This window comes from Bacteroides sp. AF32-8BH, from assembly GCF_003435205.1.
Lineage (GTDB): Bacteria > Bacteroidota > Bacteroidia > Bacteroidales > Bacteroidaceae > Bacteroides > Bacteroides ovatus.
In genome coordinates this window covers 1-57,257 of record NZ_QVLZ01000037.1, presented here as the reverse complement: position 1 = coordinate 57,257, position 57,257 = coordinate 1, and the positions used below count along the sequence as shown (strand labels likewise).

57 protein-coding genes and 1 pseudogene (1 of these 58 running past the window's edge) are annotated in these 57,257 nt (G+C 49.1%); 41 read left to right on the top strand and 17 right to left on the bottom strand.

What is annotated here, in order from left to right; all coding sequences use genetic code 11:
* The 12 genes from DWZ47_RS22420 to DWZ47_RS22360 all read left to right on the top strand — a co-directional run.
* On the top strand, nt 1–458 hold the 3' portion of the coding sequence (locus DWZ47_RS22420) for an AAA family ATPase (protein ID WP_004325643.1). 412 nt of this gene lie to the left of the window's left edge; the window shows 458 of its 870 coding nt (coding positions 413–870); its start codon lies beyond the left edge, outside the window; it ends in the stop codon at nt 456–458.
* A complete protein-coding gene (locus DWZ47_RS22415; protein WP_007750741.1) occupies nt 455–853 on the top strand; it encodes a hypothetical protein in 399 nt (132 codons plus the stop codon). Before DWZ47_RS22420 ends, DWZ47_RS22415 begins: the two co-directional genes overlap by 4 nt.
* 2 nt (nt 854–855) lie before the next feature.
* On the top strand, nt 856–1,533 hold the full coding sequence (locus DWZ47_RS22410; protein ID WP_117514742.1) for a hypothetical protein: 678 nt from the start codon (nt 856–858) through the stop codon (nt 1,531–1,533).
* Complete coding sequence (locus DWZ47_RS22405) at nt 1,530–1,766, top strand: hypothetical protein (RefSeq protein ID WP_007750737.1); 237 nt, start codon at nt 1,530–1,532, stop codon at nt 1,764–1,766. Before DWZ47_RS22410 ends, DWZ47_RS22405 begins: the two co-directional genes overlap by 4 nt.
* Before the next feature lie 3 nt (nt 1,767–1,769).
* Nucleotides 1,770–2,675 carry a hypothetical protein gene (locus DWZ47_RS22400; protein WP_117514740.1) on the top strand — a complete coding sequence of 302 codons (906 nt, stop codon included), beginning with the start codon at nt 1,770–1,772 and terminating at the stop codon, nt 2,673–2,675.
* 19 nt (nt 2,676–2,694) lie between these two features.
* Complete coding sequence (locus DWZ47_RS22395; RefSeq protein WP_007750730.1) at nt 2,695–3,000, top strand: hypothetical protein; 306 nt, start codon at nt 2,695–2,697, stop codon at nt 2,998–3,000.
* Between the two features lie 20 nt (nt 3,001–3,020).
* The gene (locus DWZ47_RS22390; RefSeq protein ID WP_004325654.1) at nt 3,021–3,533 is read left to right on the top strand and encodes a hypothetical protein; all 513 of its coding nucleotides are present in this window, start codon (nt 3,021–3,023) and stop codon (nt 3,531–3,533) included.
* A 20-nt stretch (nt 3,534–3,553) separates the two neighbouring features.
* Nucleotides 3,554–3,763 (top strand): hypothetical protein, encoded by a 210-nt coding sequence (locus DWZ47_RS22385; protein WP_227238811.1) that lies wholly within the window; start codon nt 3,554–3,556, stop codon nt 3,761–3,763.
* 185 nt (nt 3,764–3,948) lie between these two features.
* Nucleotides 3,949–4,392 carry a hypothetical protein gene (locus DWZ47_RS22375; RefSeq protein WP_007750725.1) on the top strand — a complete coding sequence of 148 codons (444 nt, stop codon included), beginning with the start codon at nt 3,949–3,951 and terminating at the stop codon, nt 4,390–4,392.
* Nucleotides 4,393–4,413: 21 nt separating this feature from the next.
* Nucleotides 4,414–5,064, top strand: coding sequence for a DUF3164 family protein (locus DWZ47_RS22370; RefSeq protein ID WP_007750724.1), 651 nt, complete (start codon nt 4,414–4,416; stop codon nt 5,062–5,064).
* 2 nt (nt 5,065–5,066) lie between these two features.
* A complete protein-coding gene (locus DWZ47_RS30725; protein ID WP_007750723.1) occupies nt 5,067–5,282 on the top strand; it encodes a hypothetical protein in 216 nt (71 codons plus the stop codon).
* A gap of 108 nt (nt 5,283–5,390) precedes the next feature.
* A complete protein-coding gene (locus DWZ47_RS22360) occupies nt 5,391–5,660 on the top strand; it encodes a transposase (protein ID WP_117514738.1) in 270 nt (89 codons plus the stop codon).
* On the opposite strand, the gene DWZ47_RS22355 is transcribed toward DWZ47_RS22360, so the two are convergent.
* Both DWZ47_RS22355 and DWZ47_RS22350 read right to left on the bottom strand, forming a co-directional pair.
* On the bottom strand, nt 5,647–6,120 hold the full coding sequence (locus tag DWZ47_RS22355) for a hypothetical protein (RefSeq protein WP_117514736.1): 474 nt from the start codon (nt 6,118–6,120) through the stop codon (nt 5,647–5,649). The genes DWZ47_RS22360 and DWZ47_RS22355 overlap by 14 nt on opposite strands.
* 4 nt (nt 6,121–6,124) lie before the next feature.
* Nucleotides 6,125–6,757, bottom strand: a complete 633-nt coding sequence (locus DWZ47_RS22350) for a hypothetical protein (RefSeq protein ID WP_117514734.1) — start codon at nt 6,755–6,757, stop codon at nt 6,125–6,127.
* Between the two features lie 69 nt (nt 6,758–6,826).
* Here DWZ47_RS22350 and DWZ47_RS22345 point away from each other — a divergent pair, with 69 nt between their 5' ends.
* Entirely contained in the window at nt 6,827–7,060 is a 234-nt protein-coding gene (locus DWZ47_RS22345; protein ID WP_005846335.1) for a hypothetical protein, read from the top strand.
* Here the strand turns inward: DWZ47_RS22345 and DWZ47_RS22340 are convergent.
* The 5 genes from DWZ47_RS22340 to DWZ47_RS22320 are packed head-to-tail and all read right to left on the bottom strand — an operon-like array spanning nt 7,043 to nt 12,326.
* Nucleotides 7,043–8,458, bottom strand: coding sequence for a toxin glutamine deamidase domain-containing protein (locus tag DWZ47_RS22340; RefSeq protein ID WP_117514751.1), 1,416 nt, complete (start codon nt 8,456–8,458; stop codon nt 7,043–7,045). The two genes, DWZ47_RS22345 and DWZ47_RS22340, sit on opposite strands and share 18 nt — an antisense overlap.
* Before the next feature lie 17 nt (nt 8,459–8,475).
* Nucleotides 8,476–9,864, bottom strand: a complete 1,389-nt coding sequence (locus tag DWZ47_RS22335; protein WP_005943942.1) for a DUF935 family protein — start codon at nt 9,862–9,864, stop codon at nt 8,476–8,478.
* Nucleotide 9,865: 1 nt separating this feature from the next.
* Nucleotides 9,866–10,291, bottom strand: a complete 426-nt coding sequence (locus DWZ47_RS22330) for a phage protein Gp36 family protein (RefSeq protein ID WP_005943940.1) — start codon at nt 10,289–10,291, stop codon at nt 9,866–9,868.
* An 18-nt stretch (nt 10,292–10,309) separates the two neighbouring features.
* Nucleotides 10,310–11,878 (bottom strand): hypothetical protein, encoded by a 1,569-nt coding sequence (locus DWZ47_RS22325; protein WP_117514732.1) that lies wholly within the window; start codon nt 11,876–11,878, stop codon nt 10,310–10,312.
* A 1-nt stretch (nt 11,879) separates the two neighbouring features.
* On the bottom strand, nt 11,880–12,326 hold the full coding sequence (locus DWZ47_RS22320) for a hypothetical protein (RefSeq protein WP_004327418.1): 447 nt from the start codon (nt 12,324–12,326) through the stop codon (nt 11,880–11,882).
* A 198-nt stretch (nt 12,327–12,524) separates the two neighbouring features.
* Between DWZ47_RS22320 and DWZ47_RS22315 the strand changes: the two genes are divergently transcribed.
* The 19 genes from DWZ47_RS22315 to DWZ47_RS22215 all read left to right on the top strand — a co-directional run bounded on the left by DWZ47_RS22315 (nt 12,525) and on the right by DWZ47_RS22215 (nt 37,841).
* On the top strand, nt 12,525–13,562 hold the full coding sequence (locus tag DWZ47_RS22315; protein WP_117514730.1) for a head maturation protease, ClpP-related: 1,038 nt from the start codon (nt 12,525–12,527) through the stop codon (nt 13,560–13,562).
* 10 nt (nt 13,563–13,572) lie between these two features.
* A complete protein-coding gene (locus tag DWZ47_RS22310) occupies nt 13,573–14,796 on the top strand; it encodes a BACON domain-containing protein (protein WP_005943934.1) in 1,224 nt (407 codons plus the stop codon).
* Nucleotides 14,796–15,260: an N-acetylmuramoyl-L-alanine amidase gene (locus DWZ47_RS22305; protein WP_004327421.1), complete on the top strand. Its 465-nt coding sequence runs from the start codon at nt 14,796–14,798 to the stop codon at nt 15,258–15,260. Before DWZ47_RS22310 ends, DWZ47_RS22305 begins: the two co-directional genes overlap by 1 nt.
* 12 nt (nt 15,261–15,272) lie before the next feature.
* On the top strand, nt 15,273–15,659 hold the full coding sequence (locus DWZ47_RS22300; RefSeq protein ID WP_004327422.1) for a hypothetical protein: 387 nt from the start codon (nt 15,273–15,275) through the stop codon (nt 15,657–15,659).
* A 27-nt stretch (nt 15,660–15,686) separates the two neighbouring features.
* Nucleotides 15,687–16,166 (top strand): hypothetical protein, encoded by a 480-nt coding sequence (locus tag DWZ47_RS22295; RefSeq protein WP_005846354.1) that lies wholly within the window; start codon nt 15,687–15,689, stop codon nt 16,164–16,166.
* A complete protein-coding gene (locus DWZ47_RS22290) occupies nt 16,132–16,455 on the top strand; it encodes a hypothetical protein (RefSeq protein ID WP_025066778.1) in 324 nt (107 codons plus the stop codon). The genes DWZ47_RS22295 and DWZ47_RS22290 overlap by 35 nt, the downstream gene beginning before the upstream one ends.
* Before the next feature lie 11 nt (nt 16,456–16,466).
* Nucleotides 16,467–17,027 (top strand): hypothetical protein, encoded by a 561-nt coding sequence (locus DWZ47_RS22285; protein WP_005943929.1) that lies wholly within the window; start codon nt 16,467–16,469, stop codon nt 17,025–17,027.
* A gap of 3 nt (nt 17,028–17,030) precedes the next feature.
* Nucleotides 17,031–17,522, top strand: a complete 492-nt coding sequence (locus tag DWZ47_RS22280) for a hypothetical protein (protein WP_004327425.1) — start codon at nt 17,031–17,033, stop codon at nt 17,520–17,522.
* Between the two features lie 38 nt (nt 17,523–17,560).
* Nucleotides 17,561–17,761 carry a hypothetical protein gene (locus DWZ47_RS22275; protein ID WP_005846360.1) on the top strand — a complete coding sequence of 67 codons (201 nt, stop codon included), beginning with the start codon at nt 17,561–17,563 and terminating at the stop codon, nt 17,759–17,761.
* Nucleotides 17,762–22,153, top strand: a complete 4,392-nt coding sequence (locus DWZ47_RS22270; RefSeq protein ID WP_117514728.1) for a tape measure protein — start codon at nt 17,762–17,764, stop codon at nt 22,151–22,153.
* Nucleotide 22,154: 1 nt separating this feature from the next.
* On the top strand, nt 22,155–22,619 hold the full coding sequence (locus tag DWZ47_RS22265; protein ID WP_004326780.1) for a hypothetical protein: 465 nt from the start codon (nt 22,155–22,157) through the stop codon (nt 22,617–22,619).
* A 46-nt stretch (nt 22,620–22,665) separates the two neighbouring features.
* The gene (locus DWZ47_RS22260; RefSeq protein ID WP_117514726.1) at nt 22,666–26,400 is read left to right on the top strand and encodes a hypothetical protein; all 3,735 of its coding nucleotides are present in this window, start codon (nt 22,666–22,668) and stop codon (nt 26,398–26,400) included.
* An 11-nt stretch (nt 26,401–26,411) separates the two neighbouring features.
* Nucleotides 26,412–26,717 carry a hypothetical protein gene (locus tag DWZ47_RS22255; protein WP_005943920.1) on the top strand — a complete coding sequence of 102 codons (306 nt, stop codon included), beginning with the start codon at nt 26,412–26,414 and terminating at the stop codon, nt 26,715–26,717.
* Between the two features lie 13 nt (nt 26,718–26,730).
* On the top strand, nt 26,731–33,450 hold the full coding sequence (locus DWZ47_RS22250; protein WP_117514724.1) for a hypothetical protein: 6,720 nt from the start codon (nt 26,731–26,733) through the stop codon (nt 33,448–33,450).
* Nucleotides 33,451–33,965: 515 nt separating this feature from the next.
* Nucleotides 33,966–35,270, top strand: coding sequence for a reverse transcriptase domain-containing protein (locus tag DWZ47_RS22235; protein ID WP_117514722.1), 1,305 nt, complete (start codon nt 33,966–33,968; stop codon nt 35,268–35,270).
* Nucleotides 35,267–35,752 (top strand): hypothetical protein, encoded by a 486-nt coding sequence (locus DWZ47_RS22230; protein ID WP_005943907.1) that lies wholly within the window; start codon nt 35,267–35,269, stop codon nt 35,750–35,752. Before DWZ47_RS22235 ends, DWZ47_RS22230 begins: the two co-directional genes overlap by 4 nt.
* Nucleotides 35,753–35,931: 179 nt before the next feature.
* On the top strand, nt 35,932–36,174 hold the full coding sequence (locus DWZ47_RS22225; protein ID WP_004326021.1) for a hypothetical protein: 243 nt from the start codon (nt 35,932–35,934) through the stop codon (nt 36,172–36,174).
* Nucleotides 36,175–36,246: 72 nt separating this feature from the next.
* The gene (locus DWZ47_RS22220; RefSeq protein ID WP_117514720.1) at nt 36,247–36,891 is read left to right on the top strand and encodes a thymidylate synthase; all 645 of its coding nucleotides are present in this window, start codon (nt 36,247–36,249) and stop codon (nt 36,889–36,891) included.
* Between the two features lie 95 nt (nt 36,892–36,986).
* Nucleotides 36,987–37,841, top strand: coding sequence for a DNA adenine methylase (locus DWZ47_RS22215; RefSeq protein WP_117514718.1), 855 nt, complete (start codon nt 36,987–36,989; stop codon nt 37,839–37,841).
* A 758-nt stretch (nt 37,842–38,599) separates the two neighbouring features.
* Here the strand turns inward: DWZ47_RS22215 and DWZ47_RS22205 are convergent.
* The 3 genes from DWZ47_RS22205 to DWZ47_RS22195 are packed head-to-tail and all read right to left on the bottom strand — an operon-like array spanning nt 38,600 to nt 40,645.
* Nucleotides 38,600–39,070 carry a GyrI-like domain-containing protein gene (locus tag DWZ47_RS22205; protein WP_004306423.1) on the bottom strand — a complete coding sequence of 157 codons (471 nt, stop codon included), beginning with the start codon at nt 39,068–39,070 and terminating at the stop codon, nt 38,600–38,602.
* A 31-nt stretch (nt 39,071–39,101) separates the two neighbouring features.
* On the bottom strand, nt 39,102–40,232 hold the full coding sequence (locus DWZ47_RS22200; protein ID WP_004306425.1) for a GyrI-like domain-containing protein: 1,131 nt from the start codon (nt 40,230–40,232) through the stop codon (nt 39,102–39,104).
* Nucleotides 40,229–40,645 carry a DUF3788 domain-containing protein gene (locus DWZ47_RS22195; protein ID WP_004306427.1) on the bottom strand — a complete coding sequence of 139 codons (417 nt, stop codon included), beginning with the start codon at nt 40,643–40,645 and terminating at the stop codon, nt 40,229–40,231. The genes DWZ47_RS22200 and DWZ47_RS22195 overlap by 4 nt, the downstream gene beginning before the upstream one ends.
* Before the next feature lie 198 nt (nt 40,646–40,843).
* Here DWZ47_RS22195 and DWZ47_RS22190 point away from each other — a divergent pair, with 198 nt between their 5' ends.
* A complete protein-coding gene (locus DWZ47_RS22190) occupies nt 40,844–41,464 on the top strand; it encodes a hypothetical protein (RefSeq protein ID WP_117514716.1) in 621 nt (206 codons plus the stop codon).
* 73 nt (nt 41,465–41,537) lie between these two features.
* On the opposite strand, the gene DWZ47_RS22185 is transcribed toward DWZ47_RS22190, so the two are convergent.
* The 5 genes from DWZ47_RS22185 to DWZ47_RS22165 form a co-directional block, all read right to left on the bottom strand.
* Entirely contained in the window at nt 41,538–42,383 is an 846-nt protein-coding gene (locus tag DWZ47_RS22185) for a 23S rRNA (adenine(2030)-N(6))-methyltransferase RlmJ (RefSeq protein WP_004299151.1), read from the bottom strand.
* 54 nt (nt 42,384–42,437) lie between these two features.
* Nucleotides 42,438–42,914, bottom strand: a complete 477-nt coding sequence (locus DWZ47_RS22180) for a DinB family protein (protein WP_004299152.1) — start codon at nt 42,912–42,914, stop codon at nt 42,438–42,440.
* A gap of 103 nt (nt 42,915–43,017) precedes the next feature.
* On the bottom strand, nt 43,018–45,150 hold the full coding sequence (locus DWZ47_RS22175; RefSeq protein WP_055235661.1) for a cation:proton antiporter: 2,133 nt from the start codon (nt 45,148–45,150) through the stop codon (nt 43,018–43,020).
* A gap of 259 nt (nt 45,151–45,409) precedes the next feature.
* Nucleotides 45,410–45,775, bottom strand: a complete 366-nt coding sequence (locus DWZ47_RS22170) for an MmcQ/YjbR family DNA-binding protein (RefSeq protein WP_055235662.1) — start codon at nt 45,773–45,775, stop codon at nt 45,410–45,412.
* 74 nt (nt 45,776–45,849) lie between these two features.
* Entirely contained in the window at nt 45,850–46,422 is a 573-nt protein-coding gene (locus DWZ47_RS22165) for a Crp/Fnr family transcriptional regulator (protein ID WP_004306434.1), read from the bottom strand.
* Nucleotides 46,423–46,574: 152 nt separating this feature from the next.
* Between DWZ47_RS22165 and DWZ47_RS22160 the strand changes: the two genes are divergently transcribed.
* The 3 genes and pseudogenes from DWZ47_RS22160 (at nt 46,575) to DWZ47_RS22150 (ending at nt 50,154) form a co-directional block, all read left to right on the top strand.
* On the top strand, nt 46,575–46,895 hold the full coding sequence (locus DWZ47_RS22160; protein WP_004306435.1) for a DMT family transporter: 321 nt from the start codon (nt 46,575–46,577) through the stop codon (nt 46,893–46,895).
* 299 nt (nt 46,896–47,194) lie between these two features.
* Nucleotides 47,195–48,907, top strand: a pseudogene (locus DWZ47_RS22155) (ATP-binding protein).
* A 167-nt stretch (nt 48,908–49,074) separates the two neighbouring features.
* A complete protein-coding gene (locus DWZ47_RS22150) occupies nt 49,075–50,154 on the top strand; it encodes a linear amide C-N hydrolase (protein ID WP_032852166.1) in 1,080 nt (359 codons plus the stop codon).
* A 213-nt stretch (nt 50,155–50,367) separates the two neighbouring features.
* Here DWZ47_RS22150 and DWZ47_RS22145 read toward each other — a convergent pair whose 3' ends face one another.
* Nucleotides 50,368–51,018: an HU family DNA-binding protein gene (locus tag DWZ47_RS22145; RefSeq protein WP_004306439.1), complete on the bottom strand. Its 651-nt coding sequence runs from the start codon at nt 51,016–51,018 to the stop codon at nt 50,368–50,370.
* Nucleotides 51,019–51,365: 347 nt separating this feature from the next.
* On the opposite strand from DWZ47_RS22145, the gene DWZ47_RS22140 reads away from it, so the two are divergent.
* The 4 genes from DWZ47_RS22140 (at nt 51,366) to DWZ47_RS22125 (ending at nt 55,937) form a co-directional block, all read left to right on the top strand.
* Nucleotides 51,366–53,459: a BT4734/BF3469 family protein gene (locus DWZ47_RS22140; RefSeq protein ID WP_117514714.1), complete on the top strand. Its 2,094-nt coding sequence runs from the start codon at nt 51,366–51,368 to the stop codon at nt 53,457–53,459.
* A gap of 435 nt (nt 53,460–53,894) precedes the next feature.
* Complete coding sequence (locus DWZ47_RS22135; RefSeq protein ID WP_009040656.1) at nt 53,895–54,425, top strand: methylated-DNA--[protein]-cysteine S-methyltransferase; 531 nt, start codon at nt 53,895–53,897, stop codon at nt 54,423–54,425.
* Nucleotides 54,422–55,276 carry a bifunctional helix-turn-helix domain-containing protein/methylated-DNA--[protein]-cysteine S-methyltransferase gene (locus DWZ47_RS22130; RefSeq protein ID WP_009040657.1) on the top strand — a complete coding sequence of 285 codons (855 nt, stop codon included), beginning with the start codon at nt 54,422–54,424 and terminating at the stop codon, nt 55,274–55,276. Before DWZ47_RS22135 ends, DWZ47_RS22130 begins: the two co-directional genes overlap by 4 nt.
* An 82-nt stretch (nt 55,277–55,358) precedes the next feature.
* The gene (locus DWZ47_RS22125; protein WP_004306443.1) at nt 55,359–55,937 is read left to right on the top strand and encodes a DJ-1/PfpI family protein; all 579 of its coding nucleotides are present in this window, start codon (nt 55,359–55,361) and stop codon (nt 55,935–55,937) included.
* A 54-nt stretch (nt 55,938–55,991) separates the two neighbouring features.
* Here the strand turns inward: DWZ47_RS22125 and DWZ47_RS22120 are convergent, their stop codons facing one another.
* Entirely contained in the window at nt 55,992–56,357 is a 366-nt protein-coding gene (locus DWZ47_RS22120; RefSeq protein ID WP_004309084.1) for a DUF6463 family protein, read from the bottom strand.
* A gap of 334 nt (nt 56,358–56,691) precedes the next feature.
* On the opposite strand from DWZ47_RS22120, the gene DWZ47_RS22115 reads away from it, so the two are divergent.
* Complete coding sequence (locus tag DWZ47_RS22115) at nt 56,692–57,204, top strand: GNAT family N-acetyltransferase (protein ID WP_004309086.1); 513 nt, start codon at nt 56,692–56,694, stop codon at nt 57,202–57,204.
* The last annotated feature ends 53 nt before the right edge of the window (nt 57,205–57,257 follow it).

Here is a 57,257-nt window from a genome sequence, read left to right as displayed (position 1 = left end):
TAGCCCGCACGGTCGGGATCCGGACTGAAGGGTATAATATCCGTGAGGTGTGGGGACTTATTTTGGATGATATCATCCAGATGGACGCGCCCCTGCTGGTGTTCGACGAGGCGGACAAGCTGACCGAACCGGTGTTCCACTACTTCATCAGCCTGTACAACAAACTGGAGGAGAAATGCGGCGTCGTGTTTTTGAGTACCGATTATATTGCCAAACGCATCAGCAATGGTCTGCGATACCAGAAGCCTGGCTACAAGGAGTTCTACAGCCGTATCGGACGGAAATTTTATGAGCTAGAGCCTACGGACGTGAACGACGTGTTTGCGATCTGTTCCGCCAACGGTGTGACTGACAAGAAAGACATCGATAAGGTGATAAAGGAGGCTTCGACATGTGACTTTGATTTGCGGCGTGTGAGGAAGTCCATTCACAAGGTGAAACGCATGGTGGGGGAATGACTCCCGTTCAAATACCGTTCAAACGTAATTTTAAGGATATGGAAAACAAATTTGAATACTTAAAGATCGACGGTCGCGAGCAGCTTCCTGCTCCCTGGAGCGATTACCCAGTCTTGAGGGAATACGAGACGGTGACCGTTTACCGGAATGGTCGCGACTATCTGGACGCCCTTGTGGGACAGCAGGACGGCTGGTGGGTTGCTGGCGTTCACATGGAGGTGGGCGGTTTCGGCGGCGGTTTCAACCCGGGACGTAAATGGGGACAGTTTGCTACCCGTGAGAATGCCCTTCTGTGGGCACTCGGCAGGATGCTCTGCCACGAGAAACTGCGGGGTGCCGCACGGCAGGCCGTGCTTGATCAAATAGACAATATCCGACAACTAAAACTGTTCTGACCATGGAAGAAGAGAAAAAGGATAATAAAAAAGCGGGCATGAGACGTGCCTTGAATGTCAGGGACATCCTGAACAAGAAGTATGACGTATTCCCTTTTGAGGGGAAATGGAAGGATGCCTTCGACACTCCGGAAGTCCGGGGCTGCTGGTTCGTGTGGGGCAACAGCGGTAACGGCAAGACCTCTTTCGTGATGCAGCTCTGTAAGGAACTTTGCAAGTATGACCGTGTGGCGTTCAACTCCCTGGAGGAAGGAACTTCTCTGACTGTCCAAAATAACCTGCGGCGCTTTGGTATGGCCGAGGTAAGCCGCCATTTGGCGTTCATCAAGGAGGACATCCCCACCTTGAAGATCAGGCTCCGGCGTCATAAGAGTTTCAACGTCGTGATCATTGACAGTTTCCAATACACGCAGATGACGTATCGTGACTATATCCAGCTGAAGGAGGAGTTTCCGGACAAGCTGTTTGTTTTCATCAGCCATGCCCGCGGCAAGAATCCTAAAGGTGATGCGGCCACGAGCGTGATGTATGATGCCGACCTGAAGATATGGGTAGAGGGCTACGTCGCCTTCAGTAAGGGACGTTATCAGGGGGCCACTGGTGAATACACAATCTGGGAGAAGGGTGCCTATGACTATTGGAATGTGACGGGACCGAAACAGAAAGGAGGTCAGGCATGAGCAGGATAAAGAAACAGCTGGCGATTTGTCCTCCCGCCTATATGTGTAAGGGGCCTAACCGTGAGAACTTCGTCAGTACCGGTCACAAGTGTGGTTACTGCAAGGGTAATGGCTGGTTCTGGGGAACGGAAGAGGGCAGCCGCGAGGACGTGCATGTGTCCTGCCCGGTGTGTGGCGGTAGCGGTGAGCTGGATGCGATTATAACAGTGGACTGGAAACCTTCAAGCAAGTAAGCCATGAGAAAGGAGTATTACAACTACGTTGTGAAGCTGCCCGTTCTGCTTCATGAACTGTTCCGCGGGAAAGTTGCCGACTATCATTTTTCCGACATGACGGTAGTGATGACCCACCTGGTAAAGTCCTATATCCGCATGACGGACGGTGGCAGGGTTTCTACTGCCACCCGGCGTATCCTTCTCTGCATGGACCGTATTCCGGACATGTCGTTCTTCTTCCGCCGCCAGGAGAAGGCGGTGCTGTTCTTCGAGATGGATCCGGCCGTTGCCGACAGCCTACAGCGTGCCATCGTTTCCGGGGGCTGGGGCAACCGCCAGCGTCTTGCCGTCCGCCTGGTATGCGCTTTCTGCTGCGGTGCCGGTGTGACGTTGAACAACCTTTCGATGGAGCTTGCCGCCGGAGAGGTGTTCCGCCGTCCGGAAGGTTATCTCATACATACCTACGTGAGCAATTACCAGTACGTGTTCCTGAAGGAGACGGCCGCTGCCCAGCGCATGAGCGTGGAGGGTATGCTGACGGCCGCCGCTGAACTGCTGGTGGGAACGGATGACGAAGGTTCCGGATACCATATTCCGGAGAGTCTCGGCCGTATTGCTGACCGCGTGCTCGAGGTGAGGGGCAGCACGCTGAAGGACTTCCGCCGGCAGTGTCTGGTGAGCATCCGCACGAACACTATCGGTTCGGACCGTATCGCCGCCTTCATGGAAAAGCACGGCATCGCCTCCGCCCGTGAGTTCCTGCGTCGCGTGGTCCTCTTCTTTCTGGAGGCACGGTATCTGATTTACCGTAAGGAGGTAGAACTTGATGAGGATGACCTTCCGGAGGAGGAAGAGACGGATTGGGAGGAAACTATGTACAGCCAGTATCAAAAAAGAGATTTCGCGATTTCAACATATAATTATTAACCATTAAAATTTAACTGAAATGATTACAGAAAAACAGAAAGAGGCAGTAAAGGAACTCTGCCAATACGTGGATAACTTTTGTAAGGAAAATAATCTTAGTGCCTTTATGAGCGTTGCGGCCAGTGAGGACCATCCGGACGGGCTTGAGCAGATAGCCGGCTCAATCATTACCGGCAAGACTGAACATATTGTCGGCTCTATTTCTGGGGTTGTCAAAGCGAATAAGAATGTCTATATACTGCTTTCCATGGGGCTTATGCAGGCCTATACGAGAAAGGCTGACATTAATACTATTCCGTTCGATGAAAATTTGAATATGAACTGATGAATGCAGCATAAACAGCTATGAGTGAAAATAACAACAAGCAGAAACGTAAACGTGTCTGTCCGCATTGCGGCCGAAAGTTGTGGATGCGTGAGTTCTATCCGTTGAAGAATGGGGGACGGAGTTCCTGGTGTCATGAATGTGTGCTGGCGTACAAGCGTGAACAGTACCGCAAGCACCGGAAGGTTGCTGACGGTACTTTCATGCACCGGACACTGGGACGGCTCGTCGAGCATAAGGGATATTCCACCCGTATCTTTTGGAACGGCAATATGCTTTCCATCATGCGTCGCCACTATCACAATACCCTCAACCGGGAGCTGGCTGAAATGCTCGGTGTTTCCGAACGCAGCGTCACCCGGAAGGCCCGAGAAATGGGACTGGAAAAGGACAAAGGTTTTGTAGCCTCCCTTAGCCGGGAACATTTGTTGCTGGCAAACGCGAGAAGCAAGGAACTGGGATATCCAGGCGGCTTCACCAAGGGGATGAAGTTTCGGGGAAACCAGTACACCGGGAGAATAAGAGTTGAATAACATACAGCACGGTCAATATTATGAGTAAAAAAATGGTAATTGTGGTCACCGCCGTTGGTGTCCGTAAAGTAGTGGAAAAATGGCTCTGTGAGAATATGACTTGCGAGCTGGTTGTGTCACGTAACGCACGCCATGAGTGTTGTGTGGAAGTCATCTATGATAGCGGAAACCCTTCGGTCTTGCGTACCCTTTTGCAGGCTGCCGTGGGTGAAATAATAGAGTTGTGCTGATGTGGTATGAATAGTTTGAGTTAATGAAAATCTGAATAGAATGGGCATACTTGAATTTTTCGACCAGTATAAGTGTACAAAAAATGAAAAAGAGCATCTTCTTGATTATTTGTGTACTATCAGAGTAAAGAGAGTGATTAAGGAAATTAATGACCTTAAAATAAACAAAAAAAAACAGCATAGCCATGCAGATAGACATCAACAGCCGCAAGCAGTTAAATAAACCCGAGAATTATGCGGTGTTTTATAGTCTTTTGAACCGCCTTCCGACATCTGACCGCGATGCTTTGAAGGAAAGCGTAGTTTCCCAGTACACGGACGGACGTACCACGAGTCTGCGCGACATGACACTGAAGGAATACAGTGCGGCCATAGCCGGGATGCGTAAGCTGGTGCCGCCCACTCACCAGGAAGAACTCCGGAAGATTCTCCGTCAGAAGCGTTCCGCGGTACTGCACCAGATGCAGCTGCTGGGCATCAATACGGCCGACTGGGACAAGGTGAACGCTTTCTGCCTGGACAGCCGTATCGCTGGTATGGAGTTCCGTGAACTTGACTGTGAGGCGTTGGACACGTTGCAGGTGAAGCTGCGCGCCATCCGCCGCAAACGTGAGAATAAACAACAGTAATAACCATTTAATTTTTTAGTTATGGACTTGAAAGAACAATTAAAAAGCCTGTCCGTCCAGGACAGAAAGGAGCTTTTGAAACAGCTCCAGCAGGAAGAGAAGGAAAACAAGCGCAACCGTCGCGACGCCTACGAGGGGCTTCGTGCGCAGTTCATGCTTGAAGTGAAGAACAAGCTGTTTCCAGTCGTGGATGACGTGAAAGCCTTCCGTGACTGGGTGGAGAAGGAAGCCGCCTCTTTCCGCGACCTGATGCGCGACTATGGCCAGCTCCGCAAGGATGATCAGGCAAGTTTTACCATCGTAGACGGTGACATGAAGCTGGAAGTGAGGAGTAACAAGGTGAAGAGCTTCGACGAGCGTGCCAACCTCGCCGCTGAGCGTCTGGTGGATTACCTGAAGCGTTACGCCATGAGCCGGGAACTCGGTACCGATGATCCGATGTACCAGCTCGGTATGACCATGATCGAGCGTAACCGCCAGGGTGATCTGGACTACAAGTCGGTGAGCAAGCTGTACGAGCTGGAGGACCGTTTCGACAGTGAATACACGGAGATTATGGACCTCTTCCGTGAGAGCAACGTGGTGTACAAGACCGCGGTGAACTACTATTTCCATAAACGTGACGAGAACGGTGTCTGGCGCCGTATCGAGCCCTCATTCTGCCGGTTGTAGTTATGGAAAAGACGAAGAACATCGCGCCGCACGTCATGGCCTGCAAGCGCTGTGAAGGCAAGGGACGTATCTTTTACCTGGACCAGGGAGGAGCTCCTTTATCCGCAAAATGTCCGGTCTGTAATGGCAGCGGACGGGTGAAGGTGCAGAGCAAGGTGATCACCCGCGTCGAGCCGTTTGTCCCGGGTGAAGATGACACAGAACTGATGACCATGTGATTTTGTTCACACTCTAAACAGAAAAACGCCGCATTCATACACGATGCGGCGTTTTTTTTATTAACATCCCCGGTTAAATGCCTAATTTTGCAGCATATACCTGGACTTATGACCAAAGGACGAGACAAGAACCTGATAGAACTCCGTGATGAAGCCCTGTGCCGCCGTTACTATTACTGGACGGAGGTGCAGCGCCTACGTTTTGATGATGCCCTGAAAGTGTTGTCCCGCCAGGAGTTTTTCATTTCCGAGGAGCGGATCATGTCCATTATCCGGCGCAAGTGCCGGGAGCTGAAGAACCTGGAGGTGAAGCCCGTTCCGAAAGTGAAGAAGCCCCGCCTGACAGCCGTCCAGCTCTCGCTCTTTACGGGAGAATAAACCTTGCCGTGCCTTCCTGCATGGCCGACTCGTCATGCAGCGTGAAGGAATAAACCGTCTCGTACACCTTGATGTTTCCCGGCAGCGAATAGTCCCGGCTCTTTACCCTGACCAGCGGGCTGGTCTCTTCCGTGCACTGGAACTCCTGCAAGGCCTTGTACAGCTCTTTAGCCTTGAGCTGGCGTTCTCTTACCTTGTCATAGGTTCCGGAGGTGTAGTGGGTGTCATCGTAACAGTCGACGGCCAGGCGTATGGTAATGAATGACTCGCTTTTCTGTACCCCGTATCCGAGGTCGTTCCAGTCCGATTCGGCGTTCCCGATGAGCACGCAGGGGAAGGTTACCGGGTAGTGGTCCTCCTCCGCCCCGGCTTCAAGCTGTCCGTAGTCCTCGTCAATGTATGACAGTTCAGGTATCTTTTCGGCGATGCGTTCCATGATTGCGATAAAAATTTCTTCCATGTTGTTATAAGTTTAAAATATTTCTGATTTCATTCTCCATTTTCCGGTCTATCTTTTCGGACAGTTCCCGGCTTTCCCCGATAAACTGGCGTTGCGGTATTTTTATCCGGAGCTTTTTCTTTTTGGTGAGCGCCAGCCTTTTCCATTTCAGCGCTTCCTGATTTTCCTGCGGTTTATTGTTTACGGCAGAACCCTTCTTTTTGCCTTTTCTTTTGCCCGTGGCGGCTTTTTTAGCCTTGCCTGAAGCCTGGTAATACTTCGTCCATGCAAAACGCCGCATTTGGGGCGTAACGGTCGGATGCACTTCTCCTCCCCAGTTATTGACCGGCGCATAGACGAGTTCGTTTGCCACCCTCACCCGGTATTCTCCCGGCATGTATTTGACGGAGCTGAAGAGATGGTTCCTTCCGGAGAGCAGCGTCCCGTAGTTCCCTGCCGCATCGGTCCGTCCCGAGGACAGCCTTTTCGCTTTCGGCCACGGGTGTAATCCCCCGTTTACGAATCCTCCCTGCCGGAAGTTGTCCTGGAAATGGTCTTTTGCCATTCGTCCGGCGATAACCGGCATCTTCCGTTTCATTAGCCCATCCAGTTCTTTCCGTTTGGCTTTTATCAGTTTTGAATATTCTTTTATGTCCATGAATGACTGAATTAAAAAATAATTTTATACTTTTGCAGCAAGGCGTTTTTTATGTGCCTTTTTTGCGTTATGGAAATACCTAAACAAGTGTCGGAATTAGCAAACAGTAGCGGTTACAACTCCGTTGTCTTATCAGCCAGTTCCCCTGAAGGAAGCATCTATTCCGTGGGCTGTGTTGACGGGGATGGTTTTGAGTTGCCTGTCGGTCTTCCCGCCTTTATTCTGTTCGACGGCCAGTCCTGCCGTCTGGTGGACGGTGAGGAGGGGCTGGCACTTTCTTCCCGTTTATTTGGTGATGAATAGTCCCATGATTTTGGGATTTACCAGTTTGTTGTCTATTCTTATCACTCCCACACGGCCCGCTTTCATGCTCTGTATGTAATTGCTTGCATCATCCTTTCCGGTTTGCGGGTCGAAGAACCTTGTCTTTCCTTCAGTCACCTCCGCGCAGAACACGTGTGCGGAGCCGCCTTTCCAGGCACAATATATCTCGTATATTCCATCCTCTCTGAATTTTTCCCTGAAGTATTCCTTCAGCCGGTTTGCATTCATTACTTGATATCCCTTTCTGACCTGCCATTTATAGGTATAGTCATAATCCGGCTTTGTTCCGTCCCGGTTCAGGAAACGTTCTTCCCATGTGATACCTTGTTTTGCCATTTCATTGTATGCGCTTTGTCTGATGTTGGGTTTTGCCTCGATGTCAAACCCCAACCTTCTGAGCATGTGTGTCACGGTGCAGGTCTGGCAATTCACGCGGTATCCTTCCTCTTTTCCGAATTTCGGGTTCTCCTTTCCCTTGTTCGCCTGTTCGTATGTCATCGGCTTGCCTTTGGTAACGCCGAGTGCCTTTTCTATCTTGAGATTGTTGCGGGCGATGTCGGTTTTTTCCTCCAGCGTCAGGTTGTCCGGCATTTCGGCTATCATTTCGTTGATGCGCCTGGTCAGTGCGTCCACGGCTTTTTTTGCTCCCGGATGCGCTTCAGTAACGTAGGGGTGTTTGTCTGAAAACAGTTTGCCGTCTTTTCCCGGATTGTTTTCCAGACCGTCATGTGCCTTGTTCTGCCCGTTTTCGTCCGGTACCGCTGTCGGCGCTTCATCCGTTGATGAGAGCGTGCACTTGCAGTTCCATCTGTCCCCGGGCCTGTGCTCGTTCCAGAACGGATCATCTATTGGACGTATGGTCCCCCAGAAAATCCTGTGGTCGCTTCCCGGATGTATGGATGTGGAAGGCATCCATTTGAGATTCGGCAATACGTCCTTTTCCCTTTCGAACTGCCTCCAGTCCGCGGCCTGGTGTGCCCGTATGACGGCCGTGTCGTATTCTGTACGCAGCCAATGGACCATCTGATGGTCGGCTATGGGCATGGCTTCCTTTACCCACTGTTCAAACGGCTTTAAACTTCCGTTTTTGTCCAGCAGCAGCGCTGCCATGTCGTTCTGTGCCCTGTGTACCTTGAAAGCTGCGAACACGGCGTTGTTCATTCGGATTTCCCGGTAGAAGTCATAATCCGGATCGTCGGGCTTTCGTGTCCCAAACCCCTTGTCCGCTGCCTCGTTTATTGTTTTCCATGTGGCTTCGAACAGGTTCTCCTCGATTTCCGTCAGGGGGTGGAAGTCTTTACTGTAGATGTTCTTCAGGGCTTTCTTCAGTACCTCTTCATCGAACGAGAATAAAGTTTCCACCTGTTTGTCCTCCATTCTGTAGAGGTCGTTCATCACCATTCTAAAGCTGCCCCGTCTCTCCCCGGGGCTTTCCCGAAAAAACGTTTCAGCCAGTTGTACGCGTTTTTAAGGGCATTTTTCTTTTCTTTGGGTGTTCCTTTACCGTGCTTTTCCAGTTCCGGTTCTTCTTCCGGATCCGGTTTATCCTCTTCCGTCTTTTCAGTCTCTCGGGCCTTCGCCGCCTCGATTTCCGCCGCTTTCTCCTCCTGGCGTTTCTTCAGTTCGTCATAGTTTGCCGGTTTCTCGATCCCGAATTCCTCGTAGAGATAGTCGTCACCCACCGGCAGGTTGAAGTTCGTGCGCAGTTGTGTGAGGATGGACATCTTTTTCTCCGGTTCGATAAGCTTCTTTTCCGGATAGCAGAACTCCCCGCCTGTGGTGTCTATTCCGAGCATTGCGAATATGTCGGCCATGTCATAGTTGAGCACGTCGAGGATGTCCTGCCTGTCGGAGAGCGTCACTTTCTCCTCCACATCCTTGTGTACGGTTCCCAGTGCCTGTGTGCCCTTGTCGGAGGCTTCGGTGGTGAGCGTGTTTCCGAGGAACAGCTTTGAGATTTCGTTGTTGCAGCGCTCGCAGAGCTTGTCGTAGAGGTCCGCGCTCCCTGTCTTGTTCGCGGCTTCCACGAGCTTGAGCACCGTATCCTCCGCGTGCACGAAAACCGACAGGCTTCCGGTGCTGTCCGCATCGTTCAGCGCCCTCTGCCGTGCCTCGTCGTCATCCGTGGGATACGTGTACTCCCTGATGGGCGCTCCGAACACTTCCGCGAACTGTGCCCAGTCCGCCACGTCGTTACGTTTGTATATCACCCAGATAGCTGCTTTCACCAGCAGCCCGGGATCGTCGGGTGAACCGATGAACAACAGGTCCGGGTACTCGTCCCAGGACGTCCCGGTGGTGTCCGTCTGGTGCCGCAGTATGAGCCTGCGCACGGGATCGACGTGTTTGCGCGGTATCAGGTCGTAGTTCACCCATTCCCCCTTTCGGTAGAACTGCACGAGTGAGAACCCCCAGAATTTGGCGTCCAGGATGTCCCCTATGAACTTCCGGAACCATGGGGACCTGATCTGCTTGTTCACCTTCTCGTCCGGTTTCCCGTTCCTGCGGAATTCTATGGAAGATGCCAGTGCGGCATTCTTCCGTTTCTCTATGACACTTGTCAGGTGCGTGTCCATGAGTATGTCGCTGAACAGGTCGTACAGCCTGAAGCGTCTGGAGTAGTCCACATTCTCGAAAGCCCTTACCGCGAGCATGTAGTCCGCTATGTCTATACCGAACCTTCTGGGCTGTGTCAGTATGATGGTTGCGGGTCCTTTCTGCCCGGGCCTCGGCAGGTTCCCGCTTTGGGTTATCTTTCCGGCCCCTTTCTTTCTTTTGCTCATATTACCAATGGTTTACACGTTTACGGTTGCTTTTGATAAGGAAATTTGATTTTGCCGTCCTCGTCTCTTCGGACAGCAGGGGCAGGCCGTCCACCGATATCTCCTCGGCCGCCACGGCTTTCAGCCATTCGACCGCCCTTTCGTGGCGTTCCTTCCGCAGCGGTGACAGGTTCCTCGGGTTATGTATGCAGAAGATGTGGTACACGGCTATGTCGATGGCCATCATCAGGACAAGCTGGTTGCGTTTGTCACCGGTTGCCGTGAATATTTTGTCACAGTCGTAACGTCTGGAAAGGTAGCAGCGCATCTCGGCGACGGCGCGGTCCTCACATATCTCCACGACAGCGTCATCCTCCCTTGTCAGTGCGTCCAGAATCTCTCGGTGTATGCTCGCGTCGTAGTCTGAAAGTTCGATAAATTTGCTCATAATGATAGGTATTGAAGTTTACACTCTGTACTTGTTTTGTGACCGCGTGCTTTTCCTTGTGACAATGACGGGCTTTTCCGACTGTCTGGCCTTGCGGTCTATAATTCTGTTTCCCCCCTCCACGCAGTCGGGTCCGTCTGCCGGATAGGTCAGTTGGAGGTTGAACAGCTTGAACTGTTCCGCCATCCGTTTCATGTGCGGGTTGTCCTTTTCGGCCTCGTTGAGTATCAGGTTCCCCTCCCGGTTGAGCGGTTCCAGGTTCGCCTCGATACGTGTGGCCTTGTCGGTTTTCTTCTCCTCGTCCCCGGTGATGTACAGTGATATTTTCCTTTCCCTGCGTATCCGCCTCACGATGGGCTGGAATACCTGCTGGAAAAAAGGATCCTGTAATTTGTTGTTCTCCATGTAACAGTACACGGTGGTTTTCCCACCCACAAACTCCAGCAGCTTGATGTACCACTCGACAAATTCCGCGTTCAGCCCCCTGTCCAGGAACGTTTTTATCAGATAAAGCCTTCCCGCGAGTTTCCCGAGCAGGCATACCGTTTTGGTGGAACTTTTTTTCGTCTTGTTCTCTCCCGGTGCGGGGTCCCCGTATATCACCAGGAACTTGAACCTGGAGAGTGCCGGCACTTTCCCGTAGGTGATTTCCGCGAACACGCCGCCGTCCACCACCGGGTTGTTGAAGAACTCTTTCTGTGCCGCCGCCGCGCTCACCAGTGAAAGGAAGAGGTCGATATCCTCCTCGGAGTTCTTTTCGGGCCATACGGATAGCCCGTTCTTTCCCCGGATGTTGATGATATCCACGTGCCCGATTCCTTTCGCCTTCAGTTCGGTGGCCTTTTCGATGGCCCTTTTGATGCAGCAGTCCGGCGCGATGATGTTCCCGTTGAACAGGATGCGGTAGTTTCCCGATACGGACATGGTCGGTATCAGCGCCTCCTCCAGCCATTTCCATTTGGTTTTGATGCGTTCCGGGTTTCGACACTCCTCGTCGGTGTCTATATCGTCCACCAGGATGAAGTCCGGGCGGAAGTTCTTGTTACGTGTACCGCGCGGTGACTGCCCGGCTCCAATGGCGCGGAAGGAGCACCCGCACATGCAGGTGAATTCCCCGGTTTCCCACGCTCCCGGTTTTTTCTGCTGTCCGTAGTCCTGTATGATCCGCTGGTTCTCCTCGAAGTTCGCCATGAACGGCAGCAGTAGCCTTTCCGCATTGTCAGCCGAGTTGGAGATCAGCAGCACGTTGCGTATCTTTTTTGTCAGTGCCAGTTTGGATATCTCCATCATGGAGCGTGCGGATTTCGCCAGCTCGCGTGACCAGGCCCTTACCTCGTACCAGCGGTTGTTCCTCATCAGCCGCCCGGTGGCTTTCCTGTGGAAGGCGGCGGACTCGCAGGTGCAATACATGGCGAAGTAGTATTTGAACCACTCCTCGTCGTTCTTCTCCAGCCTTTCCCGCCTCTGCCTGATTTCCGTTTCCGTGTCCGTGGGGTTGATGTCCGAATGTTCTCGCACGGATGCCACCAGCTCGTTCCAGCTGCCCAGCGCGAGCCTGTCCTGTGTTGTGAGTCTTTTCTTTGCCATGTCAGGATAATTTTGATTTGACAAACGCGTCCAGAAGCGGGGTGATCTCCTTCGCCTGCGTGGAATCGTAGGTCCGCACCCATTTGAGCAGGTCGGAGAACACGGAGATGATGTCCGCCAGCCCCACTTCTGTTTCCAGTTTCTTGATGGCGTTCGACAGTTTGGAAATGGTGTCCGCTTCCGCGGCGTTCGGGAACCGTTCCCCTTCCGGTTTTCCCATGATGGCGTTGTTGAGTTCCGCCAGCTGCCGGTACAGGTTCTTCAGCTGCTCCTCCCGTGTGATGGTTATGGAAGCCTTCAACTGCTCCCAGTTTCCTTTGCCTATCCAGTTGTTCACAGTCACCCGTGAAACCCCCACACGCTCGGCTATTTCCGCCTGCGTAAGCGTCTCGCGGGTGTAGAGCGTTTTCGCCCATGCCTTTTTCTGCTCGTTTGTAAGTTCGGCCATATTACCTCCTTTTTTTACGTGCAAAATTGATAAGGAAAAGGAGCGAAAAAAAACGCGCTCCGCATGATGACATTTTAAAGCGTCATGGCAATCCTTTAAAGTCTCCATGATGAAAACGCGGTTTGAAAAAGGCTTTTAATCCCCCTAATTTCGCACCGTAAACTTTTGCAGGGAAGGACCTGCCAAAACGATAGTGACATGAGTAGATTTTTCAATATGATACCCGGAACCGATGCCTGTTGCATCCTTCTTTACGGTGACATCGGTGAGTACGATGATAACGTGCGCAGCGGTGATATCGCCCGTGAACTTCTGGAAGCGGAAGCCCTGACCGGGAAGGTGGACGTGCGTATCAACAGCAACGGCGGTGAGGTTTATTCGGGCATCGCCATTTTCAATGCCTTGAAGAACAGCAAGGCCGACATTACCATCTACGTGGACGGCATCGCCGCCAGCATGGCCTCCGTCATCGCCCTTTGCGGCAAGCCCGTCCGGATGAGCCGTTATGCCCGTCTGATGCTTCACAGTGTCCAGGGCGGCTGTTACGGCAACAAGGATGAGATGAAGGACTGCATCCGTGAGATCGAGGCGCTTGAGGATACCCTTTGCGAGATGTATGCCACCCGTATGGGCAAGGACAAGGAGGAAATCCGCGCGATGTATTTTGACGGCAAGGATCACTGGCTGCGTGCCGACGAGGCGCTGGCGCTGGGGCTTATCGACGGTATTTATGACGCTGACCCGGTACCGGAGGACAGTACCCCCGAACAGGTATTTCAAATATTCAATAACCGGCTGCACAAGCCACAAAACGAGAATAGCATGAATTTAGACGAACTCAAGAGACGTCCGCGGTTCAAGAACTGTGCGACGGATGACGATTTCCTGCGTGAAATCGGACTGCTGGAAACAGAGGCTGGCAGAGTCCCGGCCCTTGATGCCGAGGTCACCCGCCTGAAGGGCGAACTGAAGGTGTTCCAGGACAAGGCGGATGCGGATGACGCTGCCGCGCGTAAGAAACTGCTTGATGATGCGGAACAGGACGGCCGTATCGATGCCGCCACCCGCCCCATCTATGAGAACCTTCTGGCAAAAGATCGGGAGAACGGGGAAAAGGCATTGGAGAAGCTTTTCCCAAAACGTAGTGTCATGACTGACCTTCGTGTGAATCCGACGGGTGAAAGCCCCTGGAACAAGCGCATGAGCGAGATTAAGGACAAGTTGAACCATAAATAAAACATTTGCCATGGCAATAGTAGTAAGAAACACGAATTACAACGGCGAGGTACTGGAGAAAATACTGGTCCTGGCCACCACCGGGAATGACCTTGTAGAAAAAGGTCTGATCATGGTGATCCCCGGTGTGGAGAAAAAAATCAGCCTGCCGCGTATCAAGACCGGCAAGATGCTCCAGAAGCGTAAGGAGAACCCGACTTTGGAAGACTCGAAAGGCAATTTCAATTACTCGGAGAAATCACTGGATCCGGAGGATTTCATGGCGTTCACGACTTTCAATCCCCGCGCCTTCGAGCATGTTTGGCGCAAGTGGCAGCCGAAGGGCAACCTCGTGTTTGCCGAACTTCCCCCCGAAGCGCAGAACACGCTTCTGGATGAACTTAGCAAGAGTGTGAAGTTCGAGCTGGGCTGGCATTACCTGAACGGCGAGTTCGGTTCGGACGACGACCACCTTTTCAACGGTATCCTGACCCAGGCGGCTAAAGATCCGGATGTGATCGTGGTTCCGGCTCCTTCCGATACTTCCATGATCGGCAAGTTGAAGGCTGTCCGCAAGGCTATTCCAAAAGCCCTGCGTGAGAATCCGAACCTGCGTATCCTGATGAGTATTGACGACTTCGACAAGTACGATGACGAGCTGACCGAACGCGAGTACAAGAACACGAGCGAGACGGACATCAACAAGAAGCGTTACAAGGGTATCACCATCGAGACGCTGAATTCCTGGCCTGATGGCCTTATCGTAGCCACGCTCTGCTCGATGAGCGCTGACGGCAACCTTTTTGCCGGTGTGAACCTCCAAGACGACGAGGAGGTGATCCAGATTGACAAGTGGATGAACTCCAGCGAGCTGTACTTCTTCAAGCTGCTGATGAAGGCCGACACGGAAATCGCCTTCGGCGAGGAGTTCGTGGTGCTTGACACCCGTGAGACTCCGGTGTTCAAGGCAGTGGAACGCAGCATTTCTGCCGATCCGGCCGCTCTTTCCTTCAAGGCCGCCGGTGAGAGCAAGGAGGTGAAGGTCACTGCCTCCGGTGATTACAGCGTGGTTTCCATTCCTGCCGGTTTCACGGCAGTCGGTACCGATGGCTCTCTGACGGTCACCGCCGGTGTGAACAGTAGCGGCAAGGCGGTATCCGGCACACTTGTACTGGGCCTGGACGCCGATCCGGAGAAGAAGGTGGAGATAGCACTGTCCCAGGCGGCCGTTGATGAAGAGGAAGGCGGTGAGTGATGGGAAAGCTGAAGTATCTTGTCATCCATTGCACGGCCACTCCTGAAGGGCGTGAGGTAAGCGGTGCGGAGATTCGCGCCTGGCATACCAACCCCGTCTCAAAGGGCGGCCGCGGCTGGAAGCAGGTCGGATATACCGACCTGTTCCATCTGAACGGCGGAGTGGAACGCCTGGTGAACAATAACGAGGACGCGAATGTGGACCCGTGGGAAGTGACCAACGGCGTGGCCGGTTACAATTCCGTGAGCCGCCATATCGTCTATGCCGGCGGGTGTGCAAAGGATGGTAAAACGCCTGCGGACACCCGTACCTCCTGGCAAAAAAAGGCGCTTGAGAAGTACGTGAAGGATTTCCACCGTCGTTTTCCCGATGTGAGAATCGTCGGTCACAATGAACTGGCGGCCAAAGCCTGCCCCAGTTTTGATGTACAGAGATGGCTTAAACAAATAGGTATAACTCAATAAATCAACAACAACATGAAAAGATTTCTTTTATTCTTTGTGCTGATACTCGGATTCGTGTCAGCAACTTTTGCCCAGACCGGTACAGTACCGGAAGTCGATTATAGCGCGATGATCACCACCTTTGCCGGTTTTGTCGGTGGCGTGGTGTTGCTCACGGAAGGGATCAAGGCTCTGTTTCCAAAAATGCAGGGCTTGGCGACACAGATTGTCAGCTGGTGTGTGGGCATTGTGGCCGCCATGCTTTTATGGTGGCTGGATGCGGGCTTTGTCGCTGATGCCACGTGGTATATCGCGTTGTGTTATGGGTTCGGTGCGTCCCTTGTGTCCAATGGTGTTGCCGATACGGGCTTTGTCCAGTGGCTCATCGGACTGTTTGCGGGTAAGGATGCCGGCAAATAGGCTTTGACCTGAAAGACCAGTGTGCGTATGGACTTCAGTGCAGTCATGAATCTGGTGCTGGGCGGTGGTCTGGTAGCCACGATAATAGCCATCATCACCCTGAAATCAACGGTCAGGGAAGCGAGGGCGAAAGCGGAGAAGGCTACCGCCGAAGCCGAGACGGTACGGATTGACAACACCGAACATGCCACCCGTATCCTGATCGAGAATATTGTAGAACCCTTAAAAGAGGAACTGAATGAAAACAGGAAAGCTTTGCAGGCGACCCGGCGTGAAATGGCACGCCTCCGGAAAGCCATTGATACTGCCAACAGTTGCAGGCATCATGATGATTGTCCTGTTCTTTACGGGATGCGCGAGTACTCGAAAGAGCAGGACGGAGGTGAACCGGAACAGCAGCCTGTCGTCAAGCGCCGACAACGTGTCAAACGTGAGGCGGGGGCTGTTGATGGCGGGGATTCCGAAATCGGCGGTGAGCCTGACGATCCCTCCGGACAGCCTCCGTAAACTTCCCTCCGGTTCGTCCTACCATTCCAGGAACGGGCAGGCGGGCCTGACGGTGAAGAGCGATGCGGCCGGCAATATCATAGCGGAGGCATCCTGCGACAGCCTCCAGCGGCTGGTACTGTGTTATGAGGAGGAACTGACCCGTATCCGTAATGAGACACATGAGGACTCATTCACAGTTGAAACGGAATTTGAACGTCGCTTTAGTCCCGTTAAAATAGCGCTGGCCGCTTTTATAACCGGATGTGTTGCCGGCATAGTATTAACTTTCAAAATCAAGAAACAATGAATAAGAATTTCATGTACGGCGTCGGTGCCGTGAAATACAAGGACTTTGTGGTGGGTTACATAGAGAAGAATTCGTTTGACATGGGCGGGCAGAAACCCGAATCCGCCAAAATCGAGGCGGAGCAGGTGCCGGGAACCCCGGTGCTTATCATTCCCCAGTCGAATGGCAGCATCGCCCCCACGTTCAACGTTATCCAGCTGAACTACGAAAACCTGCATAGCTTGCTGGGTGGTACCATGCACTACAAGGAAGAGGACTCGGAAAAGAAAACCCCGATTGGTTGGACGGCCCCGACGGCAGCCGTGTTGCTGACCGGTCCGTGGGAAATAGCCCTTGTTTCGGGGCAGAGCATCCTGATTCCCAATGGCACGCTACTTTCCAATCTCGGCGGCAAGCTGACCCTGACAGAAACGGCGAAAATCGAATGCACGCTGGAAGTGGCCATGCCGGAAGACGGCTCCCAGCCCTATGGCGTATTCAATACGGATTCTATCCCGGAAGAGTGGAAACAGTATAAACTGCCTTCTGCTGAATCTGCCGCTGCTGCTTCCACTAACCCGGCCGAGGAGTAGCGTATGGACGAAGCTGTCATCAAGCAGATCCAGCGTGAGGGTGCGGACGCGCTGCTGGATATCGGTGTGAGCGTCCCGCTGAAAGCGTTTCATATCCCTTTCAGGAAATCCCCGCTGGAGCTGCGCGTGACCATGAGGCGGCCTTATATGTCCGGTCAGATTCTTTTTGCCCGGACATATTTGTCGATGGGGATCACCAGTGAGGAGATGTGGGGGTTCAGCAAGGAGGAGGAAATGCAGTTTCTGGCCTCTCACGGCAAGGCGGTGAGCCGTATGGTGGCCTATACCCTTTGTCGTGGTCCTTTCAGCCGCCGCGTGCTTTTGCGCCCGGTGGCATGGCTCATAAGGAACTTCATGGAACAGCGTTATCTGGTGGGTGCGATCAAGCGTTTTGTCAGCCTGATGGGTACCGACCCTTTTATACCTATTATCAGATCAGCCGAGCGGACGAATCCGATGAGCTTGAGACTGAGCCAAAGAAAGAAGGGGAGTTAAAGAGCCGTTATGAAGGCTCCCATAGCCCTTTCGGTTTTGTGTGGCAGATTGCCAGTGCCACCGGCTGGAGCGTGGACTATATACTGAACAAGGTGAATTACCAGACCCTGATCATGATGCTTAGTGACGCTCCCCGGTATGTCCGTGACAAGTCCGGATCTTCCGGTCCTGCGGATGAGCGGAGCGCCGAGGATGAAGCGGATGGAATAGTAGGATTTTTTCAAAGCAAGCTAAAATAGATGAAACCGGTACAAATAGAATTCCTTATGGTGGACCATTTGAGCGCCCGTCTTGACAAGGCCGTGGGCAAGATCGAGCGGATGTCCCAGCAGGCATCGTCCGCCAACAGACAGATCCGGGAACTTGACAGGAGCGGTTCCCTGTTGAACAACACCGTCGGCAAGCTGGCAGCCGCCTTTACTATCAAGGAGCTGGTGTCGAACATCACCAAGGTACGCGGCGAGTTCCAGCAGCTGGAGGTGTCGTTTCAGACCATGCTCGGCAGTGCGGAGAAGGCCGACACCCTGATGCAGCAGTTGGTACATACGGCCGCGACCACTCCTTTCGGCCTGGAGGATGTCGCGCAGGGTGCCAAGCAGCTTCTTGCCTACGGGTTTGAAGCGGAGAAAGTGAACGAGACGCTGATCCGCTTGGGTGACATCGCTGCCGGACTTTCCATCCCTTTGAACGATCTGGTCTATCTTTACGGCACCACCATGTCCCAGGGACGGCTTTATACACAGGACCTGAACCAGTTCACCGGCCGGGGCATCCCTATGATCGCCGAACTGGCCAAGCAGTTCGGCGTGGCTGAAAGCAAGGTGAAGGAGCTTGTGGAGGAAGGCAAGGTCGGTTTTCCCGAAGTGCAGAAGGTCATAGAGAGCCTGACGGACGAGGGCGGAAAATTCGGTGGTCTGATGGAGGCACAATCCAAAACGATAACCGGACAGATCTCCAATATAGAGGATGCCGTTTCAATGATGTTCAATGAAATCGGGCAGCAGTCGGAAGGTGTCATCAACACCACGCTTTCCGGTGTTTCCTACATGGTGGAGCATTACGAACGTTTCGGCCGTATCCTGCTCGGGCTTGTCGGCACGTATGGTGTGTACCGGACCGCCGTCATGACAGTCACGGCCGTGAAAGGCTGGGCGGTGGCTGCGGAGGCGTTGCATTACAACTGGCTCCTGCTGGTTGAGAAAGCGCAGAAGATGCTCAACCGGACCATGCTTTCCAATCCCTATGTGCTGGTTGCGACCCTGCTTGCCGGTGTTGCCGTGGCACTGATCTCCATGAAGACGGAAACCGAACGTTTGCAGGAATCCGAGGAAAGGTATCAGCAGCAGAAGCAGAAAACCATAGAGGCCGAGGAAGAGCACAGGCGCAAAATAGAGGAGCTGTGTTCCATTGCCGGGGATGAAGCCGTGTCCACGGATGCCCGGCGTGAGGCGCTAAACAAGCTGGAACAGAAATATCCGGATATATTCTCCAAATACGACACCGAGTATGAGAAACTGAAGAATATCAAGAAAATCAAGGAAGAGATAGCCCGATTGGAAGCCGGTGAGTCCATATCCAATCCCGCCAATGAATTGAAACGTGTGGATGACAGGATAAAAGAACTTGAAGGCAAGACCCGGTTGGCAACCGAATATTACCAGGACAGCTACGGGCGGCAAAGAGCCCGATATGTCCAGAAATCCGCACGTTCAAGGGATGAGGAGGCAGAGCTTCAGAATCTGTACGGAAAACGCAAGAGCCTGAACGGACAAATCCGCAAGGACGAGGTAAATGCCTATTTCGAAAACCTGACCGGTGTGAGTAACGAGACCCTTGCACAGCAGATAAAGCAGCGTAGAACCCTGCTTGCCCGGATGTCTGTCCAGGAGAAGGAATACGGAAAGATTACGCAGGGTGACGAAAATCTTACCGGAACTTATTCCCGTGACGAACTGAAGTATCAGCTGAACAAACTGGTTTCGGAACAAAACCGGCGTAACCTGCCCACGGATTCAAGCACTGACTGGGTGGCTGCGGCAAAAGAGAAATACCAGGACGCGCTCAAGGCTTATAACGCCTTTCTTCAGGAAACGTCCAACAGCCTTTCCCGTGAGGAGTTTGAGAAGAAGGCGAAAGAACTGAAGGATGCCGTCGATACCGCCAAAAAGGAGTACGACAAGGTCAAGCCCGGTGAGGATAAGGATTCCGAGGCCGAACGGAAGAAGGCGGACAAGGCGGAGAAGGAAGCCCAACGCCGCAAACAGGTTTCTGAAAAGCTGGGCCAGGACCTCGTCGGGCTGCAAAGGAAGAATGACGAGGCGGAGATTGAGATGATGACCGAGGGGCTGGAGAAGAAGCTGCGCCAGATAGACAATGAATACCAGGCACGCAAGGATGAAATAGCCAAGCAGGAAGCCGGTTGGAAACGTGACAACGCGAAAGCGGGGCAGTCCGGTTCGCTGTCGGAAGATCAGCAGTCCGAAATAGACAAGGCCCGTGAGTTGAACGAGTCCGGCCGACAGAAAAAAATAGCGGAAGCTTATCGGGAAGAGTTCGGAGTGATGCAGGAATATTTGCAGGCCTACGGCACCTTCCAGCAGAAGAAACTCGCCATCGCGACCGAATATGCGGAAAAGATACAAAAGACGACATCCGGCAGCGAGAAGCTCTCTCTCGGTGTTGAACGTGACAGCAAACTTGCCGGCATCGAAGTGCAGGAACTGAAAGCCCGTATTGACTGGGGTACTGTCTTCGGTGAATTCGGCGGGATGTTTTCCGATATGATAAAGCCTGTATTGGCGGATGCCAGAAAATACATGCTCACTGACGAGTTCCGAAATGCCGACCATGCCAGTCAGGACGCGCTTGTCTCTGCCGTCCAGCAGATGGAGAGGGCTTTGGGCGGTTCCGGCAAGGTCAGTTTCAAGAAACTGGGTGCCGAGGTTACTGCCTACCAGAAAGCCCTTTCAGACCTGAAGGAGGCACAGGCGGTGTATGCGGACACCTATACGGCGCTCATTGCCGCCCAGAAATCATACATTGAGGCGCAACAGTCCGGAACCGAACAGGAGAAGGAGTCCGCCCGGCAAGCCCTGGAAACGGCGCAGGCTAATGCCGATGCCGCGAGTGAGAATATAAACGCCTTGCAGGAAACGGCTGACAGTGCCCGGCAGTCCCTCTCGAATACTGCCTCCGGTCTGAAGACCAGTATGGAGAATGTGAGGGACGGATTGCAGCAGATTGCCTCCGGCAGTATCAGCGGGGCGTATAATGGCCTGATCACACTCGGCAAAGGTGCCAAGGAAGTGGACGGCAAACTGGGTGAGGCTTTCGGAAAGGTTTCCGAAACACTTGAGGATGTGCCTGTTGTCGGCTGGATTGTAAGTATTATAGACCTTTTCAAGGATGGTTTGAGTGTGGTCATCGGTGGCCTGCTCGACGCGGTGTTCAATGCCGTGAGCGGTATTCTTGACGATGTGCTTTCCGGTGATCTTTTTGTGACTATCGGAAAATCGCTGCTTTCCGGTGTGGGCAAGATATTCGACGCATTGACCTGGGGCGGATTTTCCTCCTGGACGACTTCAAGCAATGCCAAAGAGGTCCAGGAAACCATCGACCGGCTGACCGAGCGTAACGAGACCTTGCAGACGGCTATCGAGGACCTGACGGAGGAGATCAAGGCGAGCAAGGGTACAAAGTCCGTGGCCGCCTACCGGGATGCCTACAGGCTCCAGCAGGAGACGAACTCGAACTATCTGGACATGGCCATGTCGCAGGCCGGCTATCACGGTTCGCATCACAGCTGGAATTATTACTGGGGCGGTTTCTCACAGGAACAGATTGACCGTTTGAGCGGTCAGATCGGGCGTAGCTGGAACGGTGACATCTGGAACCTAAGTCCGGAGGAGATGAAGAAGTTGCGCAGTAACGTGGACATGTGGACGCAGATCCAGGATACCGGCAAGGGCGGATATGGAGGTCGTCTGACCGAGAAGCTGGATGACTACATCGACCAGGCGGGCAAGCTGGAGGAACTTACCGACCAGCTGTATGAAGGTCTCACCGGTATTTCCTTTGACAGCATGTACAGCAGTTTCGTGGATAACCTGATGGATATGAAGTATGATGCCGCAGCCGCGGCGGAGGACATATCCGAGTATTTCATGCGTGCGATGCTGTCAAACAAGATCGGTGAGCTGTATTCCGACAAGCTGAAAGGCTGGTGGGAGAAATTCGGCAAGGCGATGGAAGACAATGACCTTACAGAAGCCGAGCGTAAGGCTCTCCAGGACGAGTACATGAAGTATGTCGAGGAAGCCGTCGCTCTTCGTGACAATCTTGCCGCGGCCACCGGGTACGATAACTCGGGCGGTACGAGCCAGAGCGCCAAAACCGGCGGTTTTTCAGCCATGACACAGGACCAGGGTACAAAACTGGACGGCATGTTCACCAGCGGGTTGCAACACTGGTCGAGCATCGATGAGAAGATGGAGAGCGTCATCGACAAGATGAACACCGCCGAGGGGCATCTTGCCCGTATCGAGGAGAACACCGGCACGAGCGCGTCGCACCTTGGCAAAATAGAGGAAGAGATTCGTAAAATCAATCGTGACGGAGTAAAATGCAAATGATATGGAAAAGATATTAGGCGGTCTGGTACTTGTCAACGGTACCGACATCTGGAGCACATACGGGGTGTTCCTCGTTGAGGACAAGCGCGGCGGGATGGATAACCTGACCGCCATCCTGACCCCGAGCAAGACGAAAACGGATACGGCCGTGAATATCCGGGAGGAGGACGGGGAGAAATATTCCTCCGTGCTGACGCCCAGGAACGAGGCCCGTGACGTGACGCTTCATTTCGCCCTGTTTGGCAAAACGCAGGCCGGCTGGCTGAAGAAGTATTTCGAGTTCATCAATTTCCTGAAGAAAGGCCGTGACGGGTGGCTTGAGATTTCCTTTCCCCAACTTGCCCTGACTCTCCGTGTGAAATATACGGATTGCAGCAAGTTCCAGCCTCTGACCTATCTCTGGAAGGAAGGCGTGCACGCCGGCAAGTTCAAGGTGAAGTTCCGGGAACCTGTCCCGGTCATATAAATGTGATTCAAACCCTATTCAAACGACGTTTAAATAAGATACAGACATGCTGACCATCTATGACAGCAACGGCAACAGACGGACCGATATAGAGGCGGGTGACAGCTCCACCCAGGTGAAGGAGGTACAGGGTGACAATGTCCTGACACTCTCTTTCACGCATTACGAATATATCGCCCTGGACGTGAATGACCGGGTGGACTTTGAGGGTGAGCGCTACTGGCTGACCGAACGGTACGCCCCGAAGCAGAAGAGCGGCCAGGAGTGGGTATATGATTTGAAGTTTTACGGCATCGAGAGCCTGGTGAGACGTTTTCTTGTGCTGGAGACCACCGACGGGAACACCGAGCCTGTGTTCACGCTGACAGCGACTCCGCGTGAACACGTGGCCATGATCGTGAAGTGTATCAATGACGGAATGAACCACACCACCGACTGGAAAGTGGGGCGGGTGGACGGTACGGACCTTATCGTCATCGATTACGAGGGGAAGTACTGCAACGAAGCCCTGAAAGAGATAGCCGAAGCGGTCGGCGGGCAGGCTGAATGGTGGGTGGAAGGCCAGACCGTGAACGTGTGCCGGTGTGAGCATGGCGAGGAAATAACGCTGGGCTACGGGAAGGGACTGACCGGAATCGAACGCGACACGACGGGTACCGACAATTTTTATACCCGGTTGTTTCCGGTAGGCAGCACGCGGAACATAGATCCGTCAAAATACGGGCATAGCCGCCTGATGCTTCCGGGGGGCAGGCAATATGTCGAGATACATACGGAGGAGTACGGCATCTATGACCGTTACGAGCAAGACGCCTTCAGCGGCATTTATCCCCGCAGGATCGGGGCTGTCAGCAGTGTGCGCAGCGAAGATGTGAAAGATGACGACGGCAACCCTTTCACGGTCTATTATTTCAGGGACGACAGCCTGAACTTCGATCCGAACGATTACGAGCTGCCCGACGAGACCAAACGTGTATCGTTCCAGGACGGTGACCTTTCCGGACTGGGGCAGGGTGAGGACCACTGTTTCGAGGTGAATTTCAACAGTGCCACCCGTGAGTTCGAGATTATTACGATATGGCCCTATGATGATGACACGCAACTCCCCGGCGGCAAACTTGTCCCGAAATCCGGTGACCGTTATATTCTCTGGAATATCCGTATGCCGGACGAATATTACCCGCTTGCCGAGGAGGAGTTTCTTACGGCGGTGGAACAGTTCAATACCGAATGCTGGCAGGATCTTGCCGTTTACAAGGCCCCGACCGACCATGTGTGGATTGAGGAGAACGGTGTTTCCCTGTCCGTAGGCCGCCGTGTGAGACTTGAAAGCGAGGAGTATTTCCCCGAAACCGGTTATCGCAGCAGCCGTATCACGAAAATTACCCGGAAGGTGAACCAACCCGGGGAGATGGACATCGAGATCAGCGATGCCCTGCATAGTGGTGCGTTTGAACGGGTGAATGACAGTATCGGGGAACTGAAAAACTATACGAAGTCAAAGGCGGAGGGTGCCGCGCTTCCTGACATTATCCGTAGCTGGGACAAGACACTGCCTACGGACAACAATCTTTTTTCCGCGCGGAGAAGCCAGGCGGAACACATCAGCAAAAAAAAGAATGACCGTGCAAAGGGGAAGATCACCTTCGAAGCGGGAGCCTCTTTCGGACAGGAGGATAATGCGGGTATTGATGACAAGGGCAATGCCGGGCTGCTGACCCTTGTCGTGCGTGAGCTTCTTCGCAGTCCGAAATTCGTGGACGGTCTTTTCGGTGAGGGCTGGCGGCTCTGGATGGAGGACGCTTTGTCCCATCTGACCATCGACAAGCTGACGGTACGCCAGGTCATGGTAGTATTGGAGATGCTTATCGAGAAGGTACGCAGCGTCGGCGGCCAGCTTTGTGTCAGTGCCGCCAACGGGAAAATAAAGACCGCTGTTCTTGAGGGCGGTTACTGGAGGATCACCTTCGAGCAGGAGAACACTTTCGTGGCCCATGACCTCATGCGCTGCCAGACCTTCAGCGGCGGGAATTTGAAAAGCTATTGGGTTGAGGTGGCCGGCGTGGAGGGTGGTTCCATCCTCGTGGGCGAGGACGAGTTCGGCGCTTCCCTTCCGGAGGCTGGTGACGAGTGCGTGCTGATGGGCAACACGGAGAATCCGTTGCGCCAGAACCTGATCCTGATCTCCGCCACCGAGGACGGGCAGCCCCGTGTGGACGTGATGGACGTGGTGAAGGCGAAGAACTTCACCGGCTGCCTGCGTGCCCGTCTGGGCAACCTTGACGGTATCAGTGACGACTGGTTCCCTTCAGACAACCAGCCTCACGGTGATGGCCTGTACAGCGACAACGCCTACCTGCGTGGTACGTTCCTTCTGGTAACGGGCGAGGATATCAAGACGAAGTTCGAGATAGTCGAGGGGAAAATCGTCAGTTCCGTCACCGCCCTGCGGAATGACTTCGCCACCGAGCGCGGCTACCTGAATAACCCCGCCTTTGATGACGGCCTTATGAAGTGGAACACGGAGAACGAGACCGTGTTCTTCCTTGTGGGCAACCGGTGGATCTGGGCGAACGGTAACGTCTTGACGAGGAAGGGTGACAGCGCGAGCGTGACCGAGGATGACGGCCGTACGGTTGTCCGGATTCGTAACAAGTACATCCTCCAGAAACGTGAGAACCTGAAAAGTATTCCCTCCATGCCTGAAAATGACAGTGGGGAGAAGGAAGCCGTCCCGGTGTTCCTGACTTTCTTTTACCGCTGTGCCAAGGCCGGCACGCTGCGTGTGGAGTTTGTGGGTGTGGATAAGACAGGCTTTGCCAATTTCAACAGCATGGAGGTGGAGGAAGAACTGTCCGCGACCGACGGGTACGTACAGTACACCTGTAGCGGACTCTGGAACGGTACAGGTGATTTTAAATTGAGTTTTACCGGTGATATTTACCTGTATATGCTCATATTGAGCACCGACCGTGTGGAATCCCTGACACACCGTTATAAAACCCTTTTCGAGCAGTCGGAGCGTCTGGTAAAGATTTCGGCGGCGGTGTTCGACAAAGACGAGAACCTGCTGGAAGAGACCGGCCTGATGGTTACTTCCAAATATTCCGGGTTGTATGCCATTGACGGTGATGGAAATTTGAAATCCCTTGTAGGTGTTGGGGGTGACGGCGTAAAAATCAAGGGCGATAATATCACTTTGGAGGGGCTTGTTACGGCTAATGATAATTTCAAGATTCTGGAAGACGGTAGTATTGAGACGCGCAACGCCAAGATTTACGGTACAGTGTATGCCTATGAGGGTAAAATCGGCGGTTTTACGATTGATTCCGGACGGTTGTACTGGAAAGCCGGTGATTATTTCGGCAATGATTCCCGCAGTCTGAAACTTGGTGTCTCACAAACGGACATGGAGGGTATTGTGGATGTGTCCTTTAATGCCGCCACGCAGGGACGGTTCGGTGTCAAGGCCGTAGGCTCGAATCTGGGTGGTGCCGCTATCTATGCCTCCAGCAAGTCCTCTGGTCAGAGCTATCCTATCAGTGCCAATACTTATGCCGGCTATTTTGACGGTGGTGTGCATGTGAACGGGGCGGTGTATTGTGGTGATATCCTGTCGAACAATTACGGTACGGGATGGAGCCTGGCCAGCGATGGGACATACAGTTACCGAAAGGGTGTTTCAGGTACCTTCCAGTGGGCTGTAAAGAGTGATTTTATAACTTATAACTATACCCTTGAGGTTGTTAATGGAATTGTCGTTAAGATGACATATATCTAAAAATAAAGGATATGAAAGTAAATTTTAATGTGTATTTTAAGGATTTCGACGGTAGCGTGCTGTTGATTGATAAGAAACCCCAGTGTATGGGAGTCATAGTCTCCCAGTGCCTGTTCAACGGTACCGGTTTCCGTCCGAGCGGTAATATTCAGACGGATAATGAAAAGAAATTACATGCTTACAGTCTTTGCATGAGGATTATGGGTTCCGATGCGGATGTGGATCTGACATCGGAGGATGCGGTTTTGATAAAGGAAGCTGTTACCGGTCTTACTCCGGGCTGTTATTCCCAAATAGTGAAACAGATAGAAGGGTAATGGAGGATTAGCTATGACAAATGCGGAAAAACAGGAGATCCTGAACGCTATCAAGGCCGAGAGCCAGAGCGTTGATGAACTTGTGGAGGTCAGCTCCCTTGACAATATCAAAAGTCTCCCCGCCCTTCGCGGCAGTGAGCTGGTGAGTGCTCCGCTTACCCTTTTGCGTAAACCGGCCGATGATGCCGCTGCCACAGCGAATGCGTCTGCCACGAAAGCGGATAATGCTGCGGCTTTGGCGAATAAAGCTGCGGGTATGGCGTCTGATGCGGCCGGTACCGCCAATCAGGCTGCTGAAACTGCAAATTCCGCCGCGGCAGCGGCATCCGCGGCTGCGAAACAGGCGGAGGATGCCGCCGCCGGTGTGAACGACGGTTTGGTCGGTGGCATGACGGCCGTCCCTGATGAGGAGAACGACACGGTGAAACTCACCCTGCTGGGGAAGACCGGGACGGAGATTGCCTCCGTTGATATTCCCGGTGGTACGGGTGGTGGCGGTAACACGTATAATGTGACGGCGGAAGTCCCTTTGGAGAGCGGTTATTATGTCCTTTCCTCCGCGATCGGTGCCGTGGATGAGAAATACCGTTACAAGGGCCGTTGCATCACCTATGAAGTCTCGCAGGGCAAATGGGAGACCAAACAGTTCGTGGGGACAAGTCTGTCGAGCTGGGAGCAGGAGGCGAGCTGGGAGGACTTCGGCGGTGCCGGAACGATGAAGAGCCTGACGGTGAACGGCGAGAAGAAAGTTCCCGACAGCGAGGGCAACGTGGATCTGACCATCGACAAGCTGGAAGTGGACGAGAGTCTGGATGCTGACAGTACCAATCCCGTCCAGAACAAGACCGTCGCCGCCAAATTCCAGGAGGTGGAAGCCAGTACCGTGTTCGGCATGAGCGCGGAAGTGAGCGACGACGAGAGTAGTGTCCGCCTTGCGCTGACCAACAAGAGCGGGGCGGAGATCGCGAGCGTTGACATCCCGGCCGGCAGCGGTGGCGGCGGTGAGTCCTCCACCACCAAGATCGTGCTGCTTGCCGAGACCGACAAGAAAACCGTGAAGGAAGGCGGAGCGGTGAAACTTACCTATACCTATGACCACCAGGTTGCCGGCGGTGATGACAAGGGTAGCAGTACCGGACAGAAAGCGACCGTCACCATCCAGGTGAAGCGCGGGACGACCACCACTTATTCCTCCTCGCTGAAGGAAGTGAGCAAGGGTACCTATACCCTTGACCTGACCAAATACCTGCTGGTGGGCACGAGCGATATCTACGTCATTGCCGAGACTACCGATCCCACCACGGGTAAGGCGCAGAAGAAGCAGGCGTACGTGAGCGTGAAGAGCGTCACCCTGTCCCTTTCCTGCGGTTACAACCTGGCGGCCACCATCCAGAACGGCGGTTACGGTACCTATGATTCCGCGAGTATACCCTACGCCGTGAGCGGTACCGGCACGAAAACCGTCAGCCTGTACGTGGACGGTGTACAGCAGAACGCGCATACGGTCACCCGCAGCGGCACGACGAACGGCAGTTTCGAGGTTTCCATGACCGGCCTGTCCGTGGGGCGGCATACCGCCCAGCTGGTGGCCGAGATGGAAACTGACGACCTCACGCTGAAAAGCGAGAGCATCCATATCGACCTGCTGAAGGCCGGAACCGGCGCGCCCTTCATCGGTTTGAAGCTCATTCATGCCGACGGGCATGTCCTCGGACGGGACGAGCATCTGGAGCCGGTCCTTGAAGCCGGCCGCTACGAGAAGCTCACTTTCGACTGGGTGGCCTATGATCCCGACCGTGTGCCCGCTGAAGTGGAGTTCTGGAAAAACGGCGTCAAGAGCAGTACCGTGAGCGCTCCCCGCAGCATGATGACCTACAGTAACCGGTTTACCGAGGAAGGCACGCAGACGCTTGTCCTGAAAGCCGGTCCGACCGGGTACACTTTGCGCATCGACGTGGGTGAGAGCGGTATCGATATCAGCGAGGCCACCTACGGCCTAGCGGTCAAGCTTGACGCGGCGGGTCGCAGCAACGGGGAGAGTAACCCCGGAACATGGGAGTCGAACGGCGTGGAGACCACGTTCGAGGGTTTTGACTGGAGCAGCAACGGCTGGACGGGTGAGGCGCTGAAGCTGACCAACGGTGCGAAAGCCGTCATCGGCTACCGGCCCTTTGCCACCGATGTGAAAAGTACGGGGCTGACCATTGAACTGACCCTCCGGGTAAGCAATCCCACTGACAGCGATACCGCAGTTGTGGACTGTCTCGACAGTGGCAAGGGGCTTTATATCACCCCTTCGGAAGCGAGTTTCAAGACCGGTGAGAAAGTGTCCTATACCAACGAGGACGACGAGCTGGTGGAGCGTGAGATCAAGCTGGGCACGAATTATGTGGAAGACCGGTGGATCAAGGTGGCCCTCATGGTGGGTACCCGCAATGAGAGCCGTCTGATGGAGCTTTATGTGGACGGCAACCGTACCGGTGCCGACATCTACGACAACGCCTTCAGCTTCCGCCAGGACAATCCGAAATATATCACCATTGACAGCGCCGGGGCGGACGTGGAGGTAAAGAGCGTGCGTATCTATACCCGCCGGTTGAGTGACGACGAGGAACTGGAGAACCGGATGGTGGACAGTGCGGACGGTGAGGAGATGATCGCGCTGTACGAAGAGAACGATATCCTGGGTGATACCGACACTGTGGATATGGACAAGCTGCGTGCCAAGGGCAAGGGGGTGCTGCGTATCGTGCGCCAGAACAAGCTCGATGACGTGTATGCCGAGAACAACAAGAAGACGGACTTTTCGGCTGATATCTTCTATTACTCCCCTTTCGGATCCGAATACGACTTCATGCTTCGTGACTGTTATATCCGTATTCAGGGTACCAGTTCCACGAAATATCCGAGCAAGAACATCCGTATCTATATCAGCAAGGGCGGCACGAACCTTAGCTTCACCGTTGGCGGCAAGGAGCAGGCGGAAAAGAAATATCCTGTCCGTCCCGGTGGCATCGCCATGAACCTGATCTGTCTGAAGAGTGATTATTCCGACTCGTCCATGTCGCTGAACACAGGCGGTGCCAAACTGTTCAACGACGTGCTGAAGGAGATGGGGCTTCTCACCCCTCCGCAGCGTTACCAGTACGAGACGGGCGGCAGCGATTTGAACGCGGTCACCGTGCGTACCGCTATCGACGGTGTGCCTATCGACATGTTTGTGGCGGCTGCGGAGGACGGCGAGAACGACTATGTGGGGCAGTACAACTTCAACAACGAGAAAAGCAAGAGCGGCGACCTGTTCGGCCTTAGTGGCGTGGAGGGTTACGATCCTGCCTGTCCCCTCACTCTGGAAATGCTGAACAATACCGAGGCCATGTGCCTTTTCAAGACCACAAGTGACGCTCATCTGGAGGAGGTGTTTGATGCCGGTGCCGAGACCAACGTTCCGGATGATGTGAAATGGGCGGGCCTTGACGAGTCGCAGCGTACGGCCGTGAAACGGTTGTACGCATGGATACGCTCGTGTGTTCCGGACGGTGCGACGAGCGCCGACCTCTCCACTTTTAAGAGCGAGAAGTTCAGGGACGAGATAAGTGACTATTTCGACAAGGCTTTCCTGCTGACGTATTACCTCTGGACGGACTATTTCCTTGCCGTTGACCAGCGTGCGAAGAACATGATGCTGCGCACGTGGGACGGCCTGATATGGTACATCACCTACTACGACGGTGATACCCAGATGGGAAAACGCAACGACTGTTTCCTGGTGTATGACTACACCACCGACCGCGACACTTATGATGCCGAGGCCGGGAAATATGCCTTTGAAGGCCGTGACAGCTGGCTTTGGAACCTCGTTCTGGCCAACCTGGACGCTGACCTGAAGACACAGGCGCAGGCTCTTCGCGGTGTACTTACCACCAGCCGTGTCCTGGACATGCTGAACGTGGAGCAGGCGGGCAACTGGTGCGACCGTGCCTATAACAAGAGCGGCGAGCTGAAGTACATCCTGCCCGCCACGCAGGAGATGTACGGCAAGGTGTGGCCGTTCATCTACGCCCTTCAGGGCAGTAACCGTGCGCACCGTGAATATTTCGTGCGTAATCGTTTCGCCCTTCTGGATGCCAAGTACGGCACGAGCAATTTCACCAGTGACAACATCGACCTCTATCTGGCACGTACGGCTGCTGACACCCCCGACGTGCTGAAGATTACGGCCAACGAGGTTTATGCTTTCGGCTACGGTACGAACAACAGCCCGAATATAGGGAATACCGGCATCATCAAGAAAGATGCGGCTGCGAGCCTTTCCATCACCGGTGCCTATACGGTGAACGATCCCTTGAGGGTTTATGGCGCGAGCCGTATGAAGGTGCTGGATATGAGCGGGGCCGCCGACCACCTGAAAAACGCTTTCGACCTGGGCAAATGTACCGTGCTGCGCGAACTGAACCTTCAAAGTTCCGGCAACGGCAGTACCGGCTGGTGGTTGAACATCGGCAACTGCAAGCAGCTACGTAAACTCAACCTTCGTAACCAGGCACAGGCGAAAACCGGGGGAAGTACCAGTACCGAGCTGGATTTGAGTGCGCAGACCAAGCTGGAAGAACTTGAGGCCCGCGGTACGCAGGTGCAGAGCGTGGTGCTAGCCAAGGGTTCTCCCGTGACGCTGCTCCACCTTCCCGGTACACTGACCAGCCTCCGTCTGGAATATCTGGGCAGACTGACCACCGGCGGGCTGACATTAGAAAGCTACAGCAAGGTGAAGACCTTCATCTTTGACAGTTGTCCAGGTATTGACTGGGAAACCCTGCTGGGCCGTTGCACGGGTGTGGAACGTATCAGAGTAACCGGTATTGACCGCGAGGATGACGGTACGTGGCTGAATAAGTTTGTCGGGATGGGCGGTGTGGATTCCGATGGCAATACTACGGACACGTGCGCTTTGGTGGGTACGGTACAGCTCACGCGCTACATTGATGACGATACGTACAGCGCTCTGAAGGCGCACTTCCCGGAACTGAATATCCGGCAGCCGGAATACACGATGATCGAGTTCGACGACGAGGTATCGGATGACGCGAACGTGAGCAACCTTGACAACGGTACCGGCTACAAGTATGACAACGCGTATGAGGTGAGCGGTCATATTTCCGCCATCCTGAAGCAGCGTCACCGTGTACTTGCTAAAGTGACTAAAAAAGCGACGACGCGGGGTGTGAACATGGCGAACGTTGATACCACGGTGAACAACCTGGACGGTGAGATGACCTACTACCCGCTGGACGACACGGACAGCAACAAGTACGCCGACGGCACGGCTGCCAGACTGGACGGCACTGAAGGTGACTGGATGATGTACGAGCCCTTCTTCTGGAGCAAGGGTATCAATGATTACCTGAACGGCAAGCATTACTCCTGTTACAGCAGTAACGGTTCGGATAACATGCCTTCCGTTCCGGATGCTGACGTCCTTACGCTTGACGACATTAAGGGCACGAGTGGCGGTTATCTTTCCGGTCGTAAGATCATGAGCGGAAAGGATACGCTTTCGAACAGCTACAGTACTGACAGTACGTATTCGGTATGCAAGGTGAACGTGGACGGTTACAAGCGTGTGCGTTTCCCGAGCGTTCCCGGTACAAGCCTTGTCGGAAGCATTTTCACAGACGATTCCGGCACGGTCATCAGTTCAATCGTCGTCCCTACCTTGAGCAACAAGTTCGAGGCCGGTATGTACCTGATTGCCGATGTTCCGGAGGGTGCCACTGCTCTTCACTTCTCCATTCTGAACACGGCAGAGTTCGATAAGGTTGTCCTTTCTAACAGTGACAGGATCGAGGATATGGAACCCGAATGGGTGCCTAATGACGAGCACTTGTGTGCCGTTGTGGGCAGCAGTGTTGTCGGTTCCAAACTTCGCGCCTGCATTACCGGCGGGAGTACTACGGCGAGCATGACCTGGGCTGATTTTCACTATTACAGTGTCCAGCGCGGTATGCAGCAGATTGATGCCCTTATGCACTCGCGCATCGCGAATCTTTTCTACGCGAAGTACGGTCGTCGTGACAGCCAGGAACAATGCGGCGCGGGCTCTCACACGAACAACCGTACTACGGGTGGTACTGCCAGCCGCGGGATGACGGACACGATCGGCTACGAGGAAGCCTCCTCAATCAACCCTAATGTGACGAACAGCCTGATAGAAAACTCCGTCCACCAGTATGCGTGGTACCGTGAGAAGGATGACTACGGCGGGGCCACGGTTACGCAGGTGAATAATATTTGTTGCCTTGGCTACGAGGACATCTATGGTCATAAATATGACATGATGGACGGCGTGGACCTCCCTAATGACACGGGCAATTCCGGGAAGTGGCGCATCTGGATGCCTGACGGCAGTACCCGCCTGGTTAAGGGTTCCGTGAGCTCCGGTATCTGGATTACCGCCGTGGCGCATGGCAAATATATGGACGTGATTCCGGTGGGTTCCGTTTCGGGTTCCTCCTCGACAAATTACTGCGACATCTACTACATATCCACTGCCTCCGGCCGTGTGGTCTATCGTGGCAACAACTTCGCGAGCCCGAATGGCGGTGTTTCGATGTCGAGTGCGAGCTACGATTCCTCGTATCCGAGCGCGAGCATCGGTTCTCGTCTGGCCTTCCGCGGTCGGCTCGTCAGGGCGTCGAGCGCCGTGGCGTTTAAAGCGATAAGCGAGGTTGCATGATCGGCCGCGTAAAGCGTCAAAGCGGGAGCGAAGCGACAAAACGTCCAGTGTTCCCCGAGCAGGGGAACGCCGTTCATTACGGGCGTCAGCCCGTCGAAAAATATTTTTTGACGTCAGGTTTTGTATCTGTTTGTTAAATAATAATTTGAAAATAGTACTTTTGCATTTGAAAGGTGGCGCCTCCCCATAGGCCGTGTGGTCTATCGTGGCAACAACAACGCGAACCCGAATGGCGGTGTTTCGATGTCGAATGCGAACAACGATTCCTCGAATACGAACACGAACATCGGTTCTCGTCTGAACAACAATCGAAAGGAAATTTTAATCGGCGTACAACACCGGGGACTTGTCCCCACCGTGGTGCCGAGGGGGGCAAGCCGCAGTAACAGCGGTCCGCAAGGGCCGGAAAACTGAAAAATAAAGTGTCGGGTAGGGTTTGGTAGGCCGGAAACGGTTCGAAGAAGCCGGGCCCGGGGGATTGAAGGCCCCGTATTAAAAGCAATAAACAGTAATTTATGCGCAGGGTTGGGTATATCATCGAGGAGATCGTGGAGCCTTCCAACATGGAGGCTTCCTTCCGGCAGGTCCTTCGCGGCAGCAAGCGTAAACGCAGCCGCCAGGGGGGCTATCTGCTCGCGCATAAGCCCGAGGTGTTGGAGGAGCTGGCCGCGCAGATCGCATCCGGTACTTTCCGCGTGAAGGACTACCGTGAACGCGAGATCATCGAGGGCGGCAAGCTGCGCCGCATCCAGGTGATCCCGATGAAGGACCGCATCGCCGTGCATGCCATCATGGCGGTGGTGGACCGCCATCTGCGGAAACGTTTCATCCGTACCACCTCCGCCAGTATCAAGAGACGGGGTATGCACGACCTCCTGGCGTATGTCCGCCGTGACATGGCCGAGGACCCTGATGGTACGCGTTACTGTTACAAGTTTGACATCACCAAATTCTACGAGAGCGTGAAGCAGGATTTTGTGATGTATTGCGTCAGCCGGGTGTTCAAGGACGCAAAGCTCGTGACCATGCTGGAGAGCTTTGTCCGCCTGATGCCTGAAGGTCTGAGTATCGGCCTGCGCAGCTCGCAGGGGCTGGGCAATTTGCTTTTGTCTGTGTATCTGGACCATTATCTGAAGGACAGGTATGCTGTGCGTCATTTCTACCGCTATTGTGATGACGGCGTCGTACTGGGTAAAACGAAAGCGGAACTGTGGAAGATTCGTGATGCCGTCCACGGGCGCATGGAGTGTGCCGGTCTCCTGGTGAAGGGGAACGAGCGCGTGTTCCCGCCGGGCGAGGGCATCGACTTTCTGGGGTATGTGACTTTCGGTGCGGACCATGTCCGCCTTCGCAAGCGCATCAAGCAGAAGTTCGCCCGAAAAATGCACGAGGTAAAATCGAGAAGGAGGAGGCGTGAGCTGATAGCGTCGTTCTACGGGATGGCCAAGCACGCCGACTGTCATACGTTGTTTAAAAAATTAACAGGCAAAGACATGAGATCATTTAAAGACTTGAACGTTTCCTACAAGCCGGAGGACGGCAAGAAACGTTTTCCCGGGGTGGTGGTAAGCATCCGGGAACTGGTAAACTTACCGATTATTGTGAAGGACTTTGAGACGGGCATCAAGACCGAACAGGGCGAGGACCGCTGTATCGTGGCCATTGAGATGAACGGCGAACCGAAAAAGTTCTTTACCAACAGCGAGGAGATGAAGAACATCCTCTTGCAAGTGAAGGAAATGCCGGACGGCTTCCCGTTCGAAACCACCATCAAGACGGAAACCTTCGGCAAAGGTCGAACTAAATACATATTTACATGAAACGGGTAGAAGGAACATCCGGGATAAGACTGATCGAGTGCGTGAGCCCGGCACGCAACAGATGGCGCATCCGCTGGGATGTGCAGGAACGTGAAGACGGATCCGCTTCCTATATGGAGGAAAGCTTTGTCGGCAGACCTCACATGGATACTATAAAGTCCGTCATTACAGACTGGTATAATGAGCAAATTGACCGTGAGATACTTTCCGGTTTTCTCTATGAAGGTATGCCGGTATGGCTGTCAAGTGAAAACCAGTTCAATTATAAGGCAGCGTATGATCTGGCCGTACAGACTGGTGGTGCTACGCTTCCCGTGACATTCAAGTTCGGTACGGATGAGGTTCCCCAATATCGGGAGTTCGTCACACTGGAGGAACTGACCGATTTCTACACGAAAGCCATGAAGCATGTTCAGGACACGCTGTCTGACGGCTGGAGGAAGAAAGACGCTTTTGATCCGGAGAAGTACCGGGTGGAATAAATCCTTCGGGGGAGGATAAGAAAAAAGCCCCCGGCCTGTTAAAAAGTAACGCCAATCACTTTTATAAACATGAAACGCCAAACCGCGCGACCGGGGGCAAATACCCTCTGTCACGGTTTGACGTTTTTTTTGTTGTCTAAAAAATGATTGGCGATGCAAAGATATAATTTTTTTGTTGTATGAAAGTGATTGAGATATTAAACTTTAACCGGGAGCTGTTGAAAAGGCTTCAGGCGGCCGGCATTCGTCTGGAAGATGCCCGGTATATCGACCTGTACGCGGACTATACCCGCCTACTCGATCAAGGTGAAAAAGTCTCGTATGCTGTGGCCGTATTGTCCGAAAAGTATTCGGTGAGCGAACGCAAGGTTTATGCCTTGGTGAAACGATTCCAGAGCGACTGCAAGACGCTTGCAGTGTGAACGGGTTGTTTTATGCCGTAGGGAGTGCCGTTTCCCCTTATCTTTAGGGTGTTTCAAATTTAGAAGGAGGAAATGGCTATGAACAAGTATTACCGTATCCTGGACAAGATTCTTGCCACGGGAAAGACACAGACCAACAAGAAGGGAAACATACAGTACCTTCTGAACGAGCAGCTCTCGCTGACACCGGCGGACCTGCTCGACATATTCGAGGGGCATAATATCGCCCGTAAGAAGCTCCGCAGCGAGTTGCAGTTATTTATGCAGGGTGAGCGCAACGTGGAGAAGTACCGGGAGGTCGGCATCAACTGGTGGGACTATTGCGGCTCCATCCTGGTGAACAGTTACCCGACCTATTTCGAGAAGCTGCCCCCGTTGATAGCGAAAATTAACCGGGAGAGGCGCAACAGCAAGAACTACGTGCTTTTCCTGGGCGAAACCGGTGCCGAGAGCAACCAGGCACCCTGTTTGAGTCTGGTACAGTTCCAGTTAGATGGCGGTGAACTGGTTCTATCCGCCTACCAGCGTAGCAGTGACGCGAACCTCGGGCTGCCTTCCGATATTTATCACCTGTACCTGATGGCGCGGCAGATAGAACTTCCCTTGAAGTCGATCACTCTCTACCTGGGCAATGTACATATCTACGAGAATAATATCCCGGGCACCCGTGCGCTGATCGCCGGTGACGAGACGGTCCGCTTCGGGTTGAACGTGTAGTTTGCTGTATATGTCTTGCAGCGGGAACAGTTCATGTTTCCCGCTGTTTTTCGTTTATTCTGGGGACCTTTGCGGCCGTTTTAAAGCAGAATGAAATGAAAAAGATGTATTTGTCCGCCCCGCTTCCTTTCGTGGGGCAGAAACGCATGTTTGCGAGGGAATTTATCAAGGTGCTGGGACAGTTCCCGGACAGCACCGTGTTTGTGGACCTGTTTGGTGGCTCGGGCCTGCTGTCACATATTACCAAATGTGTCAGGTCTGATGCCACCGTTGTGTATAATGACTTCGACAACTACCGCTGCCGACTTGTAAATATCCCGACCACTAATGTGCTGTTATCCGATTTGCGTCGGATAGCTGAAGGGGAACCCAGAAACAAACGTATAACCGGGGAGATTCGCGATAAAATGTTTGCCCGTATTGAGAGGGAAGAAAAAGAGCACGGCTACGTGGATTATATCACGGTTTCCGCATCCTTGTTGTTCGCCATGAAATATGTGACCAGTTTGGAAGGAATGAAGAAAGAAGCCATTTACAATAGGATTCGGCAGACAGACTATCCCGAAGCAAAGGATTATCTGGAAGGACTGACTATAACCAGCGAAGACTACAAGGAAGTATTCAAACGTTACAAAGATGTTCCGGGTGTGGTGTTCCTGGTTGATCCGCCGTACCTCTCCACCGAGGTGGGTACTTACAAGATGTTCTGGCGTCTGGCTGACTATCTGGATGTACTAACCGTTCTGAAAGGGCATTCGTTCGTGTATTTCACTTCGAACAAGTCTTCCATTTTAGAACTGTGCGACTGGATGGACCGAAACCCATTTGTCGGCAGCCCATTCAAGGAATGCAGGAAAGTGGAGTTTAGTGCAAGCGTAAACTATCAAGCTAAATATACAGACATGATGCTGTACACGAAGCCGGATGAGGTGTCAGGTATAGCAGCCTAACATTGCATAAAGATAGTGAATTATTTTGAATCTGCAATGGCTTTTAAATGATATTTTAAAGCCATTTAAAGAGGGTTCAAGTGAAAGAAAAACGGTGGGCTTTGATCATGCTGAATAGGACCGCGCTCACCTTTTTTCTTGTACGTGTCGTTTTTGTACTTTTTGAAACGCATCGTTTTTGTTAAGCGGCACGTCTGGTTTTTCCGGATTTATTTGATTGCAAATAATTCATTCAGTCATTTTTTATAATTGCTTGCTATTCAGTTATAAATTTATTCCATATCATTATATTTTAGACATGACAAGATTATCATTGAAATATATTTCAACATATACATTCCTACGATAGAAGCGTCAAAAATAAAAGAGACGAACAATTTTCTTAATTTAAGTTTAGGACTTCAACAGTCGATTCGTTTCTCGGTGAGAAACACTTCGTTTCTCGGTGTCGAAAAGGTTGTTTCTCGGTGAGAAACGGGTTATTGGTTTTAAAGGAAAAGCCCGAATAGTAACCGCCTGGATAACAGTGTTTTACAAAATAACGTTATCTATCAGAAATACATAGGAGTTTTATTGACATTTTTTTTGCAATACCGTTTATTTCTATTGCATCTATTACTGTAATAATATTTACATTAGAACTAAAATATGGCATTTATAAAAGAATCTGTTTCATTCCTTTCCGTACCGTTTTGAATCAAATAACAATAATTGGAGCTTGGGAAGAATCTACATGATGAAGTAGATGAAATCAACATTTATAATAGTGGCATTTCTATTCTCGTCACCTGTTCTTCTTCGGGTACATTGGGATTGCTGTAATAATATTCAATGGATGTTCCCGAAAGTTTGTAACCGTTGGTTTTTATCCATTCCATCATTTCGTTGTACAGGACAGCCAATTCACTGTAAGTTCCTCTATGTAGACAGGAAACTATTTTTCTTTCCGGTATCGTTATGGAGCGTATATCCCCTTCACCCTGTAATTCTTTGGATGACTTTAGACCAATAATCATTTTGATATTGTGTTCCGTCAGACTTTCAAAGTTGGGATATTCAACGTAGGGGATGTCGGTAGTGACTTCACCCTGTTCCTTAAATAAAGAGTCTATTTTTACAAAGTTCTTTCCGATAGCTTCCGACATTCCGTTCATATCTGTTTGTACTTCAACAGCCAAAGCGGGCTGTTTCGGTTGCTTCAATAGCATGATTTCTGAAATTTTTCCCATAATACATTGTTTTTAGAGGGTTGATAATTAATTATTTCTTGATGACCGGAATATAGATGTCGGTAATTAGTTCTGTTCTAAGGGTGGAGGCAGGGCGGTTCATATACATTTCAAAGCTAAAGGTGCTTTGAGGACGATATTTACTTTCCGGGAACCACTCTTCATAAATAGTCCGGTAGAATTTATGCAATAAAGAGTAGTCACCGATATGCCTGAATATAGCATAACGACCACCGGGAACTTCTATCACTCCCGGCTGGAAATCATTTTCTTTGTTATCGATTATGACCCCGAGATAGAAGCGACATTTATCTATTGGGGTGATGGCCGGGTCGTCCATACTAAGGCTGACAAACTTATCATTCGACTTTTCTTCATTGCGCTGTCTAGCATAGTTGGTGAGCCTGTCCCATATTAATTTGTATCGGAGTTCATCCTTATACTTTTCACCCACCTCGATACAAAATACTTTCATCGGCAGAATCGACCGGATTTCAGGAGTGATAACCGCATGCTGTTCGTCATACATCGGCTTATACTTCTCCCTATATTGAGAGGTTGACACTCCAAAATGTTTTTTGAAGGCTTTTGCCAGACTGAATTTAGTCTGATAGTTTGTTTGCTCCGAAATCTGATTTAATGTAAAGTCGGTGGATACTAACAGATGTGCTATATGTTCGAGGCGCAAACGTTGTATGTAGCTTCCAATATTTTCTCCGGCAACGGTTTGAAACACTCTTCTGAAGTGATATTTGGAAAGTCCGCTTATCGTACTAAGTATATCTGCATCTAAACTATCGAATAAATGATTGTTGATGTAAACGACTATATCCTGAATCTTTTGGTGATGGATATTACTGGTTTCCAACTTCTGTTTCCATCGGTTCAGTTTGGGGAGCCGTTCGTTGAGTATTCGTCTAAGTTCCTTCGGCGAATAAGCGGTATCTGCATATTCATTGTACTTATCGGTGTATTTTATCCAGATATTAATCATTTCCGACATCGGAATGTCGACGATATATTTTCCATCTTTCAGGCAGTAGTAGCAATATTCATCACTTCGGGAACCGTCGGAGTTAGTACCCAGATATTTCTCTATATCAAAGCGGAGAGGCATCCCGCAACTTTGACAATACCTTTTATTTATATCTGATTCAATCATCGGTTGGGTTTTCGTTTGATGGATAGCAGTCGCTCCATATCATTAAATAAATAAGTGTCTTTCAATTCGAACATAAGCCACTTCCCATCGTGGAAAGTCGTCGTCTCATCGTATATCTTTTGAGTCTCATTGGAGAATACTTCTCGCAGAGATTCAAATTTGGCACGCTCATCTTTACCTAAAATGACCATGAAGCCAATCGTTTGTTCTTTGGCGTATAGGGCACACAGCGTTTTTCCGCCTTTGCGATATTTATATTCGTATATCCATTTTTTCCCTCCATGGTTCCATAGTTGTTCCATATTGTACTTTTGCTCGATAAGCTGGCAAAGTGAAGTCCATATATCATAAAGTTCCTTACCTATCAAGGCTTCCAGTGTTTCGGGAGTGGGAATCTGCAAAGTTTCTTTCATGGTATTCTGTATTTACTTTTGATTATCCATATCACAAAGGTAGGCTGATTTTCTAATAGATCGTTGTCCAATATAGGCATTTTGTGTGTAGCTGGTGAACAATCTGCCCGGAAATTAATTTATTTTGTAAAAGCGAAATATTGGCAGTATAACCTTTATCTTTGCATTAATTTAAAAACAAAGCCCCAATTAAAGAAAATGAAAACAATATTATTAGCAGTAGGTACGCTCTGCCTCATGGCAGGTTGCTCGTCAAAAGTGGCAAGCTCAAAAGGAATCGTTAGTGATGCAACCATGAATACGGTAACGATTGTTACTGATAAGAATGATACCCTTTCGTTCAGTACGATAGATGCAAATAAAGATGAAGTCAACGGTTTGCTTCTGAATGATACGCTGGAAGTGTTCTATACCGGAAAATATACACCGGGAATGCCGGCTTCTAAATTAGTTCAGTATCCGCAATCTCCGATTGTGGGAGGTGATCGGGATGAACATGGCTGTATCGGTTCTGCCGGATATGTATGGTGTGAAGTGCAAAAAGACTGTATCCGCTTGTTTGAGAAAAGAATCCGCACGGAATCGGTGGACGATAGCAATGCTTCTGCCTTTATTGTGTTTAGTCCTGACTCTACGCAACTGGAACTTTTCTTTTCCAATAATCAGCCCAATGAAATATTGGAGAGACGTGGCCTGCCTTCAGGAGGTTATGCATGGAACGTGGAAGATGACGATACGAAAAATGTACGGCTAATAGATGGTTTGTGGACAATCAGCCAAAGAAATAAGTTAATTTATAGCCAAAAGGCCGGAAACTGATTTTAAAAGCTCCGGCTTTCTGACGCTCTGTTTGTAGAGTAATGTTCTAGGTAATTAAATTAATAAGTGGATATCAAAGATGCTGAATATATAAACTTCCATCATAATCTTTGTATTTAGCATCTTTGTATATATCAACCAGTTTGTTACTGTAATCAAGAATGGTATCTTTGGAGATTTGTGATAAATTTGTAGCCAAAATACCACTTCCCAAAATGCCCGGATTACATAATATACTGTCTTTTCTTATTGAATTCATAGTAAGCTCTACACCTATGTAATCCTTGATACCTGCCTTTTCCAGACTGGATACAATATAGTTGTCCAAAGATTCTTTATCATCTTCGGTCATGAATCCATACCATAATAAACACTTCATTCCTAATTGAGTAGCCTGTATCAGGATATCGAGATAGGTTACTCCTGAATCTCCTTTCTTGTCTATTTCGTAAGGATCGATATGAATGAAAGAGGATGAAGGAAGTGAAGGCAATAGCTCTATGGTACCTCTCGAAGAGTCGGCATGATGCATCTCTACAGATGCACTTAATCCGACTTGTTTGGCATAGGTACCCACATTTTCCAACGCACTCTTTTCTAAATCAAAGAATACAAACCTTTTTGCTTGCTTCTCTAATACATTCATTGCCAGGGCAGGAGAACCCAGATAATTTCCTTTTGTCATTTCCGGGTTTTCCAGTTGGTAATAAATGGAATCTTTTAGAGATTTGTCATCATCTGCTTTCTCCAGGAAATGATAGATACCATATTGCTGCTCCGGAGTTTGCGTCATGGAGTAGATGGCACATGCGGAATTGGTTTCTACATATACTTGTGGGGCTTCATTTCTAAGAACTTCACAGAGTATCAGATGTTTCAGTACATCGGGTTGTTTTGCGAAATGAGTGTAAGTTGCCATGTGGGTACATCTTAATATTTATAGAATATAAAAGAACTGCAACCGCTATCCTTTTTAGGCATTCATTAATTCATGGATTTCATGAATATGCAGGTGCAAATGACTTAGATAACCTTCTATCATGTCTTGTAGCGTAACCTTTGTTCCTTCAAAATCACACCAGTAGCTATCCAGTTTTGTCTGGTCTACAGATTTTATAACCTGAATGATATGCAGGTTAAAAAACTTCCATAGTTGAATCAGGTTGTTCCAATCTTCATTTTGGTAATCTTGTAATGCTATCCACAGATCATTATCCTGACGGTAATCGGGAAAGAAAAGCAAATCTTTACTGTATTGCAATCTGACCATGCGTTGGTGATTGTTTGATGCCGAATCAATCAAATGTCCGAGAATCTGTTTGATGGTACGATTTTGTTTATTACGTTTCAACGTGATCGTATCATTTTGTAGCCCGGTTAGTATTTTCTCTTCAGTTTCTATCACATGATAGATTCCTTCTGTTATTTTGGAAAAATCGACGTTTGACATACCATTCTTTTCCTTTAGGTGTTTATAGCAAAATTGCTAATGGTACAAATATAGATAAATGTGTCGATATTTATAAATTAAACGGAACTTTTCAATTCTAATTTTATCCCTCTTTCTTAAACCACCTGTAAAACCATTTACCGACCTTTTCGTAATGTCGGGTTTCGGTATCAGTATATAGCTTAGAGAAGAAAGACGTATCCAATGGCTCTCCCGACTGATTGGGATACAACACGATAAAGCTATTGTTGGAGAAATATTTCCCGAGCTGTCTCGGTAACTTCTCAAAAGAACTGTCATACGAAAGAGTTCCTGGTCGTGCACTGATAATAACCAATAAATGATCGTAACTTACCTGTCCTGTCAATACCAGCAGGTCATTCCAGTCTTCTAAGAGAGAGAAATCGGTAAGCGTCTGTTTATGCCTTTTCTTTATCCACGCTTGTAGGCGGATGGTAGTCTTTTCATTGGCAAAGAAGTGTACGCGGCATCCAAGAGTGCTCCCCATGCGACAAAAGTGCTCCATCCAATGAGGAAAACCGGATTCATATTCGGCTTTAGGAGGGATGGCAACGACAATCCGTTTGATTGTATGGACCGGTATCAGAAATTTAGAGATAATTATTTCACAGTTTAATCCGTTCAATAAGTGTTCGGCAAGTATTCCAAAGTATGAATCTGTGATGTTTTTCTTGCGGTGCAGGCCGGTGATAATACTCGTAATCTCATTCTCCTTGACTGAATGGATAATACCGGAAGCTATATTCAAATCATACCGGGTGACCTTTTTGAGTGGTACATTTGCTTCCGTTGCTGTCATTTCGGCTTTTTCCAGATAATGTTTGCTTCGAATTCGTAGATTATCAGAGTTATTATCGTCGTTGATAACATTTAATGCCAGGAGATTGTCTTTCAATTTGGGGTCACGTATGACTAGAGAAAGATTCACCATGTCCTCGATAGTGTCCGGGTTGGCTATGGATATTAAAATCTTCTCTGTTTCTTTTGACGATTCATTTTCAGGTTGTGAATCATCCATCGCCATTTTTCTGGCTGTCCGCTCGGTAATCAGTGAACTCACTACGCAAGTGACCAGGATAAGCAAGACTGTTCCGTTCAGTACATCATCATTCAATAAACGTTCGCCGGTGGGCAGAATAATGTTGTATCCAACTAACACAGCCGCCAATGTGGCTGCCGCCTGTGCATTACTCAAACCATACATCAGATTTCGTTCAAGAACAGACATCTTATATATCTTTTGAGTGAGCCAGCAAGCAATCCATTTGCCTGTCAGCGCCATGATTATCATCACGGCGGCAACTTTTAAGGCATCCCCCTCTCCGAAAATAACACGTAAGTTGATTAACATTCCCACTCCGATAAGGAAATAAGGAATAAAAAGTGCATTACCAACGAACTCTAAATGATCCATCAATGGAGAGACGTGTGGGATGAGCCGGTTAAGTACCAATCCTGCGAGGAAAGCTCCCAAGATACCTTCCATACCAACAAGCTCCATCAACCCTGCTCCTAGAAAGACCATCGCAAGCACGAAAATAAATTGCATCACGTTGTCATTGTACCGGTGAAAGAACCAACGACCGATGCGCGGAAAGAAATAAATGATCAGTGCCCCTAGAAAGATTACTTTTACCACCAGCCAAATCCAAAACAATCCTCCGGTTTCTCCTTTGAACAATCCGCCTATAACAGCCAGTACCAGCAGCGTGAGTGTATCCGTTACGGCCGTTCCTCCTACGGCAATACTTACGCTACGATGGCGTGATATGCCGAAGCGGGTGACGATAGGGTAGGCCACGAGCGTATGGGAGGCATACATGCTGGCTAATAATACAGAGGTGATTACACCATATTTCAGATAAGATACATTTGCCACGAATCCAATCCCGATAGGAACGATAAAAGCCAGTAATCCCAGTACCAATGCTTTGTTTCGCGTCTCTTTGAAATCTCCCATATTCATTTCCAGACCAGCCAGGAACATGATGTAATAGAGTCCGACTTTCCCGAATAACTGAAAGCTGCTGTCTCGTGCCAGGATATTAAATCCATGTTCGCCAATAGCCAGTCCTGCCAGGATCATACCGATAATATGAGGGATGCGCAGTTTATTCAATAATATCGGAGCAAACAATATAATTAGGAGTACAAGGAGAAATATCCATGTAGGGTCGGTGATAGGGAATGTTAAATCAAGGCCAATCCAATCCATAATTTGACGAGTTCGTGATATTTGTTCCGCAAAATAACCTAAAAAAATGCTTCTAAAAAAGCATTAGTTAATAAAATTAGTCATTTATTTTTTCTCCAGATTCATGATTGCCGGAATGAAGAATGCAAGTGTTCCTGGGACATACGTTTTTAAATATACGATGATTTTATCCGTGTGTGCGTTTTGGGGTGTATAGTGATTTTATCCGGCTCTACTTTTAGCAATAATCGTAGTGCCGGATATGTCTACTTTCCGAATCCTAAATCATATTCCTGTGTTCCTCTTGTTTTTTCTTGGGTAACTTCTTTATAACTTCCTCTACCGAGTGGCTAATCAACTCCTTTATGAGTTTATCGGGAACATCTCCTTCCAAGTAAACGGTTATCCAATGTTTCTTATCCGAAAAAGGTCCCCAAAAAATGTCTTCGTATTGTTCTATGAGCTCTTCTGATTTATCAGGATTACATTTCATATCCGCCCAGAATCTTCCGTTTTTAGGACGTAATGTAGCAAAAGTGAACATTTTATCCATAACCTTGAAAACCAAAGTATGTTCATCAAACGGCATACATTCTGTTGCTCCTTTGACTGACAGGCAATATTCTCTATAATCTTCGATATTCATGACTTCTCTTTTTTGATTCATTCGTTGTACAAATATATCACTTTCTGTTTGCTTTTGAAAAACATGTTTCTATCTCAAAGTACCCGTTTCAATTTCGCCCTTATCCGGCTTAAACTTACCGGAGTTATTCCCAGATAAGAAGCAAGACACTCCAATGGTATTCTCTGTAATAGCTCCGGATTATTTTGTATCAGTTTCATATACCGTTCGGACGCGGTGGTGAATAAGAGAGAAATAAGTCTTTCCTCTGTTTGCAGGAACTCTGATTCGGCAAACTTGCGCCCCCAGTTGGCAATATGGATATCTTCCTTGAATAATTCGTGTAAGTCTTTGCGCTTTAATAGATACAACACCGAGTTTTCCATCAGTTCCATTGACTCATACCCCTGTTGATTATTTACATAGCTTTTCAATGAGACAATGGTTGACCCTTCTTTCCCAATCCAGAACGTTACCTCTTTTCCGTCTACGGGAATGTAAGCTCTAGCAATCCCTTTCTCGATGAAAAAGATATTCGTTTCAGTCTTGCCAGCCTCCAATATATGATAACCTTTGGGATATGTGATTTTTGACAGATGTTTGACCACCTTATCCGCTGAAGCCTCCGGCATCCGATATATCCTGTTTATAATCTCGTGTATATCCATATCGCATTGAATCATTATTCTGCAAAAATACAAAAAGTTATATTAGGAAAAGAGATTTGATGATACTCTTACACCGTCGTTTCTTATCAAATGTAAAGTGAAAGCTCCGGGCATCTTGTTAATTTTGCAGTCTAATATTAAAATAGAATGATATGAATTGGATTATATTGATTATTGCCGGACTGTTTGAGGTTGGTTTTACCTTTTGTCTAGGCAAGATTAAAGGAGCGACAGGCACCGATTTTTATTTGTGGGGAGCGGGATTTGTAATCTCTGTAACCTTAAGCATGTTCCTACTGGCAAAGGCTGCGCAAACATTGCCTATCGGCACTGCATATCCTGTTTGGACGGGGATAGGAGCGGTGGGGACTGTATTGATCGGTATCCTGTTCTTTCATGAACCGGCAACTTTGGGTCGTTTGTTTTTTATGACGACTCTGATTATTTCAATCGTAGGGTTGAAACTGATATAACCAGACGAATAGGATTTAGTTTTAATAGATAGAAAAGTGTGATAAGGACTTTTTCAGTGTAAGTCATATATTGTTGAAAAGATTCCATCCGGTATAATATTGAGGAAGTTTGGAATTGACGAGGTCGATTATGTAATATATGCTTTCGTAATTCTGCGATTATTAGGCATTTATAAGAAGTCGTTTTGATGGGAAAAAGTTTGGTTTCTAAAATAAATGTATATATTTGCAGAATGTGGGACGCATCTCGTCCGGATTCGAAACTAAACTAAAATTCTATTTACTGTTATCTATTAAACATGAAATCCACTGATTCTGAACCTCAAGGGGGCGGTATGGAATTGGAACAGTACCGTACCAGCCTCGAACAGATGGTTGAAGAGAAATCTAAAGACTTGATCGCTATTCAGGAGAATCTCGAAGCAACCAACCGACGGCAGGCATTATTTATCAAGGTACTGCAAATTTTGTAATTGGAACCGGATATACCTACTGCTATGAATATGGCACTGGCCGAAATTGGCCGTTATACTGGTGTCGACCGTTTGGCGACATGGGAAAACCACCTCGACGGAGTTACGTATGGCTGCACCAACGAATGGTGCAACGACGGTATAGAACCCGCTATCGATTACTTGCGGAGTATGACCATTGAAGCGGGAAAACCCTGGTTCGACATGCTGGAAGAAAACCATATCATTTGTACGTCCGATATTTATTCGCTTGATCCCTTTATTACTCAAATGCTCGAAGTGCAAGGCGTAAAAGCCATTGCTGTTTTTCCCCTGTCACAATTGGGAGTACATTTCGGCTTTCTTTCGTTCAACTTTTGCTGGAACAAACAATGGGATGAAAAAGATGTGGAACTGATGAGCCAGATATCGCAAATTGTATCTACTGCTACTAAACGCTGGCAAGTTGAAACATCGCTGCAACAGTCGCAGCGAACCATGCAAAAGGTATTGGACAATATCAATGCCAATATTTTTGTGAGTGATTACGATACGTTGAAAGTGATTTTTGCCAATAAGCCTTTCAGGGAAGAAGCAGGAGAAGTTCCGGAAAATGCGGAATGTTGGAGAATGTTGAATGCAGGTCTGGAAAATGGGTGTAAACACTGCCCGAAGCCGAAGTTGCTCGATGCCAACCGTAAGTTTACAGGCGTTCATTTTTGGGAAGACTACAATCCGGTCACCAAACGTTGGTATACCATCCAGAGCATGGCAATAAAATGGCTCGACGGACGTTGGGCAATCATGGAACTGGCTACCGATATCACCACCCGCAAACAGGTGGAACTAGAGCTGATTCAAGCTAAAGAAAAAGCGGAAGAATCGGACAGGCTCAAATCAGCATTCCTTGCCAATATGAGCCATGAAATACGTACTCCTTTGAATGCCATCGTCGGTTTTTCCAGTCTGCTTGCCGAAACCGATGAGGCGGAGCTGCGTCATGTATATATGTCTTTAGTGCAGGAGAACAATGAGCTGTTGCTCAACCTTATTTCCGACATTCTGGACATCTCCAAAATCGAAGCCGGTATGATAGATCTTGTTATGGGACGGGTGGATGTACCACAACTTTGCCGGGAAGTGATTGCTACCTTCTCACACAAAAAACGTGACACTGCGGTCGAACTGCGGTTTGATGAAAATTCACCGCAGATTGTGATTGATGCTGATAAAAACCGAATCATGCAAGTACTCTCTAATTTTCTGACTAATGCCTTGAAGTTTACGACTAAAGGCTCAATCACACTTTCCTATTCATTGGAAGATGAGAGTCAGGTGCGTTTTTGTGTAACGGATACGGGCAAAGGGATTCCCGATGAACAAAAACATGAAATATTTAATCGTTTTGTAAAATTAGACTCATTTGTACAAGGTGCCGGATTGGGATTATCCATCTGTCAAAGCCTGGTCAATAGGATGGGCGGAAAGATTGGAGTCGAATCCCGTGAGGGGGAAGGGTCGTGCTTCTGGTTCACTCATCCGTATGTTCCCGGTGCTTAACCAAAAAAAAGAGATTGCATATTGAAGCAAACTACGTATATTGTTCCGCAAAGTACGGGACGAACAAAAAACAATAGTTTTCTTGAGAGAGGTGTCTGCAACTAAAATAACCCATATTTTGTTGTCTTTATACAGTATTGAGTTTTTAGCGAATAAATATATAAATAATGATGAAGATGACAAAGAACTTATTGCTAGGGATTGCTGCCGTATGTGGCAGCACTTTTCAGGCTGTAGCTTGTACGGGAATCTCGCTGACATCCCGTGACGGTAGTTATGTGCAGGCCCGTACGATTGAATGGGCGCGCGGTGTATTGCAAAGCGAGTATGTGATTATTCCACGTGGCCAACAGCTCACGTCATTCACTCCTACAGGTGTCAATGGACTAACGTTTACGGCAAAATATGGAGTGGTTGGTCTGGCTGTTGTACAAAAAGAATTTATTGCCGAAGGAATCAATGAGGCCGGACTTTCGGCCGGACTATTTTTCTTTCCTCATTATGGGGGATATGAGACGTATGATGCTGCACAGAACCAGCGGACACTGGCAGACCTTCAAGTGACGGAGTGGTTGTTGTCGCAGTTTTCCACTATTGACGAGGTGAAGGCAGCCCTTTCTTCTGTACGTGTTGTAGGACTGGAAAAGACAGCGGTAGTACATTGGCGTATCGGTGAACCGTCGGGGCGTCAGGTTGTGTTGGAAATTGTAGGTGGTGTGCCGCATTTTTATGAGAATGAAGTAGGCGTATTGACGAATGCCCCCGGTTTTGAATGGCAACTCACTAATTTGAACAACTACGCCAATCTTCATCCGGGTGACGCTTCCATGCAAAAATTGAGTGGTATTACACTGCAACCGACTGGTGGCAACTCTGGTTTTCTCGGTATTCCGGGTGATGCCACGCCTCCTTCGCGGTTTGTACGTGCTGCCTTCTATCGGGGAACAGCTCCGCAACGTGCTACAGGCTTTGATACCGTGCAGCAATGTTTCCACTTGCTTAATAATTTTGATATTCCTATCGGTATAGAACATTCACAGGGTGATATTCCGGATATTCCCAGTGCTACGCAATGGACCTCGGCTATCGACCTCACGAACCGGAAGGTTTATTATAAAACGGCTTATAACAATTCGATACGTTGCATTGACTTAAAAGCTATTGATTTCTCAAAGGTAAAATATCAATCACAACCGTTGGATAAGATACAGGAGCAGCCGGTTGAAATGGTTAAGATTCCTCGGTAAAATACGGAACGGTATGGAGGTGCTCTTATATAATAGTTGCTCGCATTAAGAATGTTCTCAAATAAATGTTGGTGACGTTTTACCCTCACACCCTCACCCTTTATGCTCAATCCATTTATTCATCGGGGTTACAGGTGTGTGGGTAAAGGTGAGAGTAGGTGAGGGTAACTTTTTACTCTCACTCTGTCTCGTCCTGATTTGAGTTGACCAATCTTATTCCGTTTTTACACTAACTTCTTTATTATTACCATAATATCCACTTCCCGGCACATAAATCGGCTGCATGGCTCCACCCATATTTTTCAATTTACCCTCGTCGCGCAGACGTCGGATATGTCGCATGGCTGTACTTCTTGCCATTCCGCAAAGATATTGGAAGTCGTGTCTCCGCATAAATGGATGAGTACGGAAGTACTTAGTCAGTTGCAGGTCAATTTCCTCGTTCGTCAGTTGGGTGAAATCCAGTCCACCTTTGAGGTTTTTCACTTTAAGAACGCCGAATTCGTTTTTCAATGTCTGGTCGGCACGAAACTGAATGGCCTTTAGCTTCACTTTGGTCACTTTCCGTTTTGTGTCTACCGTTACAGGTTCCGTGGTCGTCAGGCAGGGATGGAAATAACCGATGCCGTCCAGATGAACTTGGCGTCCTTCCGCCAATTCCTGTCCCATGATGTGTGAAAGCGCATCAAGTACGGCTGTGACGTCTGTTTCTGTCAGTGAACAACGTTCTTGAATACGTCGGCGCAGTACGTCGGTCCCTGTGGAACCGTTGTATTTGATGCGCGGATGCAGGGTGTTTCCGTTTTCTCCCTGCTGTTTGTTTGAAGGCTTCGGGTCTTCATACCAATCGAATAATATTGCCATAGCTCTATATTTGTTTTAAATGAACTCTTCTTGTTATGTATTCTCTTAGATAGTAATACATTAATGCTTAATGTTTCTTTTGTTAAACTCTAATGATTTGCAAGGGCTCACCCATGTGAATAAGGCTGTTTACGTCTGTAGACGTTTTTATTTACAATTGATAGCCTGTTTGTTCACACGGGTGAGCCCTTGACAACTACTAAGCAAAGATACATAAATAATAAGGCAAATGCAAATAATATGCAGGTATTTATCGGATAAAATGCTTGTTTACCGGAGGATAAAAGCGTATCTTTACAGGAATTAAATATGTAGATGTGATTGTAGAAAAAATAGACAAAAATAGGATGAAAGTTACTTTAATCAGACAAGACAACGGGAGCGGAAAAGAAACTCTTAGCATTTGTGAGACAGGCACACTATTCGACAAAATGAAGACGGAAACTAAAGCGGGACATATCACGGCTTTGCGGGAGATTATACCGTTGCTGGAAGGTACGTATGCCCGATACGAACATATTGATAAATTGCCATACATTTATTCTGCTGTGGAATATACCCGTACCAAAGAGGGCGAACGGAAAATGAAGCAGTACAACGGTTTGGTACAGTTGGAAGTGAGCCGGTTGGCCGGTGGCTCGGAAGCGGAGTTTGTGAAACGGCAAGCGGCACTTCTGCCACAGACTTTTGCCGCTTTTTGTGGCTCCAGCGGGCGTAGCGTGAAAATATGGGTGCGTTTCGCTTTGCCGGATGACGGAGGGTTGCCGGTCAAGGAAGCGGAGGCGGAATTATTTCATGTTCATGCTTATTGGCTGGCTGTGAAATGTTATCAGCCGATGTTGCCTTTCGATATTGATTTGAAAGAACCTGTTTTGGCACAGAGATGCCGTATGACGCTGGACGAATCTCCTTATTATAATCCGGATGCGGTGCCGTTCTGCCTGGAACAACCGCTTACGATGCTGGGAGAAGAGACTTTCCGCCAGCGGAAACAGGGAGAGAAAAATCCGTTATTACGGTTGCAGCCGGGATATGAGTCGGCGCAAACATTCACGAAGATTTATGAAGCGGCCTTGAACAGGGCACTTCAGGAAATGGAGGATTGGAAACGTGGGGACGACTTGCAGCCTTTATTGGTTCGCCTTGCCGAGCATTGTTTCAAAGCGGGGCTTCCCGAAGAGGAAGCGATACGACAGACGATGATTCATTATTATCGCGAGGAAGAAGAGCAGGTGATCCGTTCGATACTGCATAATCTTTATCAGGAGTGTAAGGGATTCGGCAAGAAAAGCAGTATCAATAAAGAGCAGGAGACGGCTTTTCTGTTGGAAGAGTTTATGAAACGTCGGTATGAATTCCGTTACAATACGGTGCAGGACGATTTGGAATATCGGCAACGCGATTCTGTTCACTTTTGCTTTAAGCCGGTGGATAAACGGGTGCGCAACAGTATTGCGATCAATGCTTTGAAGGAAGGCATCAGTGCGTGGGACCGTGATGTGGATCGTTTTCTGAATTCGGAATGTGTTCCTTTGTATAATCCTGTGGAGGAATATCTTTATGAGACAGGTCGCTGGGACGGGAAGGATCGTATCCGTGCATTGGCTGGTCTGGTGCCTTGTGATAATCCGCATTGGCAGGAATTATTTTACCGCTGGTTTCTTAGTATGGTGGCGCATTGGAGGGGAGTCGATCGGCAGCATGGTAATAATACTTCGTCTTTGCTGGTTGGTTCGCAGGGGTATCGTAAGTCTACATTCTGTCGCATTATTCTGCCGCCGGAGTTGCGTTTCGGCTATACGGACAGTATTGATTTTAAAAGTAAACAGGAGGCGGAACGCTATTTGGGACGTTTTTTTCTGATAAATATTGATGAGTTCGATCAGATTAATGTCAGTCAGCAGGGGTTCTTGAAGCATTTGTTGCAGAAGCCTGTGGCGAATCTGCGCAAACCATACGGTAATACGATTCGGGAAATGAGGCGTTATGCTTCTTTTATCGGTACCAGCAATCAGAAAGATTTGCTTACTGATCCTAGCGGTAGCCGCCGTTTTATTTGCATTGAGGTGACGGCTCCTATTAATACGAATGTTACGATTAATTACAAGCAGCTTTATGCTCAAGCGATGGAGGCTATTTATAAAGGTGAACGTTATTGGCTGAATGATGAGGATGAAAACATATTAAAACAGACTAACCGTGAGTTTGAACAGGCGAGTCCGCTGGAACAGCTGTTCCACTGCTATCTTAATCCCGTAGAAGAGGAAATGGAAGGCGAATGGCTGACTGCCATGCAGATTTTGAGTTATTTACAGACGAAAACACGGGATAAACTGGCTATTAATAAGGTAGGACAGTTTGGGCGTGCACTTCAAAAACTGAATATTCCTTGTCGTAAGTCTCGTAAAGGGACGCTTTATCATTTGATGAAAGTGAAGTAATTGATAAAGGTGGTGTGAAAGGGGGCTTTGTCAACCCAATCAGGACGAGACAGGGTGAGGGCAAAAAGTTACCCTCACCTACCCTCACTCTTACCCTCATCACTGAAAGGATGATGAATAGGGGGATGCAGGGAAAGTGTGAGGGTGTGAGAGTAAATCATGTATAAAAAATAATTGGATATTGAATCGGATGGTAAAGAATTGTGTGGCGGTCGGCAGTCCTTGCCGGGTGATAAAGTATATTGAGAACGATTGATTGTATGGAGGAGTGGGAGGGGGATTGTCTTTTCTACGTAAAAACAGCAATTTTCGGGTCGTTTATCAGTGATGCGTGTAGTAATTTTGCGGCATTGGAAATGAGAGTGCGAGTGTAAAAACGAAAATATTATTAGCTGTTATTTCAACTGTAAATATAATAAACGTATCTTTGGAAGTATGGAAGATAAAACGAATGTAATTAAGATACAGCGTTATCATTCTCCTTGTGGTGATTTGATGCTTGGCTCGTTTGAGGATAAGCTTTGTCTTTGTGACTGGGCGGCTGAAAGTCATAGGGATATCGTAGACAGGAGATTGCGGAAAGTGCTGAAAGCTGGTTATGAGAAAAGTACATCAGATGTGATACTGGAGGCGATGAGCCAGTTGGATGAATATTTCAATGGCGAGCGGACTGTGTTTGAGGTGCCTTTGCTTTTTGTTGGTACGGAGTTTCAGAAGAGTGTATGGTATAAGTTGTTGGAGATTCCATACGGTTCGACTGTGTCATACGGTGAGCTGGCAAAACAACTCGATTTGCCGAAAGCTGTCCGTGCTGTTGCTGCAGCTAATGGGGCGAACGCTATTTCTATTTTTGCTCCGTGCCATCGTGTCATCGGTAGTAACCGCACGCTTGTTGGGTATGGAGGCGGATTGCCTGCCAAAAAGCGGTTGCTGGATTTGGAATTAAATGGCAAACCTCTGTTATGAATGAGCAAAAGATGCTTGACTATGCATGCATTGCGCAGGCAATCGGGTATATAAGGGAGAATTTTAAAAGGCAACCGGGATTGGATGAGATTGCCGGGGAAGTGGCGTTGAGTACGGCGCATTTCCAACGTATGTTTACGGAGTGGGCGGGAGTTAGTCCTAAGAAGTTCTTGCAATATACCAGTATTGAATATGCCAAGAGAATCTTGAATGAAACTCATGCGTCTTTATTCGATGCGGCACAGGAAACAGGGCTTTCCGGTACGGGCAGATTGTATGACTTGTTTGTAAATATAGAAGGGATGACGCCGGGCGAATATAAAAACGGAGGTGAAAGTCTTTCTATCAATTACAGTTTTGCCAAAAGTCCTTTCGGTGAAATCTTCATTGCGTCTACCGATAAAGGTATTTGTTGTATGGAGTTTGCAGACGATCATGACGCGGCTTTTAACTCTTTACGGAAGAAGTTTCCTAATGCAAAGTTTACCTCGATTGTGGATGAAGTGCAGCAAAATGCTTTATTTATCTTCACGCAGGACTGGAGTAAACTCAAAGAAATAAAATTGCATCTGAAAGGTACCGACTTTCAACTAAAGGTATGGGAAACCTTACTGAAAATTCCTGTCGGTGGCTTGACTACTTACGGAGATATAGCCGTAGGAATCAATAATCCGAGAGCTTGCCGGGCTGTTGGAACGGCTGTCGGTGAGAATCCCGTAGCTTTCCTTATTCCGTGTCATCGGGTCATTCGTGCTTCCGGTGAGTTGGGAAATTACCATTGGGGAGAGATTCGCAAGACTGCAATGATTGGTTGGGAGGCTGCAAAAGGTGAGGTAAAGAGGGGATTATAGGAAAGAATGAAGGTGATTTTAGTTCACATTCTTTTTAGTGCAATGCTGTTTCTTATATTATTAATATATAACTAATTTGATTATGAAATTATTGGTATTCCTTGCTAAAGGGTTTGAAACGATTGAGTTTAGTGCTTTTATAGATGTTATGGGATGGGCAAAGACGGATTTTGATTGTAAAATAGATGTTGTGACCTGTGGCTTGAATCAAAAAGTGATTAGTTCTTTCAATGTTCCTGTTTTGGTGGATAAAGTCATGGATGAAGTGTCTGCAGATGAATATGACGCGCTTGCGATACCCGGCGGATTTGAAGAATTCGGATTCTATGAGGAGGCATATAATGAACAACTTCTGGAATTGATACGACTGTTTGACTCACAAAAGAAATGGATCGCAACAGTCTGCGTGGGAGCTTTGCCTGTTGGGAAAAGTGGAGTGTTGAACGGTCGGAAAGCAACAACTTATCATCTTAGAGGTGCTCATAAACAGAAAGTGCTTCAGGGATTTGGAGCAACTATCGTAAATTCTCCCATCGTGGTGGATGATAATATCATAACTTCTTATTGTCCTCAAACATCATACGGGGTTGCATTGCTTTTATTAGAGAAGTTGACCTCTCATAAAGAAATGGTTTTAGTGAAAGATGCTATGGGATTTTAATAAGTTGCATTTAAGCACTGCACTCGGTTTTGAGTTCGCTATGGATGATGCTTCTCACTGCTTTTTCATGTTTGAATAAATAATAATAAGTGCTTGCGGTAAGAAAAGCCAGAAACCGGATATTGGTTCGACTATGCAACCGATTATGGTGAACAGTAGAATGAAGTAACCTAAAAATAAAGGTGCCGGTTTTTGTTCTTTTCTGATATAGTATTGAAGTGTCTCTCCCCAAAGAATAAGTATTATTCCGCAGATTAGGAACCAGAAAGCAAAGCCCAGGTTATGATTTTCTCCAATAGAGTCTATTAATCCATTGTTAAGCATTTCCGTAAAAGCTTCTTTTCCAAGAAATAACGCATAAATGGTATGAATGACTCCTGTTGCTGTTAAAAGTGTTCCACTATATTTCCAAAGTTTCATGTTCTTGCCTTTTTAGTATTTTATTGGGATGTACACTTCTACAGAATTTGAAATTTAATCCGTTTTAACATATCATCCGGTTCTTAATAAGTTGCTCGATAACGCAAATATAAGTAATCATGTACGATTCCCAACGTATGATTTCGACATTTGTGTTTGTTTTAGATTCTTTATACTTGGTCATTCGTTTTCTTGTTGTGATATCTGTGGACATGAGTTGCTTTATAAATATCCTTTAGTTCTTCTTTATTGTATTGAAAATTATATCTTTGTATTTCAGATAGTTGGATTTATGGAGTTTATAAAAGAGGCTGGCGTCTCACCACAAAAAAGTATGGATATTAAGAATGATAAGATCACAATAAAGCCTTTGCGTGATAAGGATGTAGACATTTTCAGTAAATGGTTGGCTAAAGAATATATTTATAAATGGTTCTGCCCTGACGGAGAAGAACATAAAATGGCTTGGTTGGATGAGGTAAATAATAGAAATACCCAATATCATTATATGAAACATTTCATTGTTTATTATAATGATAAAGCCATTGGCTTTTGTTTATACTTGGATTGTTATTTTGAAAAAGAATATATACCGGAACATTACGGAAAAACTGTCGATGAGAAAGAGACAGTCTTTGAAATAGGTTATCTCATAGGCGAAGAGGAATATTTGGGTAAGGGCATCGGGAAGATTATTGTAAAGAAGCTGATCGGGGAAATTGCCGAAATAGGAGGGAAAGAGATATTGGCTGACCCTGATGAGGCTAATGTTTTATCCATAAGAACATTGTTAAGTAATGGATTCGTAAAAGTAAAAGATTGCGATTATAGGTATTGTCTTAAATAGATGAGGTTGTGTCAAAACGCTGACACAGCCTTTTTTATGCGCAAAGCCCAGAC

Bases quoted from the DNA above. Each gene is read 5' to 3' on its own strand.
- DWZ47_RS22415 (WP_007750741.1), top strand. From the start codon at position 455: ATGACTCCCGTTCAAATACCGTTCAAACGTAATTTTAAGGATATGGAA.
- DWZ47_RS22410 (WP_117514742.1), top strand. From the start codon at position 856: ATGGAAGAAGAGAAAAAGGATAATAAAAAAGCGGGCATGAGACGTGCC.
- DWZ47_RS22405 (WP_007750737.1), top strand. From the start codon at position 1,530: ATGAGCAGGATAAAGAAACAGCTGGCGATTTGTCCTCCCGCCTATATG.
- DWZ47_RS22400 (WP_117514740.1), top strand. From the start codon at position 1,770: ATGAGAAAGGAGTATTACAACTACGTTGTGAAGCTGCCCGTTCTGCTT.
- DWZ47_RS22395 (WP_007750730.1), top strand. From the start codon at position 2,695: ATGATTACAGAAAAACAGAAAGAGGCAGTAAAGGAACTCTGCCAATAC.
- DWZ47_RS22390 (WP_004325654.1), top strand. From the start codon at position 3,021: ATGAGTGAAAATAACAACAAGCAGAAACGTAAACGTGTCTGTCCGCAT.
- DWZ47_RS22385 (WP_227238811.1), top strand. From the start codon at position 3,554: ATGAGTAAAAAAATGGTAATTGTGGTCACCGCCGTTGGTGTCCGTAAA.
- DWZ47_RS22375 (WP_007750725.1), top strand. From the start codon at position 3,949: ATGCAGATAGACATCAACAGCCGCAAGCAGTTAAATAAACCCGAGAAT.
- DWZ47_RS22370 (WP_007750724.1), top strand. From the start codon at position 4,414: ATGGACTTGAAAGAACAATTAAAAAGCCTGTCCGTCCAGGACAGAAAG.
- DWZ47_RS30725 (WP_007750723.1), top strand. From the start codon at position 5,067: ATGGAAAAGACGAAGAACATCGCGCCGCACGTCATGGCCTGCAAGCGC.
- DWZ47_RS22360 (WP_117514738.1), top strand. From the start codon at position 5,391: ATGACCAAAGGACGAGACAAGAACCTGATAGAACTCCGTGATGAAGCC.
- DWZ47_RS22355 (WP_117514736.1), bottom strand. From the start codon at position 6,120: ATGGAAGAAATTTTTATCGCAATCATGGAACGCATCGCCGAAAAGATA.
- DWZ47_RS22350 (WP_117514734.1), bottom strand. From the start codon at position 6,757: ATGGACATAAAAGAATATTCAAAACTGATAAAAGCCAAACGGAAAGAA.
- DWZ47_RS22345 (WP_005846335.1), top strand. From the start codon at position 6,827: ATGGAAATACCTAAACAAGTGTCGGAATTAGCAAACAGTAGCGGTTAC.
- DWZ47_RS22340 (WP_117514751.1), bottom strand. From the start codon at position 8,458: ATGGAGGACAAACAGGTGGAAACTTTATTCTCGTTCGATGAAGAGGTA.
- DWZ47_RS22335 (WP_005943942.1), bottom strand. From the start codon at position 9,864: ATGAGCAAAAGAAAGAAAGGGGCCGGAAAGATAACCCAAAGCGGGAAC.
- DWZ47_RS22330 (WP_005943940.1), bottom strand. From the start codon at position 10,291: ATGAGCAAATTTATCGAACTTTCAGACTACGACGCGAGCATACACCGA.
- DWZ47_RS22325 (WP_117514732.1), bottom strand. From the start codon at position 11,878: ATGGCAAAGAAAAGACTCACAACACAGGACAGGCTCGCGCTGGGCAGC.
- DWZ47_RS22320 (WP_004327418.1), bottom strand. From the start codon at position 12,326: ATGGCCGAACTTACAAACGAGCAGAAAAAGGCATGGGCGAAAACGCTC.
- DWZ47_RS22315 (WP_117514730.1), top strand. From the start codon at position 12,525: ATGAGTAGATTTTTCAATATGATACCCGGAACCGATGCCTGTTGCATC.
- DWZ47_RS22310 (WP_005943934.1), top strand. From the start codon at position 13,573: ATGGCAATAGTAGTAAGAAACACGAATTACAACGGCGAGGTACTGGAG.
- DWZ47_RS22305 (WP_004327421.1), top strand. From the start codon at position 14,796: ATGGGAAAGCTGAAGTATCTTGTCATCCATTGCACGGCCACTCCTGAA.
- DWZ47_RS22300 (WP_004327422.1), top strand. From the start codon at position 15,273: ATGAAAAGATTTCTTTTATTCTTTGTGCTGATACTCGGATTCGTGTCA.
- DWZ47_RS22295 (WP_005846354.1), top strand. From the start codon at position 15,687: ATGGACTTCAGTGCAGTCATGAATCTGGTGCTGGGCGGTGGTCTGGTA.
- DWZ47_RS22285 (WP_005943929.1), top strand. From the start codon at position 16,467: ATGTACGGCGTCGGTGCCGTGAAATACAAGGACTTTGTGGTGGGTTAC.
- DWZ47_RS22280 (WP_004327425.1), top strand. From the start codon at position 17,031: ATGGACGAAGCTGTCATCAAGCAGATCCAGCGTGAGGGTGCGGACGCG.
- DWZ47_RS22270 (WP_117514728.1), top strand. From the start codon at position 17,762: ATGAAACCGGTACAAATAGAATTCCTTATGGTGGACCATTTGAGCGCC.
- DWZ47_RS22265 (WP_004326780.1), top strand. From the start codon at position 22,155: ATGGAAAAGATATTAGGCGGTCTGGTACTTGTCAACGGTACCGACATC.
- DWZ47_RS22260 (WP_117514726.1), top strand. From the start codon at position 22,666: ATGCTGACCATCTATGACAGCAACGGCAACAGACGGACCGATATAGAG.
- DWZ47_RS22255 (WP_005943920.1), top strand. From the start codon at position 26,412: ATGAAAGTAAATTTTAATGTGTATTTTAAGGATTTCGACGGTAGCGTG.
- DWZ47_RS22250 (WP_117514724.1), top strand. From the start codon at position 26,731: ATGACAAATGCGGAAAAACAGGAGATCCTGAACGCTATCAAGGCCGAG.
- DWZ47_RS22235 (WP_117514722.1), top strand. From the start codon at position 33,966: ATGCGCAGGGTTGGGTATATCATCGAGGAGATCGTGGAGCCTTCCAAC.
- DWZ47_RS22230 (WP_005943907.1), top strand. From the start codon at position 35,267: ATGAAACGGGTAGAAGGAACATCCGGGATAAGACTGATCGAGTGCGTG.
- DWZ47_RS22225 (WP_004326021.1), top strand. From the start codon at position 35,932: ATGAAAGTGATTGAGATATTAAACTTTAACCGGGAGCTGTTGAAAAGG.
- DWZ47_RS22220 (WP_117514720.1), top strand. From the start codon at position 36,247: ATGGCTATGAACAAGTATTACCGTATCCTGGACAAGATTCTTGCCACG.
- DWZ47_RS22215 (WP_117514718.1), top strand. From the start codon at position 36,987: ATGAAAAAGATGTATTTGTCCGCCCCGCTTCCTTTCGTGGGGCAGAAA.
- DWZ47_RS22205 (WP_004306423.1), bottom strand. From the start codon at position 39,070: ATGGGAAAAATTTCAGAAATCATGCTATTGAAGCAACCGAAACAGCCC.
- DWZ47_RS22200 (WP_004306425.1), bottom strand. From the start codon at position 40,232: ATGATTGAATCAGATATAAATAAAAGGTATTGTCAAAGTTGCGGGATG.
- DWZ47_RS22195 (WP_004306427.1), bottom strand. From the start codon at position 40,645: ATGAAAGAAACTTTGCAGATTCCCACTCCCGAAACACTGGAAGCCTTG.
- DWZ47_RS22190 (WP_117514716.1), top strand. From the start codon at position 40,844: ATGAAAACAATATTATTAGCAGTAGGTACGCTCTGCCTCATGGCAGGT.
- DWZ47_RS22185 (WP_004299151.1), bottom strand. From the start codon at position 42,383: ATGGCAACTTACACTCATTTCGCAAAACAACCCGATGTACTGAAACAT.
- DWZ47_RS22180 (WP_004299152.1), bottom strand. From the start codon at position 42,914: ATGTCAAACGTCGATTTTTCCAAAATAACAGAAGGAATCTATCATGTG.
- DWZ47_RS22175 (WP_055235661.1), bottom strand. From the start codon at position 45,150: ATGGATTGGATTGGCCTTGATTTAACATTCCCTATCACCGACCCTACA.
- DWZ47_RS22170 (WP_055235662.1), bottom strand. From the start codon at position 45,775: ATGAATATCGAAGATTATAGAGAATATTGCCTGTCAGTCAAAGGAGCA.
- DWZ47_RS22165 (WP_004306434.1), bottom strand. From the start codon at position 46,422: ATGGATATACACGAGATTATAAACAGGATATATCGGATGCCGGAGGCT.
- DWZ47_RS22160 (WP_004306435.1), top strand. From the start codon at position 46,575: ATGAATTGGATTATATTGATTATTGCCGGACTGTTTGAGGTTGGTTTT.
- DWZ47_RS22150 (WP_032852166.1), top strand. From the start codon at position 49,075: ATGATGAAGATGACAAAGAACTTATTGCTAGGGATTGCTGCCGTATGT.
- DWZ47_RS22145 (WP_004306439.1), bottom strand. From the start codon at position 51,018: ATGGCAATATTATTCGATTGGTATGAAGACCCGAAGCCTTCAAACAAA.
- DWZ47_RS22140 (WP_117514714.1), top strand. From the start codon at position 51,366: ATGAAAGTTACTTTAATCAGACAAGACAACGGGAGCGGAAAAGAAACT.
- DWZ47_RS22135 (WP_009040656.1), top strand. From the start codon at position 53,895: ATGGAAGATAAAACGAATGTAATTAAGATACAGCGTTATCATTCTCCT.
- DWZ47_RS22130 (WP_009040657.1), top strand. From the start codon at position 54,422: ATGAATGAGCAAAAGATGCTTGACTATGCATGCATTGCGCAGGCAATC.
- DWZ47_RS22125 (WP_004306443.1), top strand. From the start codon at position 55,359: ATGAAATTATTGGTATTCCTTGCTAAAGGGTTTGAAACGATTGAGTTT.
- DWZ47_RS22120 (WP_004309084.1), bottom strand. From the start codon at position 56,357: ATGAAACTTTGGAAATATAGTGGAACACTTTTAACAGCAACAGGAGTC.
- DWZ47_RS22115 (WP_004309086.1), top strand. From the start codon at position 56,692: ATGGATATTAAGAATGATAAGATCACAATAAAGCCTTTGCGTGATAAG.